Annotated in this window: 37 protein-coding genes and 1 riboswitch (1 of these 38 running past the window's edge); of the genes, 17 read left to right on the top strand and 20 right to left on the bottom strand. The window is 62.5% G+C overall.

Features of this window, described 5'->3' with window-relative positions; genetic code table 11:
- A protein-coding gene (gene rpoB, locus CSQ93_RS26030; protein ID WP_099380535.1) for a DNA-directed RNA polymerase subunit beta crosses the window boundary here: on the top strand, positions 1–3,191 show its 3' portion. Its footprint begins 916 nt before the window's first position; only the last 3,191 of its 4,107 coding nucleotides appear in the window; its start codon lies beyond the left edge, outside the window; its stop codon occupies positions 3,189–3,191.
- 109 nt (positions 3,192–3,300) lie between these two features.
- Entirely contained in the window at positions 3,301–7,542 is a 4,242-nt protein-coding gene (gene rpoC, locus CSQ93_RS26025; protein ID WP_034753138.1) for a DNA-directed RNA polymerase subunit beta', read from the top strand.
- A gap of 67 nt (positions 7,543–7,609) precedes the next feature.
- Here the strand turns inward: rpoC and CSQ93_RS26020 are convergent, their stop codons facing one another.
- Positions 7,610–9,055 (bottom strand): FAD-dependent monooxygenase, encoded by a 1,446-nt coding sequence (locus tag CSQ93_RS26020; protein WP_099380534.1) that lies wholly within the window; start codon positions 9,053–9,055, stop codon positions 7,610–7,612.
- 80 nt (positions 9,056–9,135) lie between these two features.
- Between CSQ93_RS26020 and CSQ93_RS26015 the strand changes: the two genes are divergently transcribed.
- From CSQ93_RS26015 to CSQ93_RS26005, 3 genes are all read left to right on the top strand, one after another.
- Complete coding sequence (locus CSQ93_RS26015) at positions 9,136–9,780, top strand: TetR/AcrR family transcriptional regulator C-terminal domain-containing protein (protein WP_099380533.1); 645 nt, start codon at positions 9,136–9,138, stop codon at positions 9,778–9,780.
- Between the two features lie 112 nt (positions 9,781–9,892).
- Positions 9,893–10,693, top strand: coding sequence for an ArsR family transcriptional regulator (locus CSQ93_RS26010; protein ID WP_233516353.1), 801 nt, complete (start codon positions 9,893–9,895; stop codon positions 10,691–10,693).
- Positions 10,694–10,769: 76 nt separating this feature from the next.
- Positions 10,770–11,609, top strand: coding sequence for an HDOD domain-containing protein (locus CSQ93_RS26005; protein WP_099380531.1), 840 nt, complete (start codon positions 10,770–10,772; stop codon positions 11,607–11,609).
- 71 nt (positions 11,610–11,680) lie between these two features.
- Here the strand turns inward: CSQ93_RS26005 and CSQ93_RS26000 are convergent, their stop codons facing one another.
- The 4 genes from CSQ93_RS26000 to CSQ93_RS25985 all read right to left on the bottom strand — a co-directional run bounded on the left by CSQ93_RS26000 (position 11,681) and on the right by CSQ93_RS25985 (position 16,257).
- Entirely contained in the window at positions 11,681–13,492 is a 1,812-nt protein-coding gene (locus CSQ93_RS26000; RefSeq protein WP_099380530.1) for a DUF885 domain-containing protein, read from the bottom strand.
- A 134-nt stretch (positions 13,493–13,626) separates the two neighbouring features.
- Entirely contained in the window at positions 13,627–14,724 is a 1,098-nt protein-coding gene (locus tag CSQ93_RS25995; RefSeq protein ID WP_099380529.1) for a M48 family metallopeptidase, read from the bottom strand.
- On the bottom strand, positions 14,721–15,887 hold the full coding sequence (locus tag CSQ93_RS25990; protein WP_099380528.1) for an HPP family protein: 1,167 nt from the start codon (positions 15,885–15,887) through the stop codon (positions 14,721–14,723). Before CSQ93_RS25990 ends, CSQ93_RS25995 begins: the two co-directional genes overlap by 4 nt.
- Positions 15,888–15,966: 79 nt before the next feature.
- The gene (locus CSQ93_RS25985) at positions 15,967–16,257 is read right to left on the bottom strand and encodes a DUF3349 domain-containing protein (protein ID WP_233516356.1); all 291 of its coding nucleotides are present in this window, start codon (positions 16,255–16,257) and stop codon (positions 15,967–15,969) included.
- A 154-nt stretch (positions 16,258–16,411) separates the two neighbouring features.
- Here CSQ93_RS25985 and CSQ93_RS25980 point away from each other — a divergent pair, with 154 nt between their 5' ends.
- Positions 16,412–16,912, top strand: a complete 501-nt coding sequence (locus CSQ93_RS25980) for a thioredoxin family protein (RefSeq protein ID WP_199534517.1) — start codon at positions 16,412–16,414, stop codon at positions 16,910–16,912.
- Here CSQ93_RS25980 and CSQ93_RS25975 read toward each other — a convergent pair.
- The gene (locus tag CSQ93_RS25975) at positions 16,875–18,782 is read right to left on the bottom strand and encodes a methyl-accepting chemotaxis protein (RefSeq protein ID WP_099380526.1); all 1,908 of its coding nucleotides are present in this window, start codon (positions 18,780–18,782) and stop codon (positions 16,875–16,877) included. The two genes, CSQ93_RS25980 and CSQ93_RS25975, sit on opposite strands and share 38 nt — an antisense overlap.
- 169 nt (positions 18,783–18,951) lie before the next feature.
- Positions 18,952–19,449 carry an Lrp/AsnC family transcriptional regulator gene (locus CSQ93_RS25970; protein WP_035823969.1) on the bottom strand — a complete coding sequence of 166 codons (498 nt, stop codon included), beginning with the start codon at positions 19,447–19,449 and terminating at the stop codon, positions 18,952–18,954.
- A gap of 153 nt (positions 19,450–19,602) precedes the next feature.
- Here CSQ93_RS25970 and CSQ93_RS25965 point away from each other — a divergent pair, with 153 nt between their 5' ends.
- Both CSQ93_RS25965 and CSQ93_RS25960 read left to right on the top strand, forming a co-directional pair.
- Positions 19,603–21,642 (top strand): aminotransferase class V-fold PLP-dependent enzyme, encoded by a 2,040-nt coding sequence (locus tag CSQ93_RS25965; RefSeq protein WP_099380525.1) that lies wholly within the window; start codon positions 19,603–19,605, stop codon positions 21,640–21,642.
- Between the two features lie 405 nt (positions 21,643–22,047).
- Positions 22,048–30,675, top strand: coding sequence for a GH36-type glycosyl hydrolase domain-containing protein (locus tag CSQ93_RS25960; protein WP_199534518.1), 8,628 nt, complete (start codon positions 22,048–22,050; stop codon positions 30,673–30,675).
- Here CSQ93_RS25960 and CSQ93_RS25955 read toward each other — a convergent pair.
- Positions 30,672–30,881: a hypothetical protein gene (locus CSQ93_RS25955; RefSeq protein ID WP_099380524.1), complete on the bottom strand. Its 210-nt coding sequence runs from the start codon at positions 30,879–30,881 to the stop codon at positions 30,672–30,674. The two genes, CSQ93_RS25960 and CSQ93_RS25955, sit on opposite strands and share 4 nt — an antisense overlap.
- 113 nt (positions 30,882–30,994) lie before the next feature.
- The gene (locus tag CSQ93_RS25950; protein WP_099380523.1) at positions 30,995–31,570 is read right to left on the bottom strand and encodes a TMEM165/GDT1 family protein; all 576 of its coding nucleotides are present in this window, start codon (positions 31,568–31,570) and stop codon (positions 30,995–30,997) included.
- 21 nt (positions 31,571–31,591) lie between these two features.
- Positions 31,592–31,761: riboswitch (yybP-ykoY riboswitch) on the bottom strand.
- A 145-nt stretch (positions 31,762–31,906) separates the two neighbouring features.
- On the opposite strand from CSQ93_RS25950, the gene CSQ93_RS25945 reads away from it, so the two are divergent.
- The 3 genes from CSQ93_RS25945 (at position 31,907) to CSQ93_RS25935 (ending at position 37,927) form a co-directional block, all read left to right on the top strand.
- Positions 31,907–34,288, top strand: coding sequence for a M1 family aminopeptidase (locus CSQ93_RS25945; protein ID WP_099380541.1), 2,382 nt, complete (start codon positions 31,907–31,909; stop codon positions 34,286–34,288).
- A 119-nt stretch (positions 34,289–34,407) separates the two neighbouring features.
- The gene (locus tag CSQ93_RS25940) at positions 34,408–36,267 is read left to right on the top strand and encodes a M1 family metallopeptidase (protein WP_099380522.1); all 1,860 of its coding nucleotides are present in this window, start codon (positions 34,408–34,410) and stop codon (positions 36,265–36,267) included.
- A gap of 22 nt (positions 36,268–36,289) precedes the next feature.
- Positions 36,290–37,927, top strand: a complete 1,638-nt coding sequence (locus tag CSQ93_RS25935; protein ID WP_099380540.1) for a serine hydrolase — start codon at positions 36,290–36,292, stop codon at positions 37,925–37,927.
- Positions 37,928–37,968: 41 nt separating this feature from the next.
- Here the strand turns inward: CSQ93_RS25935 and CSQ93_RS25930 are convergent, their stop codons facing one another.
- Positions 37,969–38,796, bottom strand: coding sequence for a class I SAM-dependent methyltransferase (locus CSQ93_RS25930; RefSeq protein ID WP_199534516.1), 828 nt, complete (start codon positions 38,794–38,796; stop codon positions 37,969–37,971).
- 88 nt (positions 38,797–38,884) lie between these two features.
- On the bottom strand, positions 38,885–39,544 hold the full coding sequence (locus CSQ93_RS25925; RefSeq protein WP_099380521.1) for a pyridoxamine 5'-phosphate oxidase family protein: 660 nt from the start codon (positions 39,542–39,544) through the stop codon (positions 38,885–38,887).
- A 109-nt stretch (positions 39,545–39,653) separates the two neighbouring features.
- Here CSQ93_RS25925 and pdxR point away from each other — a divergent pair, with 109 nt between their 5' ends.
- Positions 39,654–41,126, top strand: coding sequence for a MocR-like pyridoxine biosynthesis transcription factor PdxR (gene pdxR, locus CSQ93_RS25920; RefSeq protein ID WP_099380520.1), 1,473 nt, complete (start codon positions 39,654–39,656; stop codon positions 41,124–41,126).
- A gap of 10 nt (positions 41,127–41,136) precedes the next feature.
- Here pdxR and CSQ93_RS25915 read toward each other — a convergent pair whose 3' ends face one another.
- The 8 genes from CSQ93_RS25915 to CSQ93_RS25880 form a co-directional block, all read right to left on the bottom strand.
- Positions 41,137–41,916, bottom strand: coding sequence for a spermidine synthase (locus tag CSQ93_RS25915; RefSeq protein ID WP_099380519.1), 780 nt, complete (start codon positions 41,914–41,916; stop codon positions 41,137–41,139).
- A gap of 59 nt (positions 41,917–41,975) precedes the next feature.
- A complete protein-coding gene (locus CSQ93_RS25910; RefSeq protein ID WP_099380518.1) occupies positions 41,976–42,500 on the bottom strand; it encodes an FxDxF family PEP-CTERM protein in 525 nt (174 codons plus the stop codon).
- Positions 42,501–42,738: 238 nt separating this feature from the next.
- On the bottom strand, positions 42,739–44,055 hold the full coding sequence (locus CSQ93_RS25905; RefSeq protein ID WP_233516352.1) for a sensor histidine kinase: 1,317 nt from the start codon (positions 44,053–44,055) through the stop codon (positions 42,739–42,741).
- A gap of 14 nt (positions 44,056–44,069) precedes the next feature.
- Complete coding sequence (locus CSQ93_RS25900; protein ID WP_099380516.1) at positions 44,070–45,422, bottom strand: sigma-54-dependent transcriptional regulator; 1,353 nt, start codon at positions 45,420–45,422, stop codon at positions 44,070–44,072.
- Between the two features lie 28 nt (positions 45,423–45,450).
- Positions 45,451–46,689 carry an ABC transporter permease gene (locus CSQ93_RS25895; protein WP_099380515.1) on the bottom strand — a complete coding sequence of 413 codons (1,239 nt, stop codon included), beginning with the start codon at positions 46,687–46,689 and terminating at the stop codon, positions 45,451–45,453.
- A 28-nt stretch (positions 46,690–46,717) separates the two neighbouring features.
- Positions 46,718–48,040, bottom strand: coding sequence for an ABC transporter permease (locus tag CSQ93_RS25890; RefSeq protein ID WP_099380514.1), 1,323 nt, complete (start codon positions 48,038–48,040; stop codon positions 46,718–46,720).
- 9 nt (positions 48,041–48,049) lie between these two features.
- Positions 48,050–48,766 carry an ABC transporter ATP-binding protein gene (locus tag CSQ93_RS25885; protein WP_099380513.1) on the bottom strand — a complete coding sequence of 239 codons (717 nt, stop codon included), beginning with the start codon at positions 48,764–48,766 and terminating at the stop codon, positions 48,050–48,052.
- Positions 48,767–48,800: 34 nt separating this feature from the next.
- Positions 48,801–50,066, bottom strand: coding sequence for an efflux RND transporter periplasmic adaptor subunit (locus CSQ93_RS25880; protein ID WP_099380538.1), 1,266 nt, complete (start codon positions 50,064–50,066; stop codon positions 48,801–48,803).
- Positions 50,067–50,285: 219 nt separating this feature from the next.
- Here CSQ93_RS25880 and CSQ93_RS25875 point away from each other — a divergent pair, with 219 nt between their 5' ends.
- Positions 50,286–51,893 (top strand): MutS-related protein, encoded by a 1,608-nt coding sequence (locus CSQ93_RS25875; RefSeq protein WP_233516351.1) that lies wholly within the window; start codon positions 50,286–50,288, stop codon positions 51,891–51,893.
- Between the two features lie 9 nt (positions 51,894–51,902).
- Here the strand turns inward: CSQ93_RS25875 and CSQ93_RS25870 are convergent, their stop codons facing one another.
- Positions 51,903–53,828 carry a phosphoethanolamine transferase gene (locus tag CSQ93_RS25870; RefSeq protein WP_158301372.1) on the bottom strand — a complete coding sequence of 642 codons (1,926 nt, stop codon included), beginning with the start codon at positions 53,826–53,828 and terminating at the stop codon, positions 51,903–51,905.
- Between the two features lie 426 nt (positions 53,829–54,254).
- Here CSQ93_RS25870 and rpsL point away from each other — a divergent pair, with 426 nt between their 5' ends.
- The 4 genes from rpsL to CSQ93_RS25850 all read left to right on the top strand — a co-directional run.
- Entirely contained in the window at positions 54,255–54,638 is a 384-nt protein-coding gene (gene rpsL, locus CSQ93_RS25865) for a 30S ribosomal protein S12 (protein ID WP_010394376.1), read from the top strand.
- 152 nt (positions 54,639–54,790) lie between these two features.
- The gene (gene rpsG, locus CSQ93_RS25860; protein ID WP_010394377.1) at positions 54,791–55,261 is read left to right on the top strand and encodes a 30S ribosomal protein S7; all 471 of its coding nucleotides are present in this window, start codon (positions 54,791–54,793) and stop codon (positions 55,259–55,261) included.
- Between the two features lie 108 nt (positions 55,262–55,369).
- Positions 55,370–57,475: an elongation factor G gene (gene fusA, locus CSQ93_RS25855; protein WP_099380512.1), complete on the top strand. Its 2,106-nt coding sequence runs from the start codon at positions 55,370–55,372 to the stop codon at positions 57,473–57,475.
- A gap of 72 nt (positions 57,476–57,547) precedes the next feature.
- On the top strand, positions 57,548–57,671 hold a 124-nt coding region (locus CSQ93_RS25850; RefSeq protein ID WP_017454492.1), incomplete at its 3' end, for a GTP-binding protein.

Below are 57,671 nucleotides of genomic sequence, written 5' to 3'. Positions count from 1 at the left end.
ACATCGTCGATGGCGACACCGGCGAAGTCGTCGCGTCCGCGAACGATGAGCTGACCGAAGACTTGTTGGGCCGCCTGCGCGATGCCAACATTTCCGAAATCCAGACCTTGTACACCAACGACCTGGACCAGGGCGCCTACATCTCGCAAACCCTGCGTATCGACGACACCGCCGATCAGATGGCTGCGAAAGTGGCGATCTACCGCATGATGCGTCCAGGCGAACCGCCAACGGAAGACTCCGTTGAAGCGCTGTTCAATGGCCTGTTCTACAACTCGGACCGCTACGACCTGTCGGCCGTGGGCCGCATGAAGTTCAACCGCCGCATTGGCCGCGATGAACTGACCGGCGCCATGACCCTGTCGAACGAAGACGTGCTGGCCGTGATCAAGATCCTGGTGGAACTGCGCAATGGCCGCGGCGAAGTCGACGATATCGATCACCTGGGTAACCGTCGCGTACGTTGCGTAGGCGAACTGGCCGAGAATCAATTCCGCGCCGGTCTGGTGCGTGTTGAACGCGCCGTCAAGGAACGCCTCGGCCAAGCCGAAGCGGACAACCTGATGCCGCACGACCTGATCAACTCGAAGCCGATTTCGGCCGCGATTCGCGAGTTCTTCGGTTCGTCCCAGTTGTCGCAGTTTATGGACCAAACCAATCCTCTGTCGGAAATTACCCACAAGCGCCGCGTATCGGCTCTGGGACCCGGCGGTCTGACACGCGAACGCGCCGGCTTTGAAGTGCGCGACGTGCATCCGACCCACTACGGCCGCGTCTGCCCGATCGAGACACCGGAAGGTCCGAACATTGGTCTGATCAACTCGCTGGCTCTGTATGCCCGCCTGAATGAATATGGCTTCCTGGAAACCCCGTACCGCAAGGTCGAAGGCTCCAAGATTACCGATCAGATCGACTACCTGTCCGCCATCGAAGAAGGTCGCTACATCATCGCTCAGGCGAATGCGACCATCAGCGATGAAGGTACGCTGTCCGATGAACTGGTCTCGGCCCGTGAAGCCGGCGAAACCATCCTGGTCTCCCCGGAGCGCATCCAGTACATGGACGTGGCACCTGGCCAGATCGTTTCCGTCGCTGCCTCGCTGATTCCGTTCCTCGAACACGATGATGCGAACCGTGCATTGATGGGCGCCAACATGCAACGCCAGGCTGTGCCTTGCTTGCGTCCTGAAAAAGCGCTGGTCGGTACCGGTATCGAACGCACCGTTGCGGTCGACTCGGGCACCACCGTGCAAGCCTTGCGTGGCGGTATCGTCGATTACATCGATGCGGGCCGTGTCGTGATTCGCGTGAACGATGACGAAGCAACCGCTGGTGAAGTGGGCGTCGACATCTACAACCTGATCAAGTACACCCGTTCGAACCAGAACACCAACATCAACCAGCGTCCTATCGTGCAAGTGGGCGACCGTGTTGCCAAGCGCGACGTGATCGCCGATGGCGCATCGACCGACCTGGGTGAATTGGCGCTGGGCCAGAACATGACCGTGGCCTTCATGCCATGGAATGGTCTGAACTTCGAAGATTCGATCCTGATCTCGGAAAACGTCGTCAAGGACGACCGCTACACCTCGATTCACATCGAAGAGTTGTCGGTGGTGGCCCGTGACACGAAACTGGGCGCGGAAGAAATTACGCGCGACATCTCGAACCTGGCTGAAAACCAGCTGGCACGTCTGGATGAATCCGGTATCGTCTACATCGGCGCTGAAGTACAAGCCGGCGACACCCTGGTTGGTAAAGTGACGCCTAAAGGCGAAACCCAGCTGACCCCGGAAGAGAAGCTGCTGCGCGCGATTTTCGGCGAAAAAGCTTCGGACGTGAAAGACACGTCGCTGCGCGTGCCTTCGGGCATGATCGGTACCGTGATCGACGTGCAAGTCTTCACCCGTGAAGGCATCGTGCGCGACAAGCGTGCCCAGCAAATTATCGATGACGAACTGAAACGCTTCCGTCTGGATCTGAACGACCAGATGCGTATCGTTGAAGGCGATGCCTTCCAGCGTCTGGAAAAAATGCTGATCGGCAAAGTTGTCAATGGCGGCCCTAAAAAGCTGGCCAAAGGCGCCAAGATCACCAAGGATTACCTGGCCGATCTGGACAAATACCACTGGTTCGACATCCGCCCTGCGGACGACGATGCAGCGGTAGCGCTGGAAGCGATCAAGGAATCGATCAACGAGAAGCGTCACCAGTTCGATCTGGCCTTCGAAGAGAAGCGCAAGAAACTGACGCAAGGCGATGAGCTGCAACCAGGCGTGCAAAAAATGGTCAAGGTGTACCTGGCCGTGAAACGCCGCCTGCAGTCGGGCGACAAGATGGCAGGTCGCCACGGTAACAAGGGTGTGGTTTCCCGTATTGTTCCTGTGGAAGACATGCCATACATGGCCGACGGCACGCCAGCCGACGTTGTGCTGAACCCGCTGGGCGTTCCTTCGCGGATGAACGTTGGTCAGATTCTCGAGACTCACTTGGGCTGGGCTGCCAAGGGTCTGGGTATCCGTATCGGCGAAATGCTGAAGGCGCAAACCAAGGTCGAACAAGTGCGCAAGTACCTGACGACGATCTACAACGACAATGGCCGCGCGGAAGATCTGGATAACTTCGACGACGAAGAGATCATGAAGCTGGCGGAAAACCTGAAAAAAGGTGTTCCATTCGCCACGCCAGTGTTCGACGGCGCCAATGAAGAAGAGATCCGCCGCATGCTGGACCTGGCGTATCCGGACGACATCGCCAAGAACCTGGGCATGACCGCTTCGAAAAACCAGGTGACCATGTATGACGGTCGCACCGGTGAAGCGTTCGAGCGCAAGGTCACTGTCGGCGTCATGCACATGCTGAAACTGCATCACTTGGTCGATGACAAGATGCATGCGCGTTCGACCGGTCCTTACTCGCTGGTGACGCAACAGCCACTGGGCGGTAAAGCCCAGTTCGGTGGTCAGCGTTTCGGTGAGATGGAAGTCTGGGCACTGGAAGCGTATGGCGCGTCGTATGTCTTGCAAGAGATGTTGACCGTCAAGTCCGATGACGTGAATGGCCGTACCAAAGTGTACGAGAACCTCGTCAAGGGCGACCACGTGATCGACGCCGGCATGCCGGAATCGTTCAACGTGCTGGTCAAGGAAATCCGTTCGCTGGGTATCGATATCGACCTCGAACGCAACTAAACGACAGCACCCTGTCATTTGGTTTGGGAAACACAAAGCCCGGCTGGGAAACCACGCCGGGCAATGTAGTCTCAGGAATATAGAAATTTAATCACCTCTGGAGTGATACATGAAAGCACTGCTCGATCTATTCAAGCAAGTACAGACCAACGAGACCTTCGATGCAATCAAGATCGGTCTCGCTTCGCCTGAGAAAATCCGTTCGTGGTCCTACGGCGAAGTCAAGAAGCCGGAAACCATCAACTACCGTACCTTCAAGCCTGAGCGCGACGGCCTGTTCTGCGCCAAGATCTTTGGCCCGATCAAGGATTACGAATGCCTGTGCGGCAAGTACAAGCGCCTGAAACACCGCGGCGTGATCTGCGAAAAGTGCGGCGTCGAAGTCACCTTGGCCAAAGTGCGCCGCGAGCGCATGGGCCACATCGAGCTGGCCTCGCCGACCGCGCACATCTGGTTCCTGAAGTCGCTGCCGTCGCGTCTGGGCATGGTCCTGGACATGACCCTGCGGGACATCGAACGCGTGCTGTACTTTGAAGCATACGTCGTGACCGATCCAGGCATGACCCCGCTGAAGAAGTGCCAGATCATGTCGGAAGACGACTACGCCGCCAAGTACGAAGAGTACGGCGACGACTTCACCGCCTTCATGGGCGCCGAAGGTATCCGTGAACTGCTGCGCTCGATCGACATCCACCGCGATGCCGAAACCCTGCGCGTGGAACTGAAGGAATCGAAATCCGAAGCCAAGATCAAGAAATACGCCAAACGCCTTAAGGTGTTGGAGGCGTTCCAGCGTTCGGGCATCAAGCCTGACTGGATGATCATGGAAGTGCTGCCAGTGCTGCCGCCGGAATTGCGTCCGCTGGTACCGCTGGACGGTGGCCGTTTCGCGACCTCGGATCTGAACGATCTGTATCGCCGCGTCATCAACCGTAACAACCGTCTGAAACGCCTGATGGAGCTGCGCGCTCCAGAGATCATCACGCGCAACGAAAAGCGCATGCTGCAAGAAGCGGTCGATTCGCTGCTGGACAACGGCCGTCGCGGCAAAGCGATGACCGGCGCCAACAAGCGTCCGCTGAAGTCCTTGGCAGAGATGATCAAAGGTAAAGGCGGTCGTTTCCGTCAAAACTTGCTGGGCAAACGCGTCGATTACTCCGGTCGTTCGGTCATCGTCGTGGGCCCGCAATTGAAACTGCATCAGTGCGGCTTGCCGAAACTGATGGCGCTGGAACTGTTCAAACCATTCATTTTCAATAAACTGGAACTGATGGGTCTGGCTACCACGATCAAGGCCGCGAAAAAGCTGGTCGAGATTCAAGAGCCGGTCGTGTGGGACATCCTGGAAGACGTGATCCGTGAACATCCGATCATGTTGAACCGCGCACCTACGCTGCACCGTCTGGGTATCCAGGCCTTCGAGCCAGTCCTGATTGAAGGCAAGGCCATCCAGCTGCACCCGCTCGTCTGCGCCGCATTCAACGCCGACTTTGACGGTGACCAAATGGCGGTCCACGTTCCTCTGTCGATCGAAGCGCAGATGGAAGCACGCACGTTGATGCTGGCATCGAACAACATCCTGTTCCCATCGAACGGCGAACCATCGATCGTTCCTTCCCAGGATATCGTGCTGGGTCTGTACTACGCGACCCGCGAAGCGATCAATGCGAAGAACGAAGGGATGATGTTCCCTGACGTGTCGGAAGTGATCCGCGCCTACGACAACAAGGAAGTCGAACTGACGACCCGCGTTACCGTGCGTATTACCGAATACCCGAAAAACGCCGAAACGGGCGAATTCGAGAAAACGGTAACCCGCTACGAAACGACGATCGGCCGTGCGATCCTGTCGGAAATTCTGCCTAAAGGCTTGCCGTTCTCCGTCCTGAACCGCGCGCTGAAAAAGAAAGAAATTTCCAAGCTGATCAACACGTCGTTCCGCAAGTGCGGCCTGCGCGCCACCGTGGTGTTCGCAGACAAACTGATGCAATCGGGTTTCCGCCTGGCGACACGTGCCGGTATCTCGATCTGCGTCGACGACATGCTGGTACCGCCTCAAAAAGTTACCCTGATCGCGACGGCCGAATCGGAAGTCAAGCAGATCGAACAGCAATACGCCTCGGGTCTCGTGACCGCCGGCGAGCGTTACAACAAGGTAGTCGATATCTGGGGCAAGACCTCCGATGAAGTCGGCAAGGCCATGATGGACCAGCTCAAAGTCGAAGACGTGATCCGCCGCGACGGCACCAAGTCGACGCAAGAATCGTTCAACGCCATTTACATGATGGCCGACTCCGGCGCGCGCGGTTCCGCAGCCCAGATTCGCCAGTTGGCCGGTATGCGTGGTCTGATGGCCAAACCGGATGGCTCGATTATCGAAACGCCGATTACCGCGAACTTCCGCGAAGGTCTGAACGTTTTGCAGTACTTCATTTCGACCCACGGCGCTCGTAAAGGTCTGGCCGATACGGCGCTGAAAACGGCTAACTCCGGTTACCTGACGCGTCGTCTGGTTGACGTGACGCAAGACTTGGTGGTGATCGAGGACGATTGCGGCACCATGAACGGCGCCGTCATGAAGGCACTGGTCGAAGGTGGTGAAGTCATCGAACCGTTGCGTGACCGTATCCTCGGCCGCGTGGTGGTGCATGACGTCGTCAATCCTGAAACCCAGGAAACGCTGTACGAAGCCGGCACCCTGATGGACGAAGACATGGTCGAAGAGATCGAGCGTCTGTCCATCGATGAAGTCAAGGTCCGCACGCCACTGACTTGCGACACGCGCTTCGGCCTGTGCGCCAAGTGCTATGGCCGCGATCTGGGCCGCGGCATGCTGGTCAACGCCGGCGAAGCCGTCGGTGTGGTGGCAGCGCAGTCGATTGGTGAGCCTGGTACCCAGCTGACCATGCGTACCTTCCACATTGGTGGTGCGGCATCGCGTGCAGCAGTGGCATCGTCGGTGGAAGCCAAGTCGAACGGTACCATCCGCTTCACGGCAACCATGCGTTACGTGACGAACGGCAAGGGCGCGCAAATCGTCATTTCCCGTTCCGGCGAAGTGCTGATTACCGACGACCATGGCCGTGAGCGTGAGCGTCATAAAGTACCGTACGGTGCGACCCTGATCGTCAAGGACGGCATGGTCATCAAGGCCGGTACGGCCCTGGCAACGTGGGATCCGCTGACCCGTCCGATCATTACCGAATACGCCGGTCAAGTGCGTTTCGAGAACGTCGAAGAAGGCGTCACCGTAGCCCGTCAGGTCGACGAAGTGACCGGTCTGTCCACCCTGGTGGCGATCGATGCGAAACGTCGCGGTTCGTTGACGAAAACGTTGCGTCCGCAAGTCAAGCTGATCAACGACGCGAACGAAGAAGTCAAGATCGCCGGCACCGAACACTCGGTGGCGATCGGCTTCCAGGTCGGCGCGCTGATCATGGTCAAGGACGGTCAACAGGTATCGGTTGGTGAAGTGCTGGCACGTATTCCTACCGAATCGCAAAAAACGCGCGATATTACCGGTGGTCTGCCACGCGTTGCGGAACTGTTCGAAGCACGCTCGCCGAAAGATGCCGGTATGCTGGCGGAAGTCACGGGTACGGTTGCGTTCGGTAAAGAAACCAAGGGCAAGCAGCGTCTGGAAATCACGGACATGGACGGCAACAAGCATGAGTTCTTGATCACCAAGGACAAACAAGTGCTGGTGCATGACGGCCAAGTCGTGAACAAGGGCGAGATGATCGTGGACGGCCCGGCCGATCCGCAAGACATCCTGCGCCTGCTGGGTATCGAAGCGCTGGCACGTTACATCGTTGACGAAGTGCAGGACGTGTACCGTCTGCAAGGCGTGAAGATCAATGACAAGCACATCGAAGTGATCGTGCGTCAGATGCTGCGCCGTGTTCAGATCGTCAATGCCGGCGACACCAACTACATCGTTGGCGAGCAGGTAGAGCGTTCGGAACTGCTGGACGAGAACGATCGCATGGCCGTTGAGAACAAGATTCCAGCGACCTACGAAAACGTCTTGTTGGGTATTACCAAGGCATCGCTGTCGACCGATTCGTTCATCTCGGCGGCATCGTTCCAGGAAACCACCCGCGTGCTGACCGAAGCGGCGATCATGGGCAAGCGCGATGGTTTGCGCGGCCTGAAAGAGAACGTCATCGTCGGCCGCTTGATTCCTGGCGGTACGGGCCTGGCCTTCCACCGCGCACGCAAAGAGAAAGAAGCGTGGGAAGTGGAAGAGCGTCAAGCGCTGCTGCTGGCCGAGAAAGCCTCGATGGCTGGCGAAGCTGCCGAAGCGTTGCAGGACATCGAAACCCAGCAACACCACGGCGACGAAGCGTAATTTGCGCTGCTAGCTGACAAGAACGGCACCTTCGGGTGCCGTTTTTTTTCGTCTTGAGATAAGTCAATCAGACCGCGTGGTCCGCATAGCCGTCGGGACGGATCAGCAGGCTCTTGATGCCGGCCAGTTGCGGGCAGCCGGGTTTGATGGTCCGCGAAGTGAGCCAGGCCGCGTCGAAACGATACGCTGGTGTCGCGTGGGTGGCATCGCCAACGGCCAGTTGTAGCCATTTTCCCGCATGCAGCAGTTCATGGATGCCCACGGCCGTGCCGTCGGCCAGACGCAGCAGCCAGTCGGGCACGCGCCGGCCGGTCCAGTCTGCGCTGCCGGTGCTCGCGTCAGCGCCCAGCGAGATGGGATAGCGCACGCCAAAGCCCGATAACTCGCTGGCCAGCGCGCGGTTGACGTCCGGCTGCGCCAGCATGTCGCTGATGGTGGCGCGCAGGGCCAGGGTACGCGCGTCAAAACGCGTCAGCATGGCCGTTTGCGCGAGGGTATTGTGCTGCACAGACAGGCCAACGGGATGGCGCTCCGCATGGTAGCTGTCGAGCAGGCTGTCCGGTGCATAGCCCTTGAGCACGCCGGCCAGCTTCCAGCCCAGGTTCATGGCATCCTGCATGCCCACGTTCATGCCCTGGCCGCCTGCCGGCATGTGGATGTGGGCGGCATCGCCGGCCAGGAAGACGCGCCCCTGGCGGTAGCGCCCGGCCAGCCGTGTTTCATCGCTGAAGCGCGATAGCCAACTGGCGTCATGCAGGCCGAAATCGTAGTCCGCGATGTCCGTGCTGGCTTGCGACAATTCCTCCACGCTGGCCGCTTCCGCTGCCGCGGGCTTGGGACGACGCGCATTCATGGTGATGACGCGGTGGCGGCCTTGCCCCAGCGGCAGGATCATCAGGCTACCTGCTGCGTTCGTCAGGGACAGCATGGGTGACGCGGGCGGATGGCGCAGCTGTACATCTCCCATGAGCATGCTGCAAGTGGCCGCCACGCCGTCGAAGGCGATGCCCGCCTGCTGGCGCACGAGGCTGCGACCGCCATCGGTGCCGACCAGGTAACGGGCACGCAGGCAGAAGGGGACGCCGTCATGCGTGCCGGCCACCGTGACGCCATCGTCATCCTGCTGTGTCTGTTCCACGAGCGCGCCGCGAACAATCGCCACGCCGTCTTCCAGCAATTGCTCTTCCAGCAGGCGTTCTGTCGTGCTTTGCGGCAGAAACAAGGTGTAGGGATGGGGCGTGTCGAAGCCGGAAAAGTCGAGCCGGGTATCGAGGCCCGCGTAATGGCCGCTGGAAAAGGACGTGCCCAGCGCAACAAAGCGCTGGTCCAGACCCCGCAAGCCCAGCATTTCCAGGGTGCGGCCATGGATGGTCAGCGCGCGCGAATGCGCGTTGCGTTGCGGCCGCCGCTCGAGGATGGCCACGCGGATGCCGGCCAGGCGCAATTCGCAGGCCAGGGTCAGGCCGACGGGACCGGCGCCCACGATGATGACTTCGATATCGCTATTGTGCATGTCACTCTCAATCTAACGTTGTTAGTCTACGCAAAATGGTAAACTAACGACGTTAGAGTTTCAAGGGAAATGACAGGAAAATGAAAATTCAACGCGAAGCCGTGGTGGCCAGGGCGCTCGAGCTGCTGGACGAAGTGGGTATCGAGGGCTTGACCATGCGTCGCCTGGCCGATGCGATGGGCATCAAGGCCGCTTCGTTGTACTGGCATTTTGCGAACAAGCAGGCTTTGCTCGATGGCATGGCCGACGTGTTGATCGAAGATGTGGCAAGGAACGTCGATGAGGGGGCGGGCTGGGATGCGCGGCTGCGCCAGGTGGCGGCGCAAATGCGCGCGGCGTTATCGGCCCGCCGCGATGGCGTGCGCGTCTTTGGCGGTACCTATGTGATATCGGAAAATGTGTTTCGCGTCGCCGAAGCGTTAATCGGCCCGATGCGTGCAGCTGGGGCATCGGAGAAACTGGCCAGCTGGAGCGCATTTACGCTGCTATATTATGTGCTCGGTTTTGTCATGGAAGCGCAAGGCGCGGGACCGGGGAGCGCCGCCATGAATGCATTATCGAGCCGGCGCGCCGATTTCACGGCCATGGCGGCCGATAATTATCCGCACGTGCTCGCTTCTATGGATGCTATTTTTAATGCGGATATCGATGATCGTTTTGATGCGGGCCTCGATTTGATTATGATCGGCTTGCAGGAAAAAATTAAAACAAATCAGGGTATATAGAGTTAATCTGTCTGACAGCTGTGTATTTTTATTGTCGGGTATATTCGATCATTTTCCTTCTTTTGCCGCGTATTTTATTGTTGCCTTGTTAGCTTTATAGTGAGCACTCACATTGATTTCCCTCGTCGGCACCATTGTGGATCGTGCCGTGGCCTGTCCGGCGATGCCGAGTGTCGCCAGCACGGCCGGCACTGGTCGCGGCCGGAACACGTGTTGCGCAAATGCCCGCTCATGGCCGGGCCACGCCAATTGTCAGTTTATTCATGCTAAGATTTGGCGCATGATTGCCCAAGCCCTGTTTACCCCCGCCCAGCAGAAACTGCTGGGATTGTTGTTTGTTCGCGTGAATGAAGGCTTTCACTTGAACGAGATCATGCGCCTGACCGGCCTTGGCAGCGCGTCGGCGCAACGGGAACTGCGTCGCCTGCATGAGTCAGGCCTGATCACGTCGGAGCGGATCGGCAATGTGCGGCGCTTCTGGCCCAACAAGGAAAGCCTCGTGTATCCGGAATTGAGCGGACTGGTGCAGAAAACTTTCGGCATCGTTGGCGTCCTCAGCATGACTCTGGCGCCCTTGCGCGACCAGTTGCACCTGGCATTCGTGTCGGGTGCCACGGCGAAGGGACAGGATATGCCTGGCAGCGCCATCGATTTGCTGCTGGTGGGCGAAGAAGCCAATTATGGCGATCTGTTGACGGGATTGGCGCCGGCCGAGCGAACCTTAAGGCGTAAAATCAATCCCAACTTATATACGCTGGCCGATTATCGCCGGCGTCTGCGTGAAGGCCAGCCATTCCTGCTGCAGGTATTACAGCAGCCGAAGTTGTTTGTCATCGGCGATGAATCGCAATTGCATGCGCTGGCATTGCCAGATTCCTCAATGCAAGCGATTGGCACGCCATCTGTATTCTAAAGGCCGGGCCTGGCATTCAATTTCTGATGCATGAAATTGTTGGCCAGAATAATATCTGAGGCGGATTGATCGTATGATGAATAAACTGCAGGCTTTCGGTTTGATTGTTTCTCAGGCGGTGCGCGGAGAATTAACGTTTCCCACGAGTGTTAATTCCGCATTGCAATTGCAATTGGCCCTGGCTGAACCGGACTGCCATATCGACCATGCGATCAAACTGGTATTGGCCGAGCCCTTGCTGGCCGCGCGCACGGTCGCGCTGGCCAACTCGGCCGTGTACAGCCGCGGCGATGCGGCACCCGTGACCAGCGTGCGCGCCGCTGTCATGCGCATGGGTTACCGCAATCTGTATGCGCTGGTGGCGGCCATGGTGGTGCGCCAGTTCGGCAGCAAGATCATCGACCCCATCCTGCGCCAGAAGGCGACCCAGCTGTGGGAGCACACGGCGCATGTGGCGGCGCTGGCGCACGTGTTGGCCCGCCGCGTGACGCACGTCGATGCCGACACGGCGCTGTTCGCCGGTATCGTGCATGAGGTGGGCGGTTTTTACCTGCTGTCACGTGCCGATGAATTTCCCGGCCTGCTCGACGACGATACGGATCACTGGATGGAGTCCGCCGAAGAGATCATTTCCCGCGAAGTCATGAAGAAACTGCTGATCCCGCTGGCCGTGAGCGAAGCCATCGAAGGCTTGCGCGATGGCTTGCTGTCCATCCCGCCCGACTCCCTGCTCGATACCTTGTTGTTGGCTAAGCAACTGTCGCCCGTACCGTCGCCCTTGCAGGTGACGTACGTGGAAATGCTCACACCCTCCGATTCCGTCATCGATTTCATTATCGACAACGAGACCTTGCAAAGCATCCTGGCCGAATCGGCCGAGGAAGTGCGCTCGATGAGTGCGGCGTTGCTGGTGTAGCTGGAAACGCCAGCGGCAAAAAAACGGCAGCGCCATCGAGGTGCTGCCGTTTTGTTTTCAGGCGCCGCCGCTTATTTCTGCTGCGCGATCCACCGGTCGACCTTCGCTTCCAGCAGTTTCAGGGGCAGGGTGCCGTCGCTCAGCACGACTTCGTGGAACTTCGGCAGGCTGAACTTGTCGCCCAGCGCCAGTTGCGCGCGCTGGCGCAGTTCGACGATTTTCAGCGAGCCGATCTTGTAACCCAGCGCCTGGCCCGGCCAGGCCATGTAGCGTTCCGTTTCGCTTTTCGCCACGGCGTCATAGCCGAGGGTGTCGCGCATGTACTTGATCGTTTGCTCGCGCGTCCAGCCCTTGGTGTGCAAGCCCGTGTCGACCACCAGGCGCACGGCGCGCAGCATCTCGTCGTTCAAGTGGCCGAAATACTGGGCCGGATCGTCGAACAGGCCCATTTCCTTGCCCAGGGTTTCCGCATATAGGGCCCAGCCTTCCGTGAAGGCATTGTTGCCGCCGAAGCGGCGGAAGTTCGGCAAATCCATCTCTTGCACCAGCGCCAGGTGGAAATGGTGGCCAGGCTTGCCTTCGTGCAGGAACAGCGTGGTCATGCCCGTGTCGCCATACAGTTTCGGATCCGTGACGACGGACCAGAACACGCCAGGGCGCGAACCATCGGCGGCCGGCGCCGTGTAGTGGTCGGCGGCCGTGTCGCGGCTCAGTTCAGGTTCCAGGCGCAAGTCCAGCGGCGCCTTCGGCACCAGGGTAAACAGGGCGGGCAATTTGCTGTCTAGCAGCACGTTCAGCTTGCGATAGACGTCGAGCACTTCCTGCTCCGTCTTGAACGGGCGGAATTTTTCCTGCTGCGACACCCACACGGGCAAGCCGGCGGCCGGGCCGTTGTAGCCCATCTTCGGGCCCACGATCGCATATTGTTCCTGGATGCGCGCCACTTCCTTCAAGCCGATGGCGTGGATCTGCTCCGGTTTCAGATCCGTGGTGGTGCTGCTGGCCACGCGCGCCTGGTACCAGGCAGCCCCATCGGGCAGGGCGCTCCAGCCGCTGCTCGCGCGGCTGGCTGGCAGGTAATCGCGTTCCATGAAGGTGGACAGGCGCTGCAGCGCAGGCATCAGCTTGGCTTCGATGATGACGGTGTAGGTTTGCGTCAGGCGCGCCTTGTCCGCGTCGGAAAAGCTGGCCGGCAGGTTCTTGACGGGCGTGTAATAGACGCTGTCCTGCGGCGTGGCGCTGACGAGCTTTTTAAATTGCGGCAAGGCCGATTCCGTCAGCGCCTTCGGCAGCACGATGCCTTTTTGCATGCCGACGCGCATATTGGCGATGGCCTGGTCTATCCAGCCCGGCAACTGGCCGATACGGCTCAGGTAAGCGTCATACTCCTTGACGGTGGTCAAAGGCTGCGATGCCTCGCCACCCGCATAATTGGCCAGGGTGACGGGCATGCTGTCCATCTGGTTCAAGGGCAGCAGGTATTCGGGGAAGCGCTCGAAGCTCAGCGCCGTGGCCAGTTCATAGTCGAGGATATCGTAGTTGATCTGGTCCTGGTGCGACAGCTGTGCGCGGGCAATGCTGCGCAGGGTCTTCTGGTACTGGCGGTACAGCGCGAACTGCTTTGCCCGCGCGGCAGGGACGATGGCTGAACCGAGCTGGTCGTCAAAACGGTTGTCGCCGCTCTCTGTGGCGTTGATCGGCTCGAAACGGGCCAGCGCATCGTAGTACTGATCGGCCACGACCTGCAACCGCTGCTTGGCTTGCGGCGCGCTGACGGCCACGCTTTTGGCTGCGGGCTGGGCAGCTTGCGCCATGGGCGCGTAAGCAAGCAACAGGGAGATGGCCAGGGTGCCGAGGGTGCCGGCGGCAAAACGATGCTTCATGCGCGATGTCCTTTGTAAGGAGGGTATGAACGGAGGCTTAGCGAGGTCGGGGTGGCCGGTCGTGAGGAACAGCCGGGGCGTAAGCATACGCCATTGCCCAGTACGTTTGGATAAATTGTGCGGGAGGAATGTTGCTATTTGTCTGCCGGCGCGAGCAAGGCTTTCATCGCCTGCCAGTGCTGGCTGGCCAACGGGACGCAGGCGGGGCAGGGCGTGGCGGCGATCAGGCTGCGGATCTGCTGCGCGCGCGCCGCCGTTTGCGGGTGCGAGGAAATCCAGCCCGGCACCTTGGCCTTGTCCTTGTCATCGAGCTTCTGGAAAAAGCGCAGCATGCCGTCGGGGCGGATCTGCGCGCGCTGCAAGGCCAGCAAACCGAGGCGGTCAGCTTCCTCTTCCATGTCGCGGCTGAAATACAGGGTGCCGGCCTGGTGCGCCAGCATGGCGGCCACGGCGCTGATGTCGCCGATAGTCACGCCCACCAAGGCGCCCCAGCCCAGGCTGCTGATCATTTGCCGCAGCGAATGGCGCTGCTCCACATGCTGCACTTCATGCGCCAGCACGCCAGCCAGTTCGCCCGGATCGGCTGCCTGGCGCAGCAAGCCCGTATGCACGACGATGATGCCGCCTGGCATGGCAAACGCGTTGACCGTATCGTCCTGCTTGACCAGCCAGCGGTACTGGTAGCGCGAACCGGCCGTCAGCTTGCGGCCAATTTCCTGCACCGTCTGCTGCGCCACGCCGCTCTCGCTGATGCCGCCCTGCGCGCGCACTTGCGCGAGGGCCAGCTCGCCCAACTGCTTTTCCGTCGACAGGGGTATCCATCCCGCCAGCGCGCCGACGGCATGGCCGCCTTGCCACCACAGCAGGGCGGCCGCGACGACGGCCGCGCCCGTCAAACCGGCCAGCCAGCCCGACACTTGCCGCCGGTTGCGCTGGCGTTCGCCCCACAAGCGCTGCAATTGCGGCTGCAGCGCCGCCGGCGCTTCTTTTAACACGATGGCGATGTCGCTCGCCGTCAGCGGTTGCAACGACGCTTGCCGGCCTTGGCCATCGAGCCAGTTCAGGAACAGTTCCGGTCCATCGACACCGCCCACGCTGACAACCAGCTGCGCCACATCGACGCCATGGCCGGGCGCATCGATGGCCAGCTGCGCACCGAAAAAATGCGCGCTGACGGCCGTGCCGGCCGGGCCGCCGTCGGGGCCGGTCAGCAGTGCCTGGAAGGGTGTCATGCCGCCGCCTCGGCAAAGCGGCTTTCGTACAGGGCCGCCATCAGGTCGGACTGGCTGATGATGCCGGCCAGGCGCTCTTCATCGTCGAGGATGGGAATATGGTGGTAGCCGGCATCGGCCATCAGGGGGACCAGGTCGATGATGGGCGTGCCCAGGCGGGCCGTGTGCGGTGACGGCGTCATCAGCTGGCCCGCCACTTCCGGCTTGTCGCTGTGGGACAGGCCGCTGCGCTGCAGCAAGCCGCGCAGGCGCTGGCGCATGCCCTGATAATCGTCGAGGCCGCCATGGCGCAGGAAATCCGTCTGCGTGATGATGCCGATGACGCGGCGCGCCCGGTTCAGCACGGGCAGGGCGCCCACCTGGTGCTCGCGCATGGTGCGCCAGGCCACATCGAGCGGCGTGCCGAATTCCACGCTGAGCACGTCCTTCGACATGATGTCGGCGCAGGTGACGACGCCGAAGCGGCGCTGGTAGGCGCGCATTTCCGTCTGCAGGAAGATCGCTTGCAAATCGTCGCGGCTGATGTCGAGCACTTCGCTGTGCTGGCGCAAGACGGCATCGAGGTCGTCCGGCGAAAAGCCCAGGCGATTGCTGGGTATGTCATCTTTGGTGGCGTGCGGATGCGGCGCGACCAGTTGCTGGATGTGCGGGTAGCGGCGCCCCGTCAGGTTGTTGTACAGCACGGCGCAGGCGACCAGCACGGCGGAATTGAACAGCACTGTGATGAAGACGAATTCAAAGCCGGCCGCATGCACGCTGGCGCCGCCGACCACGGTAGTGAGCGCCACGGCCCCGCCCGGCGGATGCAAACAGCGCAGGGCAAACATGGCGCCGATGGCCAGGCAGGCGGCCAGCGCCGCCACGCCCACGCTCGATCCCAGCCATTTGACGCAAGCCATGCCGACCAGGCCGGAGACGACATTGCCGCCCACCACGGACCACGGTTGCGCCAGCGGGCTGGCCGGCAGGCAGAACAGCAATACGGCCGAGGCGCCCATGGGCGCGATCAGGTAGACGCTGGCGCTGTCGGGGGCTAGCAGGAAATGGCAGATGAGTCCGGTCAGCAGCAGGCCGCAGATGGCGCCCGCGCAGGCGCGCAATTGTTCGCGGCGGCTGCCGTTGTTCGGTTGCGGCAGCCAGCGTGCCAGGAAAGAAGTCGTCATGGGGAGGGCGCGTTCGGGCCGCGTTGCTCTGTGTGAGCCCGATATTATCCCATGCGTTCCATTTCGCTGCCTGCGGGCATTAATCCTCGGCGCAGACGGCTTGCAAGCCGTGCCGCGCCAGCAAGTTCCTGACGGCCGCGATGGCGGACGGCGCCGGTTTGCTGCTGGCGCAGGCATAGATGTCATTGAGGACCCGCGCCGCATCCTTGCCCGTGACGGCGGCCATCAGCTCGGCCAGGTTGCGGTCGGAAAAGTGTTCATACAGCAGGGCCAGTACGGCGAAATACGCCGTGTCTGGCATGCCGCCGGGATAGGCACTGCATAGCATGCGCGCGGCGCCGGACAATGTCGGGGGCAGGGTATCTGGCATGCTCAAGCAGCTTCTCCTTGGCGTGCTTATACGTTTTTCGCATAAGCACAGTGTAATTAAATGGTGGATATTTCCTACAGGTACGCATATTCTAGACAATCACGCCCGCTGGCAGCTGTTCAGCTGGCCTCACGATTTCTCTCAGGAGTCCCGCATGCGCCTTTCTATTTTCCTTGCCAGCCTGCTGCTTGCCGGCACCGCCGTTGCCGCCGCCCCCACACCGGCTAACCCTGTCGCCACGCCGCACTTGCCGTACAACGCGGCGGCGGACGCCAAGGCCGACGTGGCCCGCGCGCTGGCCGAAGCCAAGGCGGCGCACGTGCCAGTCTTGCTGATCTTTGGCGCCAACTGGTGCGAGGATTGCCGCGCGCTGGACAAGGCATTGAAGGAAGGCAAGAACGCCGAGTTGATGCAACAGCAGTTCAAGGTCGTCAAGGTCGACGTGGGTAACTTCGACCATAACCTTGACGTGGCGCAAGCCTATGGCAATCCGCTCAAGAAAGGCATCCCGGCTGCCGTGCTCGTATCGAGCGACAGCAACCAGGTGCTGTACGCCACCAAGGGCGGCGAACTGGCGAATGCCCGTCGCATGAGCGAGAGCGGTATTTATGACTTCTTCAAGCAAGCGGCAAGCGTGAAAGCGCCGGCGATGTAATCTCTTCGAGCTTGAAGACGCTGACCACCTGCGCCAGGCGGCCGGCCTGATCCTGCAAGGACTGGGCTGCCGCCGCCGCTTCTTCCACCAGGGCCGCGTTTTGCTGGGTGGCGTCATCCATCTGCGTGACCGTGGCATTGATTTGCGCGATGCCCTGGCTTTGTTCCTGGCTGGCCGAAGCGATTTCTCCCATCAGGTCGGCGACGCGTTGCACGGAGACGACGATGTCCTGCATGGTGGCGCCGGCCGAGTCGACCAGCTTGCTGCCCGCTTCCACCTTGCTGCCCGAATCGACGATCAAATCCTTGATTTCCTTGGCCGCCGCTGCCGAGCGTTGCGCCAGGTTGCGCACCTCGGTGGCCACCACGGCAAAGCCGCGTCCCTGTTCGCCCGCGCGCGCCGCCTCGACCGCCGCATTCAGCGCGAGGATATTGGTTTGAAAGGCAATCCCGTCGATCACGCCGATAATGTCGGCGATCTTGCGTGAACTTTCCGTAATCGCGCCCATCGTCTGCACGACTTGTCCGACCACTTCTCCGCCTTTGACGGCGTGACTCGAGGCCGACACCACCAACTGGTTTGCCTGACGCGCGTTGTCCGCGTTCTGTTTTACGGTCGATGTCAGTTCTTCCATGGCGGCCGCCGTCTCTTCCAGGCTCGACGCCTGGGCTTCCGTGCGCGCCGACAGGTCCAGGTTGCCCGACGCGATCTGGCTCGATGCGCTCGCAATCGCCCCGGTACTGTCGCGAACTTCGCGTATCGTCACGTTCAGCGACGCGACGAAGCGGTTGAAGGCGGCGGCCAGCGCACCGACCTCGTCTTCCGATTCCACGGGCATGCGGCGGCTCAGGTCGCCATTCCCGCTGGCGATCTCGCTGAGCATGTCGGCAGCCCTTGCGACGGGGGCGGCGATGGCGCGGCTGATGACATAAATGATGAGCAGGGCGATGCCGCCACCGACCAGGCCGGCGATCAGCGCGGCGATCAGGGCCGAGCGCGTGACATTGCCCAGCACTTCCGCTTCCGGCACTTCCGCCATCACATACAGATTCAGTTCCGGCACGAAGGAGGCGGCGACGAACTGGCGTCCCGCGGGCGCTGCATAGATGGCGTACGCGTATTTGTTGCCTGTCAGCAGGCTCTTGCTCAGGGTATCGCTAAAGCCCGGCAAATCCTTGAGTTGATGCTTGCCATCGGCCAGGGCCGTGTCGCGGTGCACCAGCAGCACGCCATTCGCGCGTGCCAGATAGACATGGCCCGTCTGGCCGATCTTGTAGCTGCGGATGGTGTCGGCCAGCGCATTGATGGACAGGCCCAGGCCGGCCGCGATCTGTTTGCCGCCCGCCGTCTGGCCACGCGCATTCAGATACAGCATCAGGTCGCTGGAGTTTTCCGCCTTGTCGATGTCGAGCGTATAAGCCTTGTCGCCGGCCAGCAAGCCATAAAACCACTGGTCCGCGGCCTGGTTCTTGTCCAGGGTGCGCAACAAGCCTTCGGTGGTGAAATACTTGCCCGTGCTGGCCGAGGCCCAGTTGATCGAGGCGGCTTTGTTCTTTTCCTTGAGCACGCTGGCGTAGCGCTGGAAGGTGGCGATCCCGCTGTCGGGCAAGCCAGCATCTTCCCAGTCTTGCAGATAGATATCGTTGGCCATGGTCTGCACCACGGACAGGGGCTGGCTGATCTGGCGCAGCACGTCGTTACGGATCTCGCCCACCTGGGCCGGCAATTCCTGGCTGACGACGCGTTCGCGCACGTAATCGCTGCTCATGCGTACGCTAAGGAAAGACGAGATCGTCATGAAGAGCAGCAGGCACAAGCCCATGCTGAACAGGAGTTTTTTCTGGATGGAGAGGCGGCGGAGCAGAGACATGGAAGACCTTGTGCGATGGCCTGCGCAAGAGGAAGAAAAGCGGGCAGGCAAGGGGACAGTATACCGGCCGCGCAGCGCGTCCCGCCTCACCATTGCTGCTTTTCGTTCATTTATGTTGCATTGCAGCAACGCGATTTTTCACCTCCGCCTGGCATGGCCGGAAAACGCCTCAGGCAGGCAAGCCGTGGGCGATCAATTCCAACGGTAATTCCGTGCTGCACTTGATTTGCTCCATGGAAAAAGCGGACGACACGCCCGTCAATTGCACCGCTTTGATGAGCTTTTTATAAAACGTGTCATAACCCTTGATATCGGTGGTGACGACTTTCAGCAGGTAATCGATGTCGCCGCTCATGCGGTGAAATTCCTGTACCTCGGGCAAGACGATGACGGCGGCGGCGAAGCGGCGTAGCCATTTTTCATCGTGCTGGCCCGTGCGCACGCTGACGAACACGGTCACGGGCAAGCCCACTTTTTGCCGGTTGACGATGGCCACGCGGCTTTCGATATAGCCCTCTTCCTCCAGGCGCTTGACCCGCTTCCAGCACGGCGTGCTCGACAGGCCGATCTTCTCGCTGAGGGCGGCGATCGACAAGGTGCCGTCCTGCTGCAGGGCGGCCAGGATGGCGCAGTCGAATTTGTCGAGCTGAGTACTTGGTGAATTCATTTTGTTATTCCGGCTTTTGTGGCATGAGCATGCTGCATGGTACCTTGTTTGCAGCATTTTTTGGCATATCTTCACGGGAGCAGGCCGGTAGACTATCCATACGTACCAGCCGCCTGCGCTGTGCCCTTTTTATAGAATACTCAGACTGCCATCATGAAAGAAATCTACCTCGACAGCAATGCCACCACTTGCGTGCTGCCCGCCGCCGTTGCCGCCGCCCGGCAAGCGATGGAGCAGGGCTATGGCAATCCCAGCAGCACCCACGCGACGGGGTTGCAGGCCAAGGCCATGATGGATGGCGTGCGCCGGCGCGCCAGCGACCTGCTGGGCGTGGGCGACGGCCGCTTGATGTTCAACAGCGGCGCCACCGAAGGCATCCAGACGGCCGTGCTGTCGGCCCTGTGCGCGCTGCGCGAACGGCGCGATGCCGGCAAGCGCATCGGCAGCCTGCTGCTGTATGGCGCGACCGAGCACAAGGCCGTGCCGGAAAGTCTGGCGCACTGGAACCGGCTCTTGGGCTTGAACCTGGAAGTGCGCAAGCTGCCCGTCGATGCGCAGGGGCGCCACGATCTGCAGGCGCTCGGTGCGCTGATCGGCGACGCGGCCATGCTGTGCACGATGGCGGCGAATAATGAAACGGGCGTCGTCAGCGATTTGTCCGCCATCGCACAACTGCTGCAGGAGCGCGGCGCCGATGCCTACTGGATGGTCGATTGCGTGCAGGCGCTGGGCAAGCTGAAACTGAACCTGGCCGCCACGCGCATCGATTACGCGCCGTTTTCCGGCCACAAGCTGTATGCGCCCAAGGGCATCGGCATGCTGTACGTGCGCGCCGGCGCGCCTTTTACGCCCCTGATGATGGGCGGCGGCCAGGAAGCGGGCCTGCGCTCGGGCACGGAAAACATGGCCGGCATCGCCGCCCTGGGCGCCGTGCTGGCCGCGCTCGACGATGGCAAGACCTTCCGCAGCCACGCCGACCTGGCCGCGTTCCGCGAGCAGCTGGTGGCCAGCCTGGAACGCGCTTTCCCCGGCATCGTTTTCAATATGCCGTTTGACTTGTCCTTGCCGACGACGCTCAATTTTTCCGTGCCGGGACTGTCGTCGAAAGAACTGCTCGACCTGTTCGACGCGGCGCGCGTGCGCGTCAGCTCGGGCAGCGCCTGTTCCGCCGCCAAAGCTCTCCCCAGTTATGTCCTGGAAGCGATGCACGTGCCGCAATGGCGCGCCAGCTCGGCCATTCGTTTGTCGTTCGGCCCCCTGATCGATGCGGCGACCATTACCGCTGCCTGCGCGCGCATCGAGCGTTGCGGCGAGGCCTTGCGCAGCAGTTGTTTGCTGCCGTCAGTGCTGGCGTCATCGCCGCAGGACGGCGCGCAGGACGGCGTAATCCAGCTGAGCGTCGATGGCCAGTGCACCTGGTTGCTCAGCGACGCTGCCAGCGCCAGCTGCGTCGTCATCGATCCCGTCGCCGCGCTCGTGCCGCGCCTGGCGGCCTTCATCCGCTGCCAGCATTTGACCTTGCGTGCCATCGTGCACACGACGGCGCCAGCCGACCATGGCGTGGCGCGCCTGTCGCTGCTGCAGGAACTCGCCATCGAACAGGTGGGCCGCATCGATATCGACGGTGAGCTGTCACTGGGCCAGCAGCGCCTGCTCCGCGTCGAGTGTGGCGAAAACCATGTGTATGTGCTGGGGCAGCGCTTCGCTTTTATCGGTACCCTGGCGCCCGAGGCGCTGACGCCCTTGCTGGATGCGGCGCTGGTGACGCAAGATACCGTGCTGTGCGCCGCATGCGACGACGGCAGCATTTGCGCTACCGTGCGCACCGTGCGGGACGGCATCGTGCCGGCCGCCGAATTGCAGCTCGATGCGGCCGCCTTGCCCGCCTTCCTGCGCCAGCATCCCGATGCCATCCTTGTCGACGTGCGCGAAGCGTATGAACACGCGGCTTGCGCCGGCACGGTATTCGAGGGCTGCGAGGTGCGCAGCGTACCGCTGAGCCGTCTGGCGGGACAGGTGGCCGCATGGTTGCAGCAGCCGCAGCGTCCGCTGGTCTTTTTCTGCCGTAGCGGCAACCGCAGCGCGCGCGCCGCCGCCTGCCTGCGCCGTCTCGGTCATGGCGCGGCATGGCAACTCAACGGCGGCATGGCAATGGCGGAGGCGACGCGTCACCCGCTGGCCATCGCTGCATGAGCTGCTTGAATTTTCTTCCTTGAAATATTGCACCGTGCCATCATTGGCACGGTGCTGCTACGCCTTTCCCTCCGTTCATTTCCTCCAGGCATTTTTCTCCCGCTTGACGCGCTGATTTCTTTGCCGGTACGCCCCTAAAGCGCCGGGTATGTACGCTAGCGCACGGTCTTGCGCGCAGGGCGCCCCTACGATGAAGTTCAGAAAATCTCCCTATACCCTGAGATTCGTCGCAACGCTCCGGCGCTTCGCTTTCCGTCTTCGCCAGTGTCCGATCGTGTTCTTCCAGACTGGGCCAGCGTGACGGCGGCCGCTGGCTGCCTGCACGCACCTAGCGAGGCCAAGTTGAAAGAGTACACCGCAGTCGTCACGCAGCAGATCAAGGAACAGATTTCCAAAGTCAAGGAAATCTTCCGCGACCATTCCCTTGCACCGGACACCTTCGACGCCGCGCGCGACGATGCCTTGCCCCTGCGTTCCGAATTATTCAGCGCCATGCAGATGGCCGCCCACGGCAAGCACGTGGCCGCCGGCCATGCGGTAGGGCGGCATCACGGCCGCGACCGCCTGCTGGCGCGCCTGGCCGACAATGCGGCCCTGATCACGGCCACCGTCAACGAGCTGACGGCGACCGTCAAAAGCGGGCGCCAGGTCACGCCCGCCTCGGAATGGCTGCTCGATAATTTCTACCTGATCGAAGAGCAGATCCGCACCACGCGGCGCCACTTGCCGAAGAACTACAGCAAGGAGCTGCCACGCCTGACCTCCGGCGCGGACGCGGGCTGCCCGCGCGTGTATAAAATTGCGCTGGAAATCATCTCGCACGGCGATGGCCGCGTCGACCTGGAAAACCTGTGCCACTTCGTCGAGGCTTACCAGGACGTGGCCACCTTGACCCTGGGTGAACTGTGGGCCGTGCCCATCATGCTGCGCCTGGCTCTGATTGAAAACCTGCGCCGCGTGGCCGTGCGCGTGGCCGACGACCGCATGCAGCGCGACCTGGCCAATACCTGGGCCGACCAGATGACGGACATCGCCGAGCGCAATCCCAGCGGCTTGATCCTGCTGGTGGCCGACATGGCCCGTTCGAACCCGCCCATGACCAGCGCCTTCGTGGCCGAATTGTCGCGCCGCCTGCAGGGACAAAGTTCCTCGCTGACCCTGGCGCTGTCGTGGCTGACGCACAAGCTGGCCGAGTCGGGCCTCACCATCGAGCAGCAGATCCAGTCTGAAATCGGGCAGCAGGCGGCCGACCAGGTATCGATCGCCAACAGCATCGGCAGCCTGCGCTTTCTCGGCACCATGGATTGGCAGGAATTCGTCGAGACCATGAGCGTGGTCGAACAGACCTTGCGCCTGGACCCGGCCGGTACCTATAGCCTGATGGATTTCGCCACGCGCGACAGCTACCGCCACGCCATCGAACGCATCGCCAGGCGCAGCGCGCGCAGCGAAGTGGAAGTGGCTGAGATGGTGGTGCAGCTGGCGCACACGCACGGCAACGGCAATGATGCGCGGCGCGGCCACATCGGCTTTTACCTGGTGGGGCGCGGCGTGCTGGTACTGGAAAAGCAGGCCGGCGCCAGGCTACCCTTCATCGAGGCGCTGCAGCATACGGCGCGCGCCGCGCCGCTGGCCGTCTACCTGGGCGCGATCTCGTTCCTGACCCTGGCGACGAGCGCGCTGCTGCTCGAACGCGCCGTGCGCCATGACGTGCAGGGCTGGCCCCTGGCGGCGCTGGGCGCGCTGGCGCTGCTGGGCAGCAGCCAGCTGGCCGTGGCCGTGGTGAACTGGCTGGCGACCCTGATGACGTCGCCGCACCCGCTGCCGCGCATGGATTACCAGGCCGGCATTCCGTCGGATGCGCGCGGCATCGTCGTGGTGCCGACCCTGATCTACAGTGAGGACAACGTGGCGGCCCTGTGCGAGGCGCTGGAAGTGCGCTATCTCGCCAACCGCGATCCGAACCTGCGCTTTTGCCTGCTGACGGACTTCGTCGACGCCGAGGCGCAAACGATGCCAGGCGACGACGCCTTGCTGCGCCAGGCGCAGGAGACTATCCGCAGCCTGAACGAGAAGTACCGCGTGGAGGGCGTCGCGTTCAAGGAAAACGGCGACCCGGCCGATCGCGAAGAGCTGGGCCATGTGGGGCCGTTCCTGCTGTTGCACCGTCCGCGCCTGTGGAATTCGCAGCAGAATGCGTGGATGGGACAGGAGCGCAAGCGCGGCAAATTGTCCGACCTGCACGCGTTTTTGCGCGGCGGCGCGCGCGACAAATTCTCGCTGGTGGAAGGCGAGTTGCGCGGTCTGCGCACGGTCAAATACGTGATCACGCTCGACACGGATACGCAGTTGCCGCGCGACGCGGCGCGCGAATTCATCGCCACCATGATGCACCCGCTGAACCGTCCCGTGCTGGATGCGGCCGGCACGCGCGTGGTGGCCGGCTACGGCATCCTGCAGCCGCGCGTGGCCGTGGCGCTGCCCAGCGCGAACGCCTCGCGCTACGAACTGCTGTGCGGCGGCGAGCCGGGCATCGACCCCTACACGCGCACGGTCTCTGACCTGTATCAGGACGTATTTTACGAGGGCTCCTTCATCGGCAAGGGCATCTACGATCTCGACATGTTCGAGCGCGTGCTGGGCCAGCGCCTGCCCGACAATAAAATCCTCAGCCACGATCTGCTGGAAGGCTGTTATCTGCGCGCGGGCCTCTTGAGCGACTCGCAGCTGTACGAGGAATACCCGGCCCGCTACGACGCCGACGTGAGCCGCCGCCAGCGCTGGATACGCGGCGACTGGCAACTGGTCGGCTGGCTGCTGGGCCGGGTGCCGGGCCGCGCCGGCAAGCGCGAACGCAATCCCCTGTCGATGCTGTCGCGCTGGAAGCTGTTCGACAACCTGCGACGCAGCATCGTGGCGCCCGCCACCACTTTATCCCTGCTGCTGGTGTGGGGCTTCCTGCCGCACGTGGCCTTCTGGAGCGCGGCCGTGCTGGCCATCATCTTCCTGCCGCCCGTCTTTTCGGCCCTCTACGATTTGCTGCGCAAACCGCGCGACACCCTGTGGCGCCAGCACCTGGCCGCCTTCGAGCGGCGCTGCGGCGTGCAGTTTTCGCACGCCATGCTGACCCTCGTCTTCCTGCCGTACGAAGCGTGGCTCAGCCTGGACGCCATCGTGCGCACCCTGTGGCGCCTGGGCGTCTCGCACAAGCATTTGCTCGACTGGCGCGCCTCGAACCTGCACACATCGTCAGGCTCGCAGACCGATAGCTGGCGCGCCATGTGGTGCTCGCCCGCGCTGGCGCTGGCCACCTTTGGCGTCTTGCTGGCCTGGCGCCCGGCAGCCTTGCCTGCCGCCGCCGTGGTGCTGCTGCTGTGGCTAGCCGCACCTGCCATCGCCTGGTGGATCAGCCGCCCCATCGAGCGGGCCGTGGCGCGCCTGTCGATGGAGCAGGGACGGTTCCTGCATGGCGTGGCGCGCAAGACCTGGGCGTACTTCGATACCTTCGTCGGCCCGGATGACCACTGGCTGCCACCCGATAACATGCAGGAGCATCCGAACCTGGTGGTGGCGCACCGAACCTCGCCGACGAATATCGGCCTGGCCCTGCTGGCCAATTTGACGGCTTACGATTTCGGTTACCTCACCCTGGGCCAGTTGATCGAGCGCAGCCGCGCCACCCTGCACAGCATGGGCGAGCTGGAGCGCTTTCAGGGCCACTTCTATAACTGGTATGACACGCAAACGCTCAAGGCGCTGCAGCCGATGTACATCTCGACCGTCGACAGTGGCAACCTGGCGGGCCATCTGTTGACCTTGCAACCGGGACTGGTGGAACTGTACGACACTCCCATCATCGGCGCGCAGGTGGTGCAGGGCATACGCACGACGGCGCAGGTGCTGCAGGAATTTATCGCCGCCGAAGGCGAAGGCAAGGCCATGCGCGAGAGCATGCACTTGCTGCAGGCGCAGGCGGCACCCGCCAGCCTGGCCGAATGGCATGCTTATCTCGCCGCCGTGAATGGCGCGGCCGAAGCGCTGCTGTCGCTGACCTTGCAAAGCGAGGATGGCGAATTGTCGATGTGGACGGGCGCCCTGGCGCGCCAGTGCCGCGCGGCGCTGGCCGAATTGCTGCAACTGGCGCCGTGGGCGGCGCAAACGGGTGTCGATGCGGCGTGGCTGCGCGTGCCGACCTTGCGCGAACTGGCCAACCTGGAAACGCCGGAAGGCCTGCCTTCCGAGCTGGTCGCCTTGCTGGCGCAGGGCCGCGACCAGGCGGGCCGCCACATGCGCGACATCGCCCACGCGGCGGGCCAGGCGCGCGACTTTGCGCAGATCGAATACGGTTTCCTGTACAACCCATCGACAAAACTGCTGGCCATCGGCTATAACGTCAGCGAACGGCGCCTGGATCCCAGCTACTACGATTTATTGGCGTCGGAAGTACGCCTGGCCAGCTTTATCGCCATCGCCCAGGGCCAGCTGCCGCAGGAGCACTGGTTCGCCCTGGGCCGCCAGCTGTGCATGGTGGCTGGCCAGCCCGTGCTGCTGTCGTGGAGCGGCTCGATGTTCGAGTACCTGATGCCACTGCTGGTGATGCCGAATTATCCGAACACGTTACTTGACCAGACCTACCACTCCGTCATCGAGGCGCAGATCGATTACGGACGCCAGCGCGACGTGCCATGGGGGATTTCCGAGTCCGGCTACAACACGGTCGACGCCAGCCTGAATTACCAGTACCGCGCGTTTGGCGTGCCGGGGCTGGGCCTGAAGCGGGGTCTGGCCGACGACCTAGTGGTGGCGCCGTATGCCAGCATGATGGGCCTGATGGTCCAGCCGGAGGCGTCGTGCCAGAATTTGCAGCGCATGCAGGCGGCTGGCTACATGGGCCGTTACGGCTTTTTTGAAGCGATCGATTTCACCACGGCGCGCCTGCCGCGCGGGCAGGGCAGCGCCATCATCCGCTCCTTCATGGTGCACCACCAGGGCATGGGTTTTCTGGCCCTCAGCTATCTGCTGCACGACCGCCCGATGCAGCGCCGTTTCGAGTCCGATCCGCTGCTGCAATCGGCCTTGCTGGTGCTGCAGGAACGCACGCCGCAGGCTGGCGCGTTTTACTCGAACACGGCCGAACTGGCGGTGCTGCGCAGCGGCGCGCCCGAACAGGCCATGCCGATGCGCATCCTCACGCAAGCCAACAGCGCCGTGCCGGAAACGCAGTTGCTGTCGAATGGCCGCTACCACGTCATGGTGAGCAATGCGGGCGGCAGCTACAGCCGCTGGAAAGACCTGTCCGTGACGCGCTGGCGCGAAGACTGCACGCGCGACAACTGGGGCAATTTCTGCTATCTGCGCGACCTTGACGATGGTGCGGTCTGGTCCACCATGTACCAGCCGACCTTGGCCGAACCGAAGAAATACGAAGTGATCTTTTCCGAGGGCAGGGCCGAGTTCCGCCGTGCCGACCATGGCCTCGACCTGTACACGGAAATCGTCGTCTCGCCCGAAGACGACATTGAAATCCGCCGCACGCGCATCAGCAATAATTCGAACCGCCAGCGGCGCATCGAGATCACCAGTTTTGCCGAAGTGGTGATGGCGCCGGCGGCGGCCGATGCGGCCCATCCCGCGTTCAGCAAGCTGTTCGTGCAGACGGAAATCCTCGCGCATGAAAACGCGATTTTATGCACGCGCCGGCCCCGCTCGAAAGACGAGCAGATGCCGTGGTTGCTGCATGTGATGACCGTGCACGATATCGAGCGCTACGAGGTATCGTTTGAGACGGACCGCGCGCGCTTCATCGGCCGCGGCAACACGGCGCAGCTGCCGCAGGCGCTGCAGGATAGTGGGCCGCTCAGTGGCGGCCACGGTTCCGTGCTCGACCCCATCGTGGCCATCCGTTACGTCATCACGCTCGAACCCGACCAGGCCATCACTGTCGACAGCGTCACCGGCATGGTCGAGCAGCGCGAGGCGGCGCTGCACCTGATCGACAAATACCAGGACCGCCACCTGGCCGACCGCGTGTTCGAACTGGCCTGGACGCACAGCCAGGTGGTGCTGCGCCAGCTGAACGCGAGCGAAGCGGACGCGCAGCTGTATGCGCGCCTGGCAAATGCCGTGATCTACCCGAATGCGGCCCTGCGCGCCGAGGCCAGCATCCTGATCAAGAACCAGCGCGGCCAGTCCGGCCTGTGGGCGTATGCCATTTCCGGCGACCTGCCCATCGTGCTGCTGCAGATACGCGACGCGGCCAATATCGAGCTGGCGCGCCAGATGGTGCAGGCACATGCCTACTGGCGACTGAAGGGGCTGATCGTCGACCTGGTGATCTGGTATGAAGAGCAATCGGGCTACCGCCAGCTGCTGCACGACCAGATCATGGGCTTGATCGCCTCGGGCATCGATGCGCAGGCGATCGACCGCCCGGGCGGCATCTTCGTGCGCCTGGCCGAGCAGATCGCCAATGAAGACCGCATCTTGCTGCAGTCGGTGGCGCGCGCCATTATCAGCGACCTGCGCGGCACCCTGGCCGAGCAGGTCAAGCGTCCACCGAGTCCCGTCCTGCGCATGCCGCCGCTGCTGCAGGATCCGGCCCGCGAGCATGGCGGCGTGCCGCACCGGGCGCCAAGGCGCGAGCTGATCCTGGAAAATGGCTTCGGCGGTTTCACGCCCGACGGCCGCGAATATGTGATCACCACGGGTGAAGAAAAACAGACGCCGGCGCCGTGGTCGAACGTGCTGGCCAATGCGCAATTCGGCACGGTGGTGTCCGAAGCCGGCCAGGCGTATACCTGGAGCGAGAATGCGCATGAATTCCGCCTCACGCCATGGCAGAACGACCCCGTGTCCGACCTGTCCGGCGAAGCGTTTTATGTGCGCGACGAGCAAACCGGCCAGTTCTGGTCGCCCTCATCCCTGCCCGCGCGCGGCAGCGGCGACTACGTGACGCGCCACGGCTTCGGCTACAGCGTGTTTGAACACAGCGAGGGCGGCATCGCCACGGAATTGTGCACCTATGTGGCGCTCGATGCGGCCGTCAAATACTCGGTGATCAAGGTGCGCAACGACAGCGGCGTGCCGCGCCGCCTGTCCGTCACCGGTTACGTGGAATGGGTGATGGCCGACTTGCGCGCCAAGTCCGGCATGCACGTGGCCACCGAGGTCGACACGATCAGCGGGGCCCTGTTTGCGCGCAATAACTACAACACGGAGTTTTCGGGCCGGGTCGGCTTTTTCAATACGGACGCCAGCATCCGTTCCATCACCTGCGACCGCAATGAATTCATCGGCCGCAACGGCAGCCTGGCGCAGCCGGCTGCCTTGCGCCGCGTGCGCCTGTCCGGCAAGGCGGGCACGGGGCTGGATCCGTGCGCGGCCATCCAGGTGCCGTTCGAACTGCAACCGGGGCAGGAGCGCGAAATCGTCTTCATCCTCGGCGTGGGCGGGCGCCGCAATGCCGACGCCAGCACCATGGTGCAGCGCCATGCGGGCAAGGAAGCGGCCCGCGGTGCGCTCGATGCCGTGCGCGCGCACTGGGACAGCACCCTGGGCGCCGTGCGCATCGAGACGCCCGATCCATCGCTCGATGTGATCGCCAATGGCTGGCTGATGTACCAGACTATCGCCTGCCGTTTGTGGGCGCGCAGCGGCTATTACCAGTCGGGTGGCGCCTACGGCTTCCGCGACCAGCTGCAAGACGCGATGGCGATGATCCACACGGCGCCGCAACTGCTGCGTGGCCACCTGCTGCTGTGCGCGGCGCACCAGTTTGTCGAAGGCGACGTGCAGCACTGGTGGCATCCGCCATCGGACCGGGGCGTGCGCACGCATTGCTCCGACGATTACCTGTGGCTGCCGCTGGCCGCCTGCCGCTATGTGATCGCCACGGGCGACGTCAACGTGCTGTCGGAAGTGGCGCCCTTCATCGAGGGACGGGCCGTCAAGCCGGAAGAAGATTCCTACTATGACTTGCCCGTGCGTTCAGGCGAGTCGGCCGACCTGTACGAGCACTGCGTGCGCGCCATCCGCCATGGCCTGCGCCTGGGCGTGCACGGCTTGCCGTTGATGGGTTCCTGCGACTGGAACGACGGCATGGACAAGGTGGGCGAACATGGCAAGGGCGAGAGCGTGTGGCTGGCCTTCTTCCTGTACGAAGTGCTGCAGCGTTTCGCCGAAGTGGCCGTGCTGCGCGGCGACGCGGCGTTTGCCCGGTTCTGCCGCGACGAAGCCGTGACACTGGCGGCCAACGTCGAGGAACATGCGTGGGATGGCCAGTGGTACCGGCGCGCCTACTTCGACGACGGCACGCCATTGGGTTCGCACACGAACGAGGAATGCCAGATCGATTCGATTTCGCAAAGCTGGGGCGTGCTGTCGGGCGCGGCCAACCAGGAACGGGTGGCCGGCGCCATGCGCCAGGTCGATGCGCGCCTGGTGCGCCGTGATTCCGGCGTGATCCAGCTGCTCGATCCGCCATTCGATAAATCCAGCCTGAATCCGGGCTACATCCGCGGCTACGTGCCGGGCGTGCGCGAGAACGGCGGCCAGTACACACATGCGGCCATCTGGACGGCGATGGCGTTTGCGCGCCTGGGCGATGGCGAAAAAGCGTGGGAACTGCTGCGCATGATCAATCCCGTGCGCCATGGCGTGGATGCGCAGGCGGTGCAACGCTACAAGGTCGAGCCGTATGTGGTGACGGCCGACGTGTATGCCGTGGCGCCGCACGTGGGACGCGGCGGCTGGAGCTGGTACACGGGATCGTCGGGCTGGCTGTACCGGCTGATCGTCGAATCCCTGCTTGGCCTGACGCGCGAAGCGGACGTGCTGCGCGTGGCGCCGGTCATGCCGGCCGAGTGGGACCGCTTCAAGCTGCATTACCGCTTCGGCGCCAGCAGCTATGCCATCACGGTGGAGCAGGCGCAGGGGCGGCCTGCGGGATTGTCGCTCGATGGCGTGGCGCAGGGTGGCAACAGCATCGCCCTGCGCGACGAGGGCCGCGAGTATGCGGTGCTATTGCTGCTCTAGTCTTGCCAGGTGTCGTAATCGGGACGGCGCCGGCCAAGCAGCAGGATCAGGCCGGCGCCCAGCAACAGCAGGTCGCGCGTGCGGACTTCGGGCTCGGATTGCGTTGTCGTCTGAGGGAGGGCGTTCAAGGGTGCCGCCATGGCGGCGGGGAACTGGCTGGCGCAGGCGGCCAGGCACAGCGCCGCGATCTTTCCATTCAAATACATATATTCCTCAAGAAAGCGCGCTGGCCGCTCGGGACAGGCGCGCCAGTGTTCATGTCGGCGACATTGTAATTATAGACATGAACATTGTAAATGAGAAATTATTTCATGTTATGTCAAAACCCCAGGGCCGCACCCGCACCGAGCAGGGTAGCCACGCCCAGCACGGCAAAGACCAGCGCCGCGATGCCGTGCACTACGCGCAGCGACACGCGGTTGGCGATCCTGTCACCCAGGTAGACGGCTGGCACGTTGGCCAGCATCATGCCGAAGGTGGTGCCCAGCACGACGGAAACAATGTCGTGGTAGCGGGCCGCCAGCGCCACCGTGGCGACCTGCGTCTTGTCTCCCATTTCCGCCATGAAGAAGGCGATCAGGGTGGTCAGGAAGACGCCATATTTTGCCAGCTTCGTCTCGTCTTCATCGAGCTTGTCGGGGATGAGGGTCCAGGCGGCCATGGCGAGGAACGATACGCCGAGCACCCAGCGCAGCACGTCGGGCCCCAGCATGCTGGTGATCCAGGCGCCGACGGCGGCGGCAAACGCGTGATTGGCGATGGTGGCGACGAAAATCGCCAGCACGATGGGCAAGGGCTTGCGGAATTTGGCGGCCAGCAGAAAGGCCAGGAGTTGGGTTTTGTCGCCGATTTCAGCGAGACCGACGATGCCGGTGGAGATGAGGAATGCTTCCATGAGATTGCAAGAGGTACGTGGGCCGGACGAATTAACCAATGATCCACGGGCGACTCCGGCCCATGCGGCCGCCCTGGATCAATGGTCTCGTCAAGTTCTGCAACCACCTGCACCATGGCCTGCGGGCCAATTATGTTGATACAGGTTCCCGCGGCAGGACCGCGGGACGACTACTCCCCAATGTTCGAGGCGCATCATACGCCAATGCCCGCGCCGGCGCCAGTACTGCCGGGGCACAGCATGGCCTGGTGTGTGGGACTTCGACAACAATGATCGATTTGCAAACAGACTCGTCTTAGAATGCAGTCTGTCCACGACTCCCAGATGGAATGCGCCATGCCGGTCCTTATCCGCTTGCTTGCCTTGTGTTTGACCTTGTTTGCTCCCTTGCCCGGCCTGTGCGCCGCCGCGCCCTTCGACGACAAGTTCCGCCAGCTCGAAGAACTGCTGCCCACGCCGAATGCCTATCGCACCGCGTCCGGCGCGCCGGGCCACGCCTACTGGCAGCAGCGCGCCGATTACGTGATCCGCGCCACGCTCGATGAGGCACGGCGCGCCATCACGGCCAGCGAACAGATCACCTATCACAACCGTTCGCCCGACAGCCTCGCGTATCTGTGGCTGCAGCTGGACCAGAATGGCTTGCGCCAGGATGCCGACCAGCGCCGCGTACTGAGTGCGCCGTCGCGCCAGGCCTGGCTGAGCGGTAGCGAAGACGAAGCGCTGAAATTCGAGGATTTGCGCGCCATCCATGCGGGCCGCGAATTCGACGGCGGCTTCAAGCTTGCCGCCGTGAAAGCGGCCGGCGGCAAGCCGCTGCCGTATGTGGTCAACCAGACCATGCTGCGCATCGATTTGCCGGTGGCGCTGGCGCCTGGCCAGAGCATCACGTTCAACATCGACTGGTCGTATCAGATCAATGACCAGAAGGTGCTGGTCGAGCGCTCTGGCTACGAATATTTCGAAGACGACAAGAACGCGATTTTCCAGATTGCGCAGTGGTTCCCGCGCATGGCCGCCTACTACGACGCCGTCGGCTGGCAGCACAAGCAGTTCCTCGGCTCCGGGGAATTCACGCTGGAGTTTGGCGATTACGAGCTGTATCTGACGGTGCCGGGCGACCACGTGGTGGCTGCCACGGGCGAGCTGCAAAATCCTGCCGCCGTGCTGAGCTCCGTGCAGCGCGAACGCCTGGCGCGCGCAAAAAACAGCGATACGCCGCTGTTGGTGATCACGCCCGCCGAGGCGCTGGCGGCGGAAAAGGGCAAGGCGGCGGGCATGCAAACCTGGCACTTCAAGGCGGCCAATGTGCGCGACGTGGCGTGGGCGTCGAGCCGCAAGTTCATCTGGGATGCGCAGGGCCTGGACAGCGGCGGCAAGCGCGTGATGGCCATGTCGTATTACCCGAACGAGGGCAACCCGCTGTGGCAGCAGTACAGCACGCGCGCCGTCGTGCACGCGATCGAGCAGTACAACAAGTACAGTTTCGATTATCCGTATCCGAACGCGATCTCCGTCAACGGCGCCGTGGGCGGCATGGAGTATCCGATGATTGCGTTCAATGGCGGGCGCCCCGTGAAGGACAAGAAGACGGGGGAGCTCACGTACTCGAAGACGGCCAAATATGACCTGATCGGCGTGATCATCCACGAAGTGGGCCACAATTATTTCCCCATGATCGTCAACTCGGACGAGCGCCAGTGGACGTGGATGGACGAGGGCCTCAATTCCTTCCTGCAGTACCTGGCCGAGCAGGCGTGGGAAGAGCATTTTCCGTCCTGGAATGGCGAGCCGCGCAAGATCGTTGACTACATGCGCAGCCAGAACCAGGTACCGATCATGACCAATTCCGAGTCCTTGCTGCAGTTCACGGCGAACGCCTACGACAAGCCGGCCACGGCCCTCAACATCCTGCGCGAAACCATCCTCGGGCGCGAACTGTTCGATTTCGCCTTCAAGCAGTACGCCTTGCGTTGGAAGTTCAAGCGTCCGACGCCCGCCGACTTTTTCCGCACCATGGAAGACGCTTCCGGCACGGACCTGGACTGGTTCTGGCGCGGCTGGTTCTATACCACCGACGCGGTCGACATCAGTATCGACGGCATCAGCGAATATGGCGTGAGCACGAAGAACCCGGAAGTCGAGAAGGCGTGGAAGAAGGCGCAGAAGGCGGCCCAGCCCATCTCGATCTCGGACCAGCGCAACAAGGCGCTGCCGAAGAAGGTCGACATCGATCCCGCGCTGAAGGATTTCTACAACCAGCACGATGACTTCACGGTCACCAACAAGGACCGCAACAGCTATGCGGAAGAACAGGAAACGCTGGAGCCGTGGGAGCGCAAGCTGCTGGAACAGCGCAACATGGGCAAGCATCTGTACCTGGTCGACTTTTCGAATCTCGGCGGACTGGTGATGCCGTTGATCCTGGAAATCGAACTGAAAAGCGGCAAGAAGATCATCGAGCGCGTGCCGGCAGAAGTATGGCGCTATGCGCCGCACAAGATCAGCAAGGTGATCATCACGGATGAACCGATGCTGGGCCTGGTGCAGGACCCGTACTGGGAGACGGCCGACATCGACACCAGCAACAACGCATGGCCGAGAAAAATCACGCCATCGCGCCTGGAGCTGTTCAAGCTCGATCGCGACAAGAACAACCTGATGAAGGATGTTAATACGCCGCTGAAGGCGCCCGAGGCCAAGGCCGAGACAAAATAAGGAAAAAGCGCCGGCCAGTCCGGCGCTTTTTTCTGCCAGGCCTGCGCCGGAAGTGCTATTCTGCGCGACGCCTCGGCGCACACGGACCGGGGCTTTCGCAAATCATTCAAAAGACGACCATGCAAACTTTGACCTTCCTGCGCGCGCTGGGCTGTGCGCTACTTTGCCAGGTAACCCTGGCCGCGCACGCCGACCCCCTCAGCTATGCGCGCTACGACCAGGTGCGCACGCGCGACCTGCAGCTGGACCTGAAAGCGGACTTCAAGCAAAAGACGCTGTCCGGCTATGCCGAGCTGTCCTTGAACTGGATCGACCCGGCGGCGCGCACCCTGGTGCTCGATACGCGCGATCTGTCGATTGCGAAAGTGCAGGTGCAGGACAAGCGCGGCGCCTGGCAGATGGCGCCGTACCAGCTGGACAAGGCCGACCCGGAAAAGGGCCAGGCGCTGCGCATCACCACCACGGGCCAGCCGGGCAAGGTGCGCGTCTACTATCACACGGCGCCGAACGCCATCGCGCTGCAGTGGCTCACGCCGCAGCAAACCATGTCGGGCAAGCTGCCTTTCATGTTCAGCCAGTCGCAAAGCATCAACGCCCGTTCGTGGGTGCCGTCGCAGGATACGCCGGCCGTGCGCTTTACGTACAGCGCGCGCATCGATGCGCCAGCGGGCATGCGCGTCGTGATGAGCGCCGAGAACGATGAAAAGGCGACGGGCAAGGGCGGCTGGAAATTCCGGATGCCGCAGCCGATTCCCTCGTACCTGCTGGCGATCGCCATCGGCGAACTGGAAGTGCGCAAACTCGGTCCCCGCTCCGCCGTGTATGCGGAACCGCCGCGCATCAAGGCGGCCGAATACGAGCTGGCCGACACGGAAAAAATGATACAGGCAGCTGAAGCGCTGTATGGTCCGTATGGATGGGGACGCTATGACATGATCGTGCTGCCGCCATCGTTCCCTTACGGCGGCATGGAAAACCCGCGCCTGACCTTCCTCACGCCGACCATGATCGCGGGCGACCGCAGCCTGGTCGACCTGATCGCGCATGAACTGGCCCACTCGTGGTCGGGCAACCTGGTCACCAACGCCTCGTGGAAGCACATGTGGCTCAACGAAGGTTTCACCACCTACGTCACCACGCGCATCGTCGAGCAGCTGTATGGCAGCGAAGTGGCGCAGATGGGCGTGCAGGTCGACCAGGAAGAACTGGCCGCTTCGATCCGCGAATTGCCGGCGGCGAAAACGGCGCTGATCACGCGCGATGCGGATGCCAATCCCGCGGAAACGTACACGGACGACGGCATCATCTACCCGAAAGGCGCCTGGTTCCTGGCCACCATGGAGCGCCGCGCAGGCCGTGCCGTGTTCGATCCCTTCCTGCGCGGCTGGTTCGACCAGCACGCGTTCCAGAGCGTGACGACGGAGCAGTTCATTACCTACCTGCGCAAGAATTTGCTGGCGCAGCATCCGGACGTCATGCCGGCAGCGGAACTCGATGAATGGCTGTATGGCACGGGCGTGCCGGCCAGCGCGCAGCGCGTCGTCTCGCCGCGCCTGGCACTGCTCGACCAGCACCGCGACGCCTGGCTCAAGGGCGAGCTGGCGACCAAGGACCTGGGCATGGACAAGTGGATTGCCATCGAATCGATGCACTTCCTGAACGACATCAACAACAAGGCTAGCGCGGCGCAATTGCGTGAACTGGACCAGGTCTACGGCGTGGGCAAGAGCGGCAACAATGAAGTCGCTTACCGCTTCTATCTGGCCTCCGTGAACGCCGGCTACGATGTGCGTCAGCCCTTGCAGGCATTCCTGATGAGCGTGGGCCGCCAGAAGTTCGTCGTGCCCCTGTACAGCGCCTTGATGAAGACGCCGCAAGGCCATGCCTGGGCCAAGGACGTGTATGTGAAGGCGCGTGAACGCTACCACCCGGTGACGCAGGAAAGCGTCGATAAATTGATGGCCGCGCAAGCGCATTGAACCTTCCTTGGAACTCCTGACCATGCATACCATGAACCGTCTTGCCGCCGCCATCGTGCTGGCGTTTTCCAGCATCACCGTGCCGGCGCTGGCTTTTGACGCTGCCCCCGTCGTTGCCGCCGCACCGGCACCTGCGCCCGCCTTCGATCTTGAGCGCGACGTCGCCACCGCCCTGAAAGTGTTCGACGTGCCCGGCATGGCGATCGCCATCGTCAAGGACGGTAAAGTCGTCACCGCCAGGGGCTTTGGCGTGCGTAAGCTGGGCGAACCGGCGGCCGTCGACGCGCAGACCCTGTTCGAAGTGGCCTCGAACTCGAAAGGCTTCACGGCCGCCGCGCTGGCCATGCTGGTCGACGATGGCAAGCTGGCCTGGGACGATCCCGTCACCAAGCACCTGCCCGGCTTCCAGATGCACGATTCCTACGTGACGGGCGCCATGACCGTGCGCGATCTGCTGACGCATCGCAGCGGCCTGGGCTTGGGCGCCGGCGACTTGTTGTGGTGGCCGACCACCACCTTCAGCACCGACGAGATCATCGAGAAGCTGCGCTACATCCGTCCGGCCACGAGTTTTCGCAACAGCTATGCCTACGATAACCTGCTGTACATCGTGGCCGGCAAGATCATCGCCGACAAGGCGGGGAAAAGCTGGGGCGAGGCCATGCATGAACGCATCCTGGCGCCGCTGGGCATGACAGGCACCACCACCAGCCTGGCTGAAAATGCGGGCAAGTCCGACGTCGCCAGTGCGCATAGCAAGATCGACGGCAAGATCGCCGCCGTCAAATCGATGCCCGTGCCGAACGCCGTGGGCGCCGTCGGTATCAACACGAATGCGGAAGATATCGCCAAGTGGATGATGGTGCTGCTCGATGGCGGCAAGATCGCCGGTGTGAAGGACAAGGATGGCAAGGACGCGCGCCTGTTCAGCGAAAAGCAGGGCCGCGAGATGTGGACGGCGCAAACGCCGATCAAGATTTCCGAGCCGAAGCCGGCGCTGGCCGCGACGAAACCGAACTTCAGCGCGTATGGCCTGGGTTTCCAGTTGCGCGACTACAAGGGCATGAAAGTGGCCATGCACGGCGGCGCGCTGCAGGGATTTTATTCGCGCGTGGTGATGGTGCCGGAAGCGAAACTGGGCGTGGCCATTCTGACCAATGCGGAAAATGGCGGTTCCATGACGGCGCTGCAATGGCGCATCCTCGACCATTACCTGCAGGCGGCACCGTCGGACTGGCTGGCCCTGGTGGCCAAGGTGGAACAGGATCAGCATGCGGAGGAAGTGAAAAAGCAGGGCAAGGCGTCGAGCGCGCGCGCGGCGAAATCGCAGCCATCGTTGCCGCTGGCGGCGTACGATGGCGAGTATGAAGATGCCTGGTATGGCAAAGTCGTGATCAAGCCGGAAGGGAAAAAACACATTCTCAGCTTCACGCGCACGCCGGACCTGACGGGCGAGCTGGAACACTGGCAGCACGACACCTTCATCGTGCGCTGGAAGGAGCGCAATTTCAACGCCGATGCCTACGTGACGTTCTCGCTCAATCCCGACGGCAGCATCGACCGGGTAAAGATGGCGCCAGTGTCGGCCGAGACGGATTTCAGCTACGACTTCCAGGATCTGAGCCTGGCGCCGGTGAAGCCGAAAGAAGGCAAGAAGTAGAGCAGGCAGCAGAAGGCCACCGCGAGGTGGCCTTTTTCACATTATGGCTTGACGAACTTCAGGGTCATGCGGTCGCTCTCGCCGATGGCCGTGTATTTGGCACGGTCCACATCCTTGTTGGCGTAGGTGGGCGGCAGCGCCCACACGCCGCCCTGATGGTCTGCCGTGTCTTTCGGATTGGCGTTGATGTCCGATTTGCCCGCCAGTTTGAAACCTGCACCTTCGGCCAGCTTGATCACATACGCTTCGTGCATGTAGCCGCTGCTGGCCGTGGCATCTTGCGCCTTGTTCGCCGGCAGGCGGTGCTCGACGACGCCAAATACGCCGCCCGGTTTCAGGCTGTCATACACTTCCTTGAACAGGGTCTGCATGCCCGCTTCGCCGATCGGTATCCAGTTGTGGATATTGCGGAAGGTGAGCACCATGTCGGCCGTGCCCTTGGGCGCGATGCGGTAGGTGGTGGGTGGCGCGAAGGCGCCGATCTCCACCCTGCCGAAAGCGGCGGAATTGGCGTCGAGTTTTTGCTGGAAGCGCGCCGCGCCGCGGCGCGCGCCTTCGCTGGCGGATTGAGGATCGTTGCCGGCGGCGATCAGCTTGCCGCTGTCGCGCAGGTAGGGCGCCAGGATTTCCGTGTACCAGCCGCCGCCAGGCGCCAGTTCCACCACCGTCATGGTCGGTTTGATGCCGAAAAACGTCAGCGTTTCATACGGGTGGCGGGCGCTGTCGCGCAGCGCGTTGGCCGGCGTGCGCGCGCTGCCGGCGATGGCTGCCTTCAGGGCCGCGTCGCCCGCCTCGGCGGCCAGGGCCGCACCGCTGCCGCCACAGGCCAGCATGACCGTCAGGGCCGTGGCCAGGGATACTCGCTTCATCATCATATGCTCCATGCGTGATTGGATCGGTTGGTCAATTGGTGGCGATCGCCATCAACGCCGATCATCGGTCAAGCACGCAGGCCGGTCAAGCGGATTCCGTCCCCCATGCGGCGGCATACGCGGGCATCTCGCTGGTGTTGAGCGCATCGGCGACGGCCGCGCCACGGCCGTGTGTAAACGGCAGCTCGCCCGTCCAGACGGCATGCGCCATGTCGTCCGCGTCGTCGAGCGGGCCGCCCTTGCGCTGCTTGATGGCGCATTCGTCGAGCGCGATGCGCAGCACGGTGGTGGCCGCGTATTCCTTGGCGCTGCCGCCGCGCACGTGCGCCAGGCGTCCCGGCGCCAGCTTCTCCATCAACGCATCCATCGCCGCATGCTGCTGGCCGATGTCGCTGACTTTTTCAAACTGCCCGTACACCATCGCCGAGCGGTAGTTCATCGTATGATTGAAGGCGGAGCGCGCCAGCACCAGGCCGTCGAGATGGGTCACCGTCACGCAGACGCCCGTATCGCGCAGCAGCTGCTTGAGCATGCGGCTGCCGTTCGAGCCATGGATGTACAGGTGGCCACCGATGCGCCAGCAGGCGGTCGGGATGCAATGGTTTCCGTGCTCGTCCTGGAAAGCGATATGGCACAGGTAGGCGGCGTCGAGGATGTCGTACAGGCTGGCTTGCTCGTAGCTGGCCAGTTCGGCGACGCGGCGCACGCGGGTACGGGGGCTGGGGGGCAGGGCGGTAGAGGTCATGGCGGAAATCCCGTTGGTTGAAGAAGCAGGCCGCACTATAATCGGCATCTGGCCCTGAAAAAAGATCCAGAGCCGATAAATAATATAGAGCCACGCTTGAAGGACATATATGGATTTTGCTTTGCTGCTCAGTGCATTCGAGCGCACGCACCGCGAGCGGGGCTGGCCGCGCCAGCGCCTGCTGCATGAATGCCTGCGCGCGGCGATCCGCGGCGGCCAGCTGGCGCCCGGCACGCGGCTGGCCGCCACGCGCGTGCTGGCCGCCGAATTGGGACTGGCGCGCAATACCGTGCTGTACGCCTATGAGCAATTGGCCAGCGAAGGGTTTGTCTTGCCGGACCGGCGCGGCACCGTCGTCGCTGGCAGCGCCGGGGTGCCGGTGGTATCGTCAGTGAGCGGTGGCCATGATGGCTTGTCGCGCCGCGCCCGGCATTTGCGCGGCGTGGCGGGACAGGATGTGAATGCGGCGCTGGTGTTTCCCGCCGATGCCATGGGCGCATTCGCGCCTGGCGTGCCGGCGCTCGATGAATTTCCGCTGGCGCAGTGGCGGCGCATGCTGGACCGCGCGTGGCGCGCGCTGACGCCGCGCCAGCTCAATTACGGCGATCCGGCCGGCGAGCCGCAGCTGCGCATGGCCATCGCCGAGCATTTGCGCGCCGCGCGCGGCGTCGTCTGCGATGCGGGCCAGGTGTTCATCACGGACGGCACGCAAAGTAGCCTCGATGTTTGCCTGCGCGCCTTTGCCGACCAGGGCGACACCTTGTGGATCGAGCATCCCGGCTATGGCGGCGCGCTGGCGGCGGGCCGTGGCGCCGGCTTGCAGGTGGTTGGCATCGCCGTTGACATGGATGGTATCGCGCCGACGGATGACGACTGGCGCGACACGCCGCCGCGCCTGATCTACACGACACCGTCGCACCAGTATCCGACGGGCAGCGTGCTCAGTCCAGCGCGCCGCATGGCGCTGCTCGAACGCGCGCGCGCGGCTGGCGCCCTGATCATCGAAGACGATTACGACAGCGAATTTCGCCATGGCGGTCCACCCCTGGCCGCGATGCAGGGACTGGTGGCCGACGCGCCCGTCGTGTACCTTGGGACCTTCAGCAAGACCATGTTTCCCGCCTTGCGCATCGCCTTTATCGTCGTGCCGGCCGCGTTGGCCGGCGCCTTCGCGCAGATGCAGGCGCAGGGCGCCGCGCGTGGCCGCGTGGCCGAGCAGCTGGCGCTGGCCGACTTCCTGCGCAGCGGCCTGTTTGCGCGCCACGTGCGCCGCATGCGCAGGCTGTATTGCCAGCGCCGCGACGCCTTGGGTGAGGCGCTGCAGCGCCATGCGTGCGGCGGCGCGGCCATTCATGGCGGCACGGCTGGCATGCACCTGGCGCTGCGTTTTCACGATCGCGCATGGGATGACCTGGCGCTGAGCCGCAGCGCCGCGCAGGACGGCATCGTGGCGCTGGCGCTGTCTGCGCATGGCACGGGCGAGGGGGCGGGCTGGAACGGTTTCCTGCTCGGTTATGCCCAGGTGCCGGCCGAGAACATGGATGGCCTGGCGCGCCGCCTGGGCGCGCTGCTGCCGGCGTGATGCAACTACCTTATTGCTGGTCCTGCATCCACTGCTTCAAGCCGTTGACCCAGTTCTTGGCCGGCAGGTTGAACTGCTTCCTGATGGTGGCGGCGCGCTCGTATAGCTCGCTGAAGTCGAGCGATGGCGATTTTTTGAAAGCGAGAACGACGATGTTTTCATCTTCCATTTCCGGCACCCAGACGACGGCGTCGAAGACCAGTCCCATCGCCTGCAAATTCTTGTCGTAGTTGGGGAAGTCGCCGAAGACATTCGTGCACATGATGCCGTCGTCCGTCAGGCAGTCGTGGCAAGCCTGGTAGAACTCGGGGGTGTCGAGCACGGGGCCGCGCGCGTCTTCGTCATACAGGTCCACTTGCAGCGCGTCGACCGTGCCGTGGTTGGCCGGATCGAGCACGAAGTCGAGCGCATTCATTTCACGCACGTCGAGGCGCGCGTCGTTCGGCGGCAGTGCGAACTGGGCGCCGCAGATGGCGATCACGTTCGGATTGAGTTCGATGGCCGTGACCGTGGCATCGGGGAAGCGGCGGTAGCTGAATTTGGTCAGCGCGGCGCTGCCCAGACCCAGCTGCACGATGCGTTTGGGCTGCGTCTTGAACAGCATCCACATCATCATCATCTGCACGTATTCGAGCTCGATGGCGTCGGGCTTGTCCAGGCGCATGGCGCCCTGTACCCATTTGGTCCCCAGGTGCAGGTAGCGGATGCCGCGGTGTTCTGTGGTGGTGGCAGGCGGGTGGCCCGGGTGGCTGAAAGCGGTATGGGTGGTGGAGGTAAAGTCGGTCGTCATGGCGCCAGTTTAGCAGCCGGCCGAAAAAAAGACGCCGCAGCGTCTTTTTGGGGGAGAGCTCAAGATTGCTTGCGGCGGCGCGCCAGGAAGCCCAGTACGCCCAGCCCGGCCAGCAGCATGCCATACGTTTCCGGTTCAGGAACGGGGGCCAGGTTCAGGTTGAAGGTGCCGCCATAGCTGCCGCCATTGCTGTTGCCCATGACGGTGAGAACCATCGGACCGTTGAATAGCAGGCTGGTTTGCGCCAGCACCTCGCCCTGGGCATAGCCGAAGACGGTGGGTCCGCCAAAGCCCGTCAGCGCGATGCCGTTCAGGTTGGCGCCGCTGAAGTTGATGGAGGCCGCATCGCTTCCCGTGACCGACAGGTTGGCCAGGAAGGCTTGCGCGGTCGAGCCGAAAGTGGCGTCGGGAGTGAAGGTGAACGTATCGGTAAAGCCGCCGAGCGGAGTGGGCGTGGCGTTGAAGCCGCCCGTCCACAGGTCGCCAGTGGTGTTGGTCAGGTCCACGTTGTACGCTGTTGCCTGGGCTACGCCGATGGAAGCCGCGCTCAAGAGTGCTACTGCGATGAGTGATTTCAGTTTCATTTTTATCCCCGCGAAAAAACGATTGATGTTTCAAAAAAACCGTGCCGCTCAGATAAATTATCGCCAGGACATTTCATTGTCAATGAGCTATTTTTATATCATTATGCAAACTTAAATAGCTTATTTCTAACACACGGGCATGGCGCTCGCGATGTTGCAATATTAAAAACTCTAATTATCAATATAATACTGAAAAATAATTGCCCAGCGTGTGATGAAAAAATCGTTACACCAGTAACTAATTTCTGTCCAGCAAGGGAAGAATCAAGGTCACCGCCAGGCCGCCGTCCTCGCGGTTGGCCAGCGTGATGCGCCCGCCATGGGCTTCGGCGATTTCGCGCGCCAGGGCCAGGCCCAGTCCCGTGCCGCTGCGCTTGGTGGAATAGAACGGCACCAGCGCGTTTTCCAGCACGGCGCCGCTCATGCCCGGGCCGCGGTCGCGCACTTCGATGCGCAGCTGCCCTTGCGCCTGGCTGACGTGCAGGCCGATATGCTGGAGCTTGGAGCCGGACTCCAGCGCGTTCTTGAGCAGGTTCAGCAGTGCCTGCTGCATTTGCGCCGCATCGAACACGGCCGCCTGCGCGGGCGGCGGGCCGTCGAGCGTGAAGGCCGCCTGCGAGGCCAGGCTGTCGAGGAAAGGCTGCCACTCGCACGGCGCCAGGCGCGGCGCGGGCAGCTTGGCAAAGCGCGCATAGCCGAGGATGAAGGTTTCCAGGTGGCGCGTGCGCTCCTCGATGGTGGCGAGGATTTGCGGCAGGCGTTCCGTCTGGCCGCGGCGTACCAGCTCGGCGCCGGAATGGGCCAACGAGGCCAGAGGCGCCAGCGAGTTGTTGAGTTCATGGCTGATGACGCGGATGACTTTTTTCCAGGTCTGCACTTCCTGGCGGCGCAGTTCCAGGGTCAGCTGGCGCAACAGCAGCAGTTCGTGCTTGCGCCCGTTCAGGCTGAAGCTGCGCCGCGCCAGGTGATACACCTCTTCCTGTTCCCCCTCGCCGCTGGTAAACAGGCCGTCGTTGCGGCGCGCCAGCGCTTCGGCCAGGGCCGGTGCCGCCTGCTGCACGATGTCGGCCAGGTGATGCCCTTCGAGCCGGCGCCCCTGATGCAGCAACTGGCGCGCGGCCAGGTTGGCGTAGACGATGGCGCTGCCCTCGGCCACCAGCAGCATGGCCACCGGCGTGTTTTGCACCATGGTGTCGAGCAGCAGTTCGCGCTGCACCAGGTCCAGGCGCTGTTTGCGCAGCACGTCGCCGAGCGCGTTGTGGGCCGCCACCAGGTCGGCCAGTTCATCGTTCTGCTGCCAGCGCAAGCTGAAGCCGAAGTCGCCGTCCTGGTAGCTGGCGACCGTTCCGCTCAAGGCGCGAAACAGCGACAGCATCGATTGCAGCTGCGCGCGGATGGTAATGATGGCCACCGGCAGCACGCACAGCAGGGTACCCGCCAGCACCAGCAGCGGCTGGCCGGGTAAAAAATGCGCGAGCAGCAGGGCGATGACGATGCCCAGCACCAGCAGGGTGATGATCAGCGCCGTCCAGCGCGTGAGCAGGGAGAGACGCATGGGGCGGTAGGCCATCAGCCGCGCGCGATGCCCAGGCGTTCCATGCGCCGGTACAGCGCCTGGCGCGACAGCCCCAGTTCCTGCGCCGCCTGCGCCACCACGCCGTGCGCGCGCGCGAGCGCCGCGGCGACGCTGTCGCGGTCCGGCTCCGTCACGGCAGCATCCTGCGGCGCGCGCAGCGACGGCATACCGGCCAGCGGCAAGCCCGTCTCCTGCGCGCCGATCACCGGACCGGCCGTCAGCAGGCTGGCGCGCTGCATGACGTTTTTCAGTTCGCGCACATTGCCCGGCCAGCCATGCGCCAGCAGGGTGGCCTCGGCCTGGGCGTCCAGGGTTTTTTCACAGCCCAGGAAATGCCGCGCCAGCACCAGGATGTCAAGCGGGCGCTGGGCCAGCGGCGGCAGGCGCAGTTCGATCACGTTCAGGCGGTAGAACAGGTCTTCGCGAAACGTGCCGGCCTTGATCATCGCCGGCAGGTCGGCGTTGCTGGCGCTGATGACGCGTACTTTCACCTGCCGCTCGCGGTTCGAGCCGAGGCGCTCGAAGCGTCCCGTTTCCAGCACGCGCAGCAGTTTCATTTGACCGGCCAGCGGCAGGTTGCCGATCTCGTCGAGGAACAAGGTGCCGCCGTCGGCCGCGTCGAACTTGCCGTCTCGCGCGCGCGTGATGCCCGTGTAGGCGCCCGCTTCGGCGCCGAACAGTTCCGCCTCGATCAGCTCGACCGGCACGGCGCCGCAATTGAGCACGACGAAGGGGCCGCTGGCAACGTGGGAATTGGCTTGCACGATGGCGGCGATGCGTTCCTTGCCGCTGCCGTTCGGCCCCGAAATGAGCACGGGCACGTCGGCCCGCGCCACCTGGCACGCCAGGTGCACGACTCTTTCCGTGGCCGGGTCTTGCCACACCATGCCGCGCAAGTCGAAGTCGTGCTCCAGGGTGTGGCGCTGGCGCTGCTCGGCCACCACGCGCTGGCGCAGCGCGCGGTTGGCCTGTCCCAGTTCCAGCAGGTTCTGCACGGAAGCGATCAGGCGCCGGTCATCCCACGGTTTGGCCAGGTAATCGGCCGCACCGGACTTGATCAGGTCGACGGCCGCATCGAGCTGGGTCCATGCCGTCAGCAGGATCACGGGCAGGTCCGGGTGGCGCGCGCGGATGGCGTGGAACAGCGCGCTGCCTTCCTCGCCTGAGGTGGTGTCGGCCGTGAAGTTCATGTCCTGCACCACCAGGTCGATGGCGTGGCGTTCGAGCAGTTGCAGGCCTTCCTCGGGCGAGGCGGCGCGCACGGCGTCGATCTCGTGCAAGGAGAACAGCACGTCCAGCGCGATGGCCACGGCGGCATTGTCGTCAATAATCAGTACGGTAGGCATGCGCGCAGCATATCACTCAGGTGCCGGCTCAGGTACTGCGGGTGGCAGTGGCCGGCGAAATGCTGGCTGCGCGCCAGGCTGGACCGTACACCGCGCCCACGCCCAGCAGCCAGAACACGAGCGCGCCGGCCAGCAGATAGCCGGGTGGCAGGCGCGCCATTTCCAGCTGGCTCACCAGCAGCTGGTTCAAGCCCAATCCCAGCAGCACGCCGCACGCCACGCCGACGCTGGTGATCATGAAATTCTCGGTCAGGAAGTAGCGCAGGATGTCGATGCGGCGCGCACCGAGTGCACGGCGTACCCCGATCTGCTTGCGCCGCTGCGTCACCCACAGGCTGGCGATGCCGACGATGCCGCTGGCCGTCACCAGCAGCAGCAGGGTCGATACGGAGATCAGCATCCATGACAAGCCCTGGTCGGCCCGGTAGCGCGCCTTGCGATGCTGTTCCAGGGTGTCGGTGGTGACCAGCAGTCGGTCCGTGCTGGAGGTGCGGATGGCCTGTTCCGCCTCCTGCATCAGGCGGTCACGCTGGCCAGGTTCTGCCCGCACGGCGTACAGCAGCAGTCCACGCCCGCCCGTCAGGCGCGCCGGCAGCAGCGCCGAGTATTCGCCACGGGGCTTGGTTTGCGCTCCCTGGGTCTGCAGCCGCTCGACGACGCCCACCACGCGCAGTTCCGGGTCGTCCGAGCCGGTGCCCTGGTACAAGGTCTTGCCGACAAAGCTGGCCTCGCCGGGCCAGATCTTTTGCGCCGCCGCCCGCGTCAGTATCAGCACCTTGGGCGAGCTCTCGTCGACATCTTCGTTGATTTCGGGCACCTCGTCGGGCTGGAAATCGCGCCCTTCGACCAATTGCAAACCATACGTTCTAATCAGCGAATCGGGACTGACATAGGTGGATACTTCGGCGCTGGCCGAGGCCTGGCCGCGCTTGGCCGACACGCTGGTGGAGTGGCCTGAGCGCGACAGCACCGCCTGTGACGTTTGCGCCACCGACATCACGCCCGGCAGTGCGCGCAGCAGTGCCGCCTGGCGCTTCTGTTCGGCGAGCTGGCGCTCATGGCTGCCTCGGTTGAGGTTCTGGATATTGACGTAAAAAACGTCGTTTTCAGCGGCCACGCCGCTGGGCCGCGCGGCGACGGCCTGGCGTACGTTGACGATATACAGGGCGTTGGCCAGGATGGCCAGGCTGATCGCGACCTGCACGGCCACCAGGACGGCGCCGGTTTTGCTGCGCATCAGCGCCGACAGGATGGGACGGATTTCCATGCTGGACCTCATGTAGGGTAAAGGATGTTCATTGGGATTTGAGCTGGATAGCCGGCGTCACCTGGCAGGCGCGCCAGGTGGGCAACAGGCCGGCCATCAGGGCCGCCAGCACCGACATGGCAAACGTCAGCAACAGCATCGGTACATCCATGTGCGCGACGGTGCCCAGGTCCTCGGACTGCCGGCTGACCACGGCCAGCGCGCCAAGCGCCAGCAGCAAGCCCAGTACGCCGCCGGCCAGGCCGATCACGCCGCTTTCGATCAGGAACTGGCGGAAGATGTCGCGCCGCGTGGCGCCCAGCGCGCGGCGGATGCCCACCTCGCTGGCGCGCACGGAAAACTTCGCCAGCAGCAGGCCGATGGTATTGACCAGGCATAGCAGCAGAAAGCCGAAGGCCAGCCAGGCCGCCAGCTTGTTGTCGTTGTCGACTACCTGCAAAAAGCTCATCCACTCGTTCAGGTCGTACAGGCTGTTCGGCGCGTTGCGCTTCATGCGTCCCAGCTTGCGCTGCTCGCCCGCATAGGCGTCCAGGTACTGCTGCAGCTGGCCGCGCTCGCCGCTGCTGGCCATTTCGAACCAGAACTGCAGCCAGGTGCAGCCCGACGCGAGCCTGCCCTGGTAGCCGGGTGCGTTATTGTCGCCGTTGCAGCTCATGCCGCCATCGTGCTCGGTTTCGTGGCGGATGGCGCTGGCAAACGGAATGAAGAATTCATCCTCCGGGCCGAATGCGCCCTTGCTGCCGATAATGTGATGGGCGCGTGGCACTACATCCCAGGTGGCCAGCACGCCCGTCACCATGTAGGGCCGGCCCAGCACCGTGACACGCTGGCCGACCGGATTGCTGCTGCCGACCAGCTTTTCGGACAGCGCGCGGCTCAGCACGATCACATCGGCGCCGCTGGCGTCGTCGGCTTCGCTCCATGGCTGGCCGTACAGGAACGTCGGCTCGAACATGGCAAAGAAGTCGCGCGTGGGCGCCATGCCCTGCGCATTGAAGACGCCGATATCCTTGCGCAAGGGCTCGACCGGGCCGGCCACGCCGTACATCACGGTGCGGCGCACGCCCACTTTGCTGGCCATGAAATTGCGCGCGTCGATATAGCTCATCTGGGATTGCGCGAAGCTGGGTTTGTCGCCGGGTACGTAGCCCTTGACGGGCAGGATGTCGATCATCGGCACGAACAGGCGGTCGCTCTTGTGCGGCAGCGGATCGCCCGACATGGCGTGCAGGATGGTGACGGTGGACACGCTGGCGGCCACGCCGACGGCCAGGGTCAGCACCATCAGCGCCGTCAGGGCGCGGTTGCGGCGCAGGCTGCGCAGGCCCAGCGTGAAATAGTAGCGGAACATGGTCTCTCCTTACGCTGTCACGGGGTGCTGCGGCTTGGCCGACAGCGTGGCGCGGTGCTGCACCAGGTCCGACACCTGGCCGTCGATGATGTGCACATTGCGCTGGCTGCGCAGCGCCAGTTCCGGATCGTGCGTGACCATCAGGATGGTGGTGCCTTGCGCGTTGATTTCTTCCAGCAGTTCCATCACGCCGCGCGCCATCTGCGTATCGAGGTTGCCCGTCGGTTCATCGGCCAGCAGCAGCTTGGGCGAGCCGGCCAGCGCGCGCGCGATCGCCACGCGCTGCTGCTGTCCGCCCGACAATTCGGCCGGATAATGTTTCATGCGCGACGCCAGGCCGACCTTGGCCAGTGCTTCCTCGATGCGCTCCTTGCGCTCGGCGCGGTTGAAGCCCCGGTAGCGCAGCGGCACGTCGACATTGTCGAACAGGGACAGGTCGGGAATCAAGTTAAAACCCTGGAAGATGAAGCCCAGCTTTTCATTGCGCAGGCGCGAGCGGGCATTGTCGTCCATGCCCCTGACGTTGACGCCGTCGAGGATGTATTCGCCGTCCGTGAATTCCTCGAGCAGGCCGGCGATGTTCAGGAAGCTTGTCTTGCCTGAGCCGGACGGCCCCGTGACGGTGACGAATTCACCTTGTCGCACATGGATGTCGAAGCCGCGCAGGGCGTGGGTTTCGATCATGTGGGTGCGGTAGACTTTGCTCAGGTTTTGCATGCGCAACATGGAGGGCCTCTCAGGATATAAGTTGAATGATGTGTCAGTTGAGCGAGATGCGGGCAGCGTTCTCGAAGTTTTCCGTGCCGGCGACGACCACCTTATCGCCCAGCTTCAAGCCGTCGAGGATTTCCACTGCCGACACGCTGGTCGCACCCAGTTTGATCGGTGTGCGCGTCGCCACGCCATCGCGCACGACGTAGGCGAAACGGCCGCCTTCGGCTTCGACGAAGGAGCCGCGCGCCAGCATCAGCACATTCGGTTTTTCATCGATCAGCAGGCGCGCCGCCACGCGCTGGTTCTGGCGCAGGCCGGCCGGTTGCGCGCCATCGAAACGCACGCGCGCCAGCACCTGGTTTTTGACCACTTCGGGCGACAGCGCCGACAGCTTGCCGGTCGCCTTGATGACGCCCGTTTCGATCTCGGCGCGCATACCCAGGCCGATGTCGGCCACATAGGTTTCAGGCACCTCGAGTTCGACTTCCAGCTGCGACAGGTCGACCAGGGTCATCAAAGCCGTATTGGCTTGCACCACGCTGCGGTTGGCCACCGACAGGGTACCGATAAAGCCGTTGACGGGCGCGCGCACGGTCAGCTCGTCGACCCGGCGCTGAGCGTTGTCGCGGCTCAGGCGCTGGCGTTCGAGTTCATTGCTTTTTGTTTTCAGGGCCAGGGTCACGTCTTCGCTTTCCAGTCCTGCCGCCTGCGAAGCGTGCTTGCTGCGGATATCGGCCGAATTCAAGGCATCCTTGGCCTTCTGGTAATCGATCTTGGCGATGATGCCCACCTGCGCCACGCTTTCATAGCGTTCCAGCGTGCGCTGCGCGGACAGGCGCTCGATTTCGGCCATATCGGCTTCCCGGCGCGCCAGCAGTTTCTGCTTCTTGGCCAGGATCTGCTGGCGCGCCACTTCCGCCTCCAGCTGCTGCACGCTCGATTGTTCGCGCTTGAGGGCGTCGGACAGGTCCGGCGATTCCAGCACGGCCAGGATGTCGCCCTTTTCCACCGTGTCACCCGCCTTGGCTTTCAGCGTGACGGTGGCCACGGTGGTCGAATACAGGGTCGGGCTGATCGAGGCGACCACGCGGCCAGTGACGGCCGCGTCGCGGATCAGGGTGCCGCGCGTGACCTCGGCGATGCGCAGGCGGTTGCTGTTGACGGAATGCTCGCTGCTGCGCCAGCCGGCAACGACAGCGATGGCGCCGCCGATGACGATGACGGCGCCAGCCAGCAGCAGGGCGCGTTGCTTGTGGCGCTGGCCCGGCGGGGCGGACAGTACGGCGTCTTGGGAGGAAGTATCGCGGATCATGGTCATGTCTCGTGAAGGATGTCGTTTCCAAAGCACGATCCATGCCAGTTGTTAAGTCATTGATTTGAATGGTAAAAAAATTTTGCGTCCGGTTGTCCGCCGTGTCCGCGCTGTCCAGCGTGTCCGCGGGCGCCGCATTGTCGCGGCGTTTGCGCATGGATCTTGATATTCTGGCAATCGACCTGATCTGCGGCACAGGCAGTGATGGCGCGCGGCGCCATGCTGGCCATTTTTTGGAGCATGATGTCGCCTTCGCCCTCTCTTTTTGCCCGCCTGCGTCCCTGGTTGCGCCAGTTTGCCAGCCTGCCCGAACCGCCGGAACTCGATTATCCATTTGCCGCCAGCGACATCGCCATGCTGCAGCGCATCGACGGTGGTGTGCCCCAGCTCGATAGCCAGACGTGGAATGAAATGCTGCTGGATGCCTACCATGCGCAACTGGCCACGCAGACCAGCATTCTTGGCCAGCAGCGCTTGCATCAGCGCCTGGCCAGCGGCACGGCGGACGCCGCATCGTGTGCGCGCATCGCGGCCTTGCTGGCCGCGCCGGCACAGCAGGCGGTGATCGAGCAAGCCATGCTGCCGCTGCGCACGGCAGACGTGGAAGTGGCTGCGCTGCTGTGTGGTGCCGCGCCGCCCGCGTCGCCGTGGTGGAGCCGCTGGCTGCTGCTACCGCCGTTGGCGCTGTTGGCATCGCTGCTGACTGCGTGGCTGTTTGCGCCGCTGGCATGGGCCGTCGCGGTGGCCGTCTGGTTCTCGCTGATGGCGTTGCAGATGCGTTTTTACGAGCGTTGCAAGCCGTGGGAGCGCAGCGTCTTTACCTTGCAGCAGATACTGCTGGTGCACGGCCGTCTGGGGGCGCTCGATACGGCATTCACGGCGGAGCTGCGAGAAGGCGGACGGGCTGCCGGCGTGATCAGTCGGCAGATTACGCCAGTGCGCTGGATCAAGATGGTTCCCTTGCTGAGCGAATATGACGACTGGCTCATGTTGGGCAATATCCGGCGCTATTTTCACAGCCTGCGCGTGGTGCGGCGCGAACGCGCCTTCCTGCGCCAGAGTTTCCTGCTGTTGGCCGACCTGGAGGCGGACTTGGCCCTGGCGCGCCATCTGCGCGGTCGCGAAGAGTTTTGCTGGGCGCAGGAAAGCGATGCGCGGCAGTTGTCGCTCGATGCCATGGTCCATCCGTTGCTGGCAGGTGCCAAGCCCCTGTCGCTGCGGCTCGATGGCCGTGGCGCGTTCATTTCGGGGCAGAATGCGGTGGGCAAAAGTACCCTGTTGCGCGGCGTGGGGCTCAATCTGATCAGTGCGCGGGCTTTCGGCTTTTGTTATGCGCAGGCGGCCCTGGTGCCCATGCTGCCCTTGTATTCGAGCATGCAGAATGAAGACTCGCTCGATGGCGGCGAAAGTTTGTATATCGCCGAATTGCGGCGCGCGCGCGAATTGCTGGCGCTGGCCGAGAAGGGCGCGCCGGCGCTGTTCCTGATCGATGAAATCTTCCGCGGCACGAACCACCTTGAATCCGTGGCGGCCGCGGCCGCCGTGTTGCACAGCCTGGCCGCGGGCCACCTGGTGATCGTCTCGTCGCATAACCTGGTGCTGGGACCCTTGCTGGAAGACTGCCTGGCGCCGTGGTGCGTGCGCCGCGATGACGCCGGTGCGCTGCTACTGGCGCCCGGCGTGCTGCAAGCGACGAATGGCATCGCCTTGCTGGCACAGCGCGGTTTTGACGCCGGCATCGCGGACAAGGCGGGGCGCGTCTTCGACTGGCTCAGCACGCATATGGCGCAACCGGCCGATTGCGGCGGCGTGCTCGAACGGGCCTGAGGGCCGGGCTTACTTTTCCTGCTTTTCGGGCGTGCTCTTGTCGATCACTTCGCGGCAATCGCCGCGGATGATGGCGTTGTCGTAGTTGGTCCAGCCATAGCTGTCGACGTAGCGCTTGTGCTGCTTGAAGCGGGGGCTGGCGATGCTCCATTCGGGCTGTTCGCCGGCAAAGCGGATGTCGCCCAGGTCAAGCAGGGTGTGGAACATGTTTTCCGTCGACAGGCGGGCCTTTTGATGGCGCCGCAACTGCGTGACCTTGTCCGGATAGTGCTGCTGGAATTGCGGCGAATACCAGACGAAGGCGGGCACGTGGAATTCGAACTGCGTGTTGTGGCCGTGGAAGGCCAGGCGGCAGGTGCCGTCGTACAGCGTCTGGCCGTGATCGGCCACGTAGACGAGCGAGCTGCGCAGGGCGGTGCGCTGGCCGTCGTCCTTCAGCATGCCGATCACGTTCGACAGGAACCAGTCCGTGTACAGGATGGAGCTGTCGTAGCTGTTGTTCAGCTGCGGCTTGATGGCCGTGTCCGTGTAGACGGGCTTGTCGACGCCGAACAGCGACGGCTGCCACTTGTCGAACGCCTTCGGATAGCGCTGGCTGTAGTTCCAGTGGCTGCCCAGGGTGTGCAGCACGATGAGTTTTTTCGGTGCCGGGTCGGCCAGCGCGTTCTTGAACGGGTCGAACAGGATCTGGTCGAAGTTCGAATTGTTGGTAAAGCCGCCCAGGTTCAGGAATTGCACCACGTCCGCTTCCTTGGCAAACACGGACACGGGCGTGTCGAACTGGCCGAACGAGATCTGGTTCGACAGCCAGTAGGTCTTGAAGCCCGCTTCCTTGTAGGCGGTGAGGAAGGATTTTTCCGAGAAACCATCCTTGAGGCTTTGCGTGGCCGGTTTGCGCGAGATGATGACGGGCACGGACAGCCGCGTGGCGGAAACGGCCGTGATGACGTCGGCCAGCGGCACCAGGTTGCTTTCCTGTTTCAGCAGGGGATTGGTGTCGCGCTCGTAACCGTTCAGGCTCCAGCGGTCGTAGCGCGACGATTCGCCGATCACCATGACCACCACTTCCGGATGGGGATCGGGCTGTTGCTGGTGCGCGCCGAAACGGAAGCTGCTGCTTTTCTGTCCCAGTTCGGCCAGGTACCGGCGTTCTTTATAGAAGTCGAAGCCGCGCGCGGCCAGGCCGAAGGGCCAGGAATTGCTGACGGTGTCGAAGGCGTAGGGCAGGCGAGCCCAATGAGGCAGGCTGGGCCAGCCCAGGCCCGTCTCGTCGGCGCCGGCGATGCTGGCGTTCTCCGGCTTGCTGCTTTCCTCGTCTTCCTCGGCCGTGTCGTCGTCGGCCGAACTGGCGTCGCCGAAGCCGGAGGCGCCCGCCTTGCCGCTGGCCGCCGGTTGACTGGCCTTGGCTGATGCTGGGGCGCTGTGCAGGACTTTGGCGTCGAAACCGAATTCGTAGCCATACCACCAGAAGCCGCCCAGCAGGAGCAGCAGCACGAAGGCGGCCGGGCGCGTCTTGCCGCGCCAGTCGAGGTTGCGCGTGCGGGTGGCCGCATACCAGCTGAGCGCGCACCAGGCGATCACGCCCAGCATGACTGCGCCCATCAGCCAGACCTTTTGTCCGAGGAATTCCATTGCTTCCTTGGGGCTGGTTTCGAAGATGATGCCCAGGTGGTGCGTGGAAATGCCCTGGCCATAGAAGATGAACAGGTAGATTTCTGTCGGCAGGGCGAGGAAGGCCGGCACCAGCAGCCAGTGGAAGTAGGCGGGACGCTTGAACACGCTCCAGACGGCCAGCCAGGCCAGCAGCTCGAAGGTGAGCATCTGCCAGGGATGCTCGGGCGCACGCCCCAGCAGCGCGGGGACGAAAGGCACGGCCGTCAGCAAGGCATACGTCAGGAGCAGGAACAGATTGGCGGGGCGAAGCAAGGAGCGCATAAGGGGAGGGCGGCGAAAAATGTCCGCTATTATCAATCCTTTTGTTGTCTTGCGGTCATACAAGAATGCGCGCGCCCGATGCTTGGTTGCAGGGAAAGAATGCCAAATCATCAAGCGCCGCGAGGTGCCGGCGTCCGCGTGCTGCGGTCAAAGATTAGTCAAAATGCCACAAAAGTCGCGCTTTTTTGCCTTTTTTTATAGCAAAAAGCGGTAAACCGATTGACCCCCTGTAACACAAGGTCTAAACTAGCGAGTTCTCGATTTTATTCTGCTCATCGTTTACGTATTGCTTGGCATTTCATGGCCGCTCCTTATCGAGTGGCTGCGGGCGCCTCCGGTGCGCAGTAGATGAAAGCGGGACGAGGTTTTAGTCGCCGGGCATCTTGCCCGGGTTATTAATCGTAGTTTTTTGTTGGATTTATAACGATGCCAACCATCAATCAATTGATTCGCAATCCACGCGTCGCTTTGACCGTGAAGAGCAAATCGCCGGCGCTGGAAAACAGCCCGCAAAAACGTGGCGTCTGCACACGTGTTTACACCACGACTCCAAAGAAGCCTAACTCGGCTCTGCGTAAAGTCGCTAAAGTTCGTCTGACCAATGGTTTCGAAGTCATTTCGTACATTGGCGGTGAAGGCCATAACCTGCAAGAGCATAGTGTTGTGCTGTTGCGCGGCGGCCGCGTCAAGGATTTGCCGGGTGTGCGTTACCACATGGTTCGCGGTGCCCTGGATACCCAAGGCGTTAAAGACCGTAAGCAATCGCGTTCGAAGTACGGTACCAAGCGCGCTAAAGCAGGCAAGAAGTAATAAGTTGTACGCAGCAAACCCAAGTTTCGCTCAGTGGCAACTAGCTAAGTGAATGTAGTCGACCGCATCTGGTCGAGTAAGTGGAAGACTATGATGGTCGTCCGCGAGTGTGCGAAGAACGCGCGCTCAACTGAAGATTGAAAGGAATTGATATGCCACGTCGTCGTGAAGTACCCAAGCGCGAAATTTTGCCAGATCCAAAATTCGGCAACACTGATGTCGCTAAATTTGTAAACGTGCTGATGCTGTCCGGTAAGAAATCGGTTGCAGAAAACATCATCTACGGTGCTTTCGAGCACATCGCAGCAAAATCGGGTAAAGATCCACTCGAAGTTTTTGCTACCGCAATCAACAACGCCAAGCCGTTGGTTGAGGTGAAATCCCGTCGCGTCGGTGGTGCAAACTACCAGGTGCCGGTCGAAGTTCGCCCAGTCCGTCGTATGGCTCTGTCCATGCGTTGGTTGCGTGAAGCTGCTAACAAGCGCAGCGAAAAATCGATGCCACAACGCCTCGGCGGTGAGCTGATGGAAGCGGCTGAAAGCCGCGGCGGCGCGATGAAAAAACGCGACGAAGTCCATCGTATGGCTGAAGCGAACAAAGCGTTCTCGCATTTCCGCTTCTAATATAAAGCCAGCTACCGCAAGGCGGCTGTCAAGCATCTGTTGTTCGAGGCCGGGCTCATTTTTGCAAAAAAATGCTGCTCGGTTTTGTCCATTCATTTAGGATTAATTATGGCCCGCAAGACCCCCATTGAGCGCTATCGTAATATCGGTATCTCCGCTCACATCGATGCAGGTAAGACGACCACGACCGAGCGCGTCCTGTTCTACACAGGCGTGAACCACAAGCTGGGCGAAGTCCATGATGGCGCTGCCACCACCGACTGGATGGCACAGGAGCAAGAGCGCGGTATCACGATTACCTCGGCTGCTGTTACGTGCTTCTGGAAAGGCATGGCAAACAACTTCCCAGCTCACCACATCAACATCATCGACACCCCAGGCCACGTTGACTTCACCATTGAAGTGGAACGTTCGATGCGCGTGTTGGATGGCGCCTGCATGGTTTACTGTGCAGTCGGCGGCGTGCAGCCACAATCGGAAACGGTATGGCGTCAGGCTAACAAGTACAAAGTGCCACGTCTGGCCTTCGTGAACAAGATGGACCGTACCGGCGCCAACTTCTTCAAGGTCTACGATCAGATGCGTTCGCGTCTGAAAGCCAACCCAGTACCTATTCAGATGCCTATCGGCGCTGAAGATGTCTTCACCGGTGTTATCGATCTGGTCAAGATGAAAGCGGTTATCTGGGACGACGCTTCGCAAGGCATGAAGTTTGAATACGGCGAGATTCCTGCACACCTGGCTGCTGATGCTGCCAAGTGGCGCGAGAACATGGTTGAAGCCGCTGCTGAAGCGTCGGAAGACCTGATGAACAAGTACCTGGAAGAAGGCGACCTCTCGGAAGAAGAGATCAAGGCTGCCCTGCGTCAGCGTACCATCGCCAGCGAAATCGTTCCAATGTTGTGCGGTACCGCCTTTAAAAACAAGGGCGTACAAGCCATGTTGGACGCGGTCATCGAGTACCTGCCATCGCCAATCGACATTCCACCTGTCCCAGGTCTGGACGAGGACGAGCAGCCAGTCGAGCGCGCCGCTGACGACAATGAGAAATTCTCGGCATTGGCGTTCAAGATCGCAACCGATCCGTTCGTCGGTCAGCTGTGCTTCATCCGTTGCTACTCGGGTACCCTGAATTCGGGCGACTCGGTGTTGAACTCCGTGAAGCAGAAGAAAGAGCGTATCGGCCGTATCGTGCAGATGCAAGCGAACGAACGCGAAGAAATCAAGGAAATGCGCGCTGGCGACATCGCCGCTGTCGTGGGTCTGAAAGACACCACCACTGGCGATACGCTTTGCGACGAGAAGGCAAGCGTCGTTCTGGAGCGCATGGTCTTCCCTGAGCCAGTGATTTCGCAGGCAGTCGAGCCAAAAACCAAGGCCGACCAGGAAAAAATGGGCCTGGCGCTGAACCGCCTGGCAGCAGAAGATCCATCGTTCCGCGTGCGTACCGATGAAGAATCGGGCCAGACCATCATCGCCGGTATGGGCGAGTTGCATCTGGACATCATCGTTGACCGTATGAAGCGTGAATTCAACGTTGAAGCGACCGTCGGCAAGCCACAAGTGGCTTACCGCGAAACGATCCGTAAAGTGTGCGAAGAGTCGGAAGGCAAATTCGTCAAGCAATCGGGTGGTCGTGGTCAATACGGTCACGTGGTTCTGAAGATCGAACCGCAAGAACCGGGCAAGGGCTTCGAATTCGTTGACGCGATCAAGGGCGGTACCGTTCCTCGCGAATACATCCCTGCAGTTGAAAAAGGTGTGCGCGACACGCTGACTTCGGGCGTGATGGCTGGTTACCCAGTCGTCGACGTGAAAGTCACGCTGTTCTTCGGTTCGTACCATGATGTTGACTCGAACGAAAATGCATTCCGCATGGCCGCTTCGATGGCATTCAAAGATGGCTGCCGCAAAGCATCGCCAGTCATCCTGGAGCCGATGATGGCCGTGGAAGTGGAAACGCCGGAAGACTACGCCGGTACCGTGATGGGCGATCTGTCGTCGCGTCGCGGCATGGTGCAAGGTATGGATGAAATTGCTGGCGGTGGCGGCAAGATCATCAAGGCCGAAGTACCTCTGTCGGAAATGTTCGGTTACGCCACGTCGTTGCGTTCGTCGACCCAAGGTCGTGCGACTTACACGATGGAATTCAAGCACTATGCTGAAGCACCTAAGCATGTGACTGAAGCAATCGTAAGCTCGAAAGCTAAGTAATAGAAGTTCCGGGCCGGCTTTCACGAGAATGCCGGTCCCTACATTTAAATCATTGTTCTAAGGAAGAATAAAATGGCAAAAGGTAAATTCGAACGGACCAAGCCGCACGTCAACGTCGGCACCATCGGCCACGTCGACCACGGTAAAACCACGCTGACCGCTGCAATCGCAACGGTTCTGTCGAAGAAATTCGGCG

The organism is Janthinobacterium sp. BJB426 (assembly GCF_002735705.1).
Taxonomy (GTDB): Bacteria; Pseudomonadota; Gammaproteobacteria; order Burkholderiales; family Burkholderiaceae_D; genus Janthinobacterium.
This window is presented reverse-complemented; position numbering and strand designations above follow the sequence as displayed.

Excerpts from the sequence above, each read along its gene's own strand:
- rpoC (WP_034753138.1), top strand. The coding sequence starts at position 3,301 with ATGAAAGCACTGCTCGATCTATTCAAGCAAGTACAGACCAACGAGACC.
- CSQ93_RS26020 (WP_099380534.1), bottom strand. The coding sequence starts at position 9,055 with ATGCACAATAGCGATATCGAAGTCATCATCGTGGGCGCCGGTCCCGTC.
- CSQ93_RS26015 (WP_099380533.1), top strand. The coding sequence starts at position 9,136 with ATGAAAATTCAACGCGAAGCCGTGGTGGCCAGGGCGCTCGAGCTGCTG.
- CSQ93_RS26005 (WP_099380531.1), top strand. The coding sequence starts at position 10,770 with ATGAATAAACTGCAGGCTTTCGGTTTGATTGTTTCTCAGGCGGTGCGC.
- CSQ93_RS26000 (WP_099380530.1), bottom strand. The coding sequence starts at position 13,492 with ATGAAGCATCGTTTTGCCGCCGGCACCCTCGGCACCCTGGCCATCTCC.
- CSQ93_RS25995 (WP_099380529.1), bottom strand. The coding sequence starts at position 14,724 with ATGACACCCTTCCAGGCACTGCTGACCGGCCCCGACGGCGGCCCGGCC.
- CSQ93_RS25990 (WP_099380528.1), bottom strand. The coding sequence starts at position 15,887 with ATGACGACTTCTTTCCTGGCACGCTGGCTGCCGCAACCGAACAACGGC.
- CSQ93_RS25985 (WP_233516356.1), bottom strand. The coding sequence starts at position 16,257 with ATGCCAGATACCCTGCCCCCGACATTGTCCGGCGCCGCGCGCATGCTA.
- CSQ93_RS25980 (WP_199534517.1), top strand. The coding sequence starts at position 16,412 with ATGCGCCTTTCTATTTTCCTTGCCAGCCTGCTGCTTGCCGGCACCGCC.
- CSQ93_RS25975 (WP_099380526.1), bottom strand. The coding sequence starts at position 18,782 with ATGTCTCTGCTCCGCCGCCTCTCCATCCAGAAAAAACTCCTGTTCAGC.
- CSQ93_RS25970 (WP_035823969.1), bottom strand. The coding sequence starts at position 19,449 with ATGAATTCACCAAGTACTCAGCTCGACAAATTCGACTGCGCCATCCTG.
- CSQ93_RS25965 (WP_099380525.1), top strand. The coding sequence starts at position 19,603 with ATGAAAGAAATCTACCTCGACAGCAATGCCACCACTTGCGTGCTGCCC.
- CSQ93_RS25955 (WP_099380524.1), bottom strand. The coding sequence starts at position 30,881 with ATGTATTTGAATGGAAAGATCGCGGCGCTGTGCCTGGCCGCCTGCGCC.
- CSQ93_RS25950 (WP_099380523.1), bottom strand. The coding sequence starts at position 31,570 with ATGGAAGCATTCCTCATCTCCACCGGCATCGTCGGTCTCGCTGAAATC.
- CSQ93_RS25945 (WP_099380541.1), top strand. The coding sequence starts at position 31,907 with ATGCCGGTCCTTATCCGCTTGCTTGCCTTGTGTTTGACCTTGTTTGCT.
- CSQ93_RS25940 (WP_099380522.1), top strand. The coding sequence starts at position 34,408 with ATGCAAACTTTGACCTTCCTGCGCGCGCTGGGCTGTGCGCTACTTTGC.
- CSQ93_RS25935 (WP_099380540.1), top strand. The coding sequence starts at position 36,290 with ATGCATACCATGAACCGTCTTGCCGCCGCCATCGTGCTGGCGTTTTCC.
- CSQ93_RS25930 (WP_199534516.1), bottom strand. The coding sequence starts at position 38,796 with ATGAAGCGAGTATCCCTGGCCACGGCCCTGACGGTCATGCTGGCCTGT.
- CSQ93_RS25925 (WP_099380521.1), bottom strand. The coding sequence starts at position 39,544 with ATGACCTCTACCGCCCTGCCCCCCAGCCCCCGTACCCGCGTGCGCCGC.
- pdxR (WP_099380520.1), top strand. The coding sequence starts at position 39,654 with ATGGATTTTGCTTTGCTGCTCAGTGCATTCGAGCGCACGCACCGCGAG.
- CSQ93_RS25915 (WP_099380519.1), bottom strand. The coding sequence starts at position 41,916 with ATGACGACCGACTTTACCTCCACCACCCATACCGCTTTCAGCCACCCG.
- CSQ93_RS25910 (WP_099380518.1), bottom strand. The coding sequence starts at position 42,500 with ATGAAACTGAAATCACTCATCGCAGTAGCACTCTTGAGCGCGGCTTCC.
- CSQ93_RS25905 (WP_233516352.1), bottom strand. The coding sequence starts at position 44,055 with ATGCGTCTCTCCCTGCTCACGCGCTGGACGGCGCTGATCATCACCCTG.
- CSQ93_RS25900 (WP_099380516.1), bottom strand. The coding sequence starts at position 45,422 with ATGCCTACCGTACTGATTATTGACGACAATGCCGCCGTGGCCATCGCG.
- CSQ93_RS25895 (WP_099380515.1), bottom strand. The coding sequence starts at position 46,689 with ATGGAAATCCGTCCCATCCTGTCGGCGCTGATGCGCAGCAAAACCGGC.
- CSQ93_RS25890 (WP_099380514.1), bottom strand. The coding sequence starts at position 48,040 with ATGTTCCGCTACTATTTCACGCTGGGCCTGCGCAGCCTGCGCCGCAAC.
- CSQ93_RS25885 (WP_099380513.1), bottom strand. The coding sequence starts at position 48,766 with ATGTTGCGCATGCAAAACCTGAGCAAAGTCTACCGCACCCACATGATC.
- CSQ93_RS25880 (WP_099380538.1), bottom strand. The coding sequence starts at position 50,066 with ATGATCCGCGATACTTCCTCCCAAGACGCCGTACTGTCCGCCCCGCCG.
- CSQ93_RS25875 (WP_233516351.1), top strand. The coding sequence starts at position 50,286 with ATGCTGGCCATTTTTTGGAGCATGATGTCGCCTTCGCCCTCTCTTTTT.
- CSQ93_RS25870 (WP_158301372.1), bottom strand. The coding sequence starts at position 53,828 with ATGCGCTCCTTGCTTCGCCCCGCCAATCTGTTCCTGCTCCTGACGTAT.
- rpsL (WP_010394376.1), top strand. The coding sequence starts at position 54,255 with ATGCCAACCATCAATCAATTGATTCGCAATCCACGCGTCGCTTTGACC.
- rpsG (WP_010394377.1), top strand. The coding sequence starts at position 54,791 with ATGCCACGTCGTCGTGAAGTACCCAAGCGCGAAATTTTGCCAGATCCA.
- fusA (WP_099380512.1), top strand. The coding sequence starts at position 55,370 with ATGGCCCGCAAGACCCCCATTGAGCGCTATCGTAATATCGGTATCTCC.